The 50,659-nt window shown below is 59.7% G+C and carries 40 protein-coding genes and 3 tRNA genes; 32 read left to right on the top strand and 11 right to left on the bottom strand.

What is annotated here, in order from left to right; genetic code table 11:
• A partial coding sequence (locus tag Q0J60_RS10360) for an SIS domain-containing protein (RefSeq protein ID WP_294441292.1) occupies positions 1–324 on the top strand: 324 nt, incomplete at its 5' end.
• Positions 325–542: 218 nt separating this feature from the next.
• On the opposite strand, the gene Q0J60_RS10355 is transcribed toward Q0J60_RS10360, so the two are convergent.
• Positions 543–2,498 (bottom strand): fructose-1,6-bisphosphatase, encoded by a 1,956-nt coding sequence (locus tag Q0J60_RS10355; RefSeq protein ID WP_294441297.1) that lies wholly within the window; start codon positions 2,496–2,498, stop codon positions 543–545.
• Between the two features lie 377 nt (positions 2,499–2,875).
• On the opposite strand from Q0J60_RS10355, the gene acpS reads away from it, so the two are divergent.
• The 7 genes from acpS (at position 2,876) to Q0J60_RS10320 (ending at position 9,816) form a co-directional block, all read left to right on the top strand.
• Entirely contained in the window at positions 2,876–3,463 is a 588-nt protein-coding gene (gene acpS, locus Q0J60_RS10350) for a holo-ACP synthase (protein ID WP_294441290.1), read from the top strand.
• Positions 3,464–3,535: 72 nt separating this feature from the next.
• The gene (locus tag Q0J60_RS10345; protein ID WP_294441288.1) at positions 3,536–4,426 is read left to right on the top strand and encodes an NAD(P)H-hydrate dehydratase; all 891 of its coding nucleotides are present in this window, start codon (positions 3,536–3,538) and stop codon (positions 4,424–4,426) included.
• 232 nt (positions 4,427–4,658) lie between these two features.
• Positions 4,659–5,267, top strand: coding sequence for an HdeD family acid-resistance protein (locus tag Q0J60_RS10340; protein ID WP_294441285.1), 609 nt, complete (start codon positions 4,659–4,661; stop codon positions 5,265–5,267).
• A gap of 430 nt (positions 5,268–5,697) precedes the next feature.
• Positions 5,698–5,901 (top strand): hypothetical protein, encoded by a 204-nt coding sequence (locus Q0J60_RS10335; RefSeq protein ID WP_294441284.1) that lies wholly within the window; start codon positions 5,698–5,700, stop codon positions 5,899–5,901.
• Complete coding sequence (locus tag Q0J60_RS10330; RefSeq protein ID WP_294441282.1) at positions 5,888–6,538, top strand: hypothetical protein; 651 nt, start codon at positions 5,888–5,890, stop codon at positions 6,536–6,538. The genes Q0J60_RS10335 and Q0J60_RS10330 overlap by 14 nt, the downstream gene beginning before the upstream one ends.
• A 299-nt stretch (positions 6,539–6,837) precedes the next feature.
• On the top strand, positions 6,838–8,943 hold the full coding sequence (gene ligA, locus Q0J60_RS10325) for an NAD-dependent DNA ligase LigA (protein ID WP_294441295.1): 2,106 nt from the start codon (positions 6,838–6,840) through the stop codon (positions 8,941–8,943).
• A 495-nt stretch (positions 8,944–9,438) separates the two neighbouring features.
• Entirely contained in the window at positions 9,439–9,816 is a 378-nt protein-coding gene (locus Q0J60_RS10320; protein ID WP_294441279.1) for a histidine kinase, read from the top strand.
• Positions 9,817–9,974: 158 nt separating this feature from the next.
• Here Q0J60_RS10320 and Q0J60_RS10315 read toward each other — a convergent pair whose 3' ends face one another.
• Positions 9,975–10,832, bottom strand: a complete 858-nt coding sequence (locus Q0J60_RS10315) for a TSUP family transporter (protein ID WP_294441277.1) — start codon at positions 10,830–10,832, stop codon at positions 9,975–9,977.
• 157 nt (positions 10,833–10,989) lie between these two features.
• Between Q0J60_RS10315 and Q0J60_RS10310 the strand changes: the two genes are divergently transcribed.
• Genes Q0J60_RS10310 through Q0J60_RS10300 form a run of 3 tightly spaced genes read left to right on the top strand, consistent with a single transcriptional unit; the run spans position 10,990 to position 13,766 of the window.
• A complete protein-coding gene (locus tag Q0J60_RS10310) occupies positions 10,990–11,742 on the top strand; it encodes an aspartate/glutamate racemase family protein (RefSeq protein WP_294441275.1) in 753 nt (250 codons plus the stop codon).
• An 11-nt stretch (positions 11,743–11,753) separates the two neighbouring features.
• On the top strand, positions 11,754–12,761 hold the full coding sequence (locus Q0J60_RS10305; protein WP_294441273.1) for an aminotransferase class IV: 1,008 nt from the start codon (positions 11,754–11,756) through the stop codon (positions 12,759–12,761).
• Between the two features lie 9 nt (positions 12,762–12,770).
• Complete coding sequence (locus tag Q0J60_RS10300) at positions 12,771–13,766, top strand: dipeptidase (RefSeq protein ID WP_294441269.1); 996 nt, start codon at positions 12,771–12,773, stop codon at positions 13,764–13,766.
• Positions 13,767–13,864: 98 nt separating this feature from the next.
• On the opposite strand, the gene Q0J60_RS10295 is transcribed toward Q0J60_RS10300, so the two are convergent.
• Positions 13,865–15,109 carry a serine hydrolase gene (locus tag Q0J60_RS10295; RefSeq protein ID WP_294441267.1) on the bottom strand — a complete coding sequence of 415 codons (1,245 nt, stop codon included), beginning with the start codon at positions 15,107–15,109 and terminating at the stop codon, positions 13,865–13,867.
• A 278-nt stretch (positions 15,110–15,387) separates the two neighbouring features.
• Here Q0J60_RS10295 and Q0J60_RS10290 point away from each other — a divergent pair, with 278 nt between their 5' ends.
• The 3 genes from Q0J60_RS10290 to argH all read left to right on the top strand — a co-directional run bounded on the left by Q0J60_RS10290 (position 15,388) and on the right by argH (position 19,383).
• Complete coding sequence (locus tag Q0J60_RS10290; protein WP_294441266.1) at positions 15,388–16,089, top strand: flavin reductase; 702 nt, start codon at positions 15,388–15,390, stop codon at positions 16,087–16,089.
• Between the two features lie 519 nt (positions 16,090–16,608).
• On the top strand, positions 16,609–17,850 hold the full coding sequence (locus tag Q0J60_RS10285) for an argininosuccinate synthase (RefSeq protein ID WP_294441262.1): 1,242 nt from the start codon (positions 16,609–16,611) through the stop codon (positions 17,848–17,850).
• A 120-nt stretch (positions 17,851–17,970) separates the two neighbouring features.
• A complete protein-coding gene (argH, locus tag Q0J60_RS10280; RefSeq protein ID WP_294441260.1) occupies positions 17,971–19,383 on the top strand; it encodes an argininosuccinate lyase in 1,413 nt (470 codons plus the stop codon).
• Between the two features lie 878 nt (positions 19,384–20,261).
• Here argH and Q0J60_RS10275 read toward each other — a convergent pair.
• A tRNA-Lys gene (locus Q0J60_RS10275) sits at positions 20,262–20,337 on the bottom strand.
• A 253-nt stretch (positions 20,338–20,590) separates the two neighbouring features.
• Here Q0J60_RS10275 and Q0J60_RS10270 point away from each other — a divergent pair.
• On the top strand, positions 20,591–21,637 hold the full coding sequence (locus tag Q0J60_RS10270; protein WP_294441258.1) for a hypothetical protein: 1,047 nt from the start codon (positions 20,591–20,593) through the stop codon (positions 21,635–21,637).
• A gap of 240 nt (positions 21,638–21,877) precedes the next feature.
• On the opposite strand, the gene Q0J60_RS10265 is transcribed toward Q0J60_RS10270, so the two are convergent.
• On the bottom strand, positions 21,878–22,966 hold the full coding sequence (locus tag Q0J60_RS10265) for a branched-chain amino acid aminotransferase (protein ID WP_294441256.1): 1,089 nt from the start codon (positions 22,964–22,966) through the stop codon (positions 21,878–21,880).
• Between the two features lie 566 nt (positions 22,967–23,532).
• Positions 23,533–23,606 (bottom strand) — tRNA-Gln (locus Q0J60_RS10260).
• 277 nt (positions 23,607–23,883) lie between these two features.
• Between Q0J60_RS10260 and yhbY the strand changes: the two genes are divergently transcribed.
• From yhbY to Q0J60_RS10235, 5 genes are all read left to right on the top strand, one after another.
• Positions 23,884–24,183, top strand: coding sequence for a ribosome assembly RNA-binding protein YhbY (gene yhbY / locus Q0J60_RS10255; RefSeq protein ID WP_294441254.1), 300 nt, complete (start codon positions 23,884–23,886; stop codon positions 24,181–24,183).
• Between the two features lie 522 nt (positions 24,184–24,705).
• Entirely contained in the window at positions 24,706–25,686 is a 981-nt protein-coding gene (locus Q0J60_RS10250) for a helix-turn-helix transcriptional regulator (protein ID WP_294441252.1), read from the top strand.
• Between the two features lie 162 nt (positions 25,687–25,848).
• Positions 25,849–27,987, top strand: a complete 2,139-nt coding sequence (locus Q0J60_RS10245) for a hypothetical protein (RefSeq protein WP_294441249.1) — start codon at positions 25,849–25,851, stop codon at positions 27,985–27,987.
• A 133-nt stretch (positions 27,988–28,120) separates the two neighbouring features.
• On the top strand, positions 28,121–32,611 hold the full coding sequence (locus Q0J60_RS10240; RefSeq protein ID WP_294441247.1) for a hypothetical protein: 4,491 nt from the start codon (positions 28,121–28,123) through the stop codon (positions 32,609–32,611).
• 31 nt (positions 32,612–32,642) lie between these two features.
• Positions 32,643–37,229, top strand: coding sequence for an InlB B-repeat-containing protein (locus tag Q0J60_RS10235; RefSeq protein WP_294441244.1), 4,587 nt, complete (start codon positions 32,643–32,645; stop codon positions 37,227–37,229).
• A 110-nt stretch (positions 37,230–37,339) separates the two neighbouring features.
• On the opposite strand, the gene Q0J60_RS10230 is transcribed toward Q0J60_RS10235, so the two are convergent.
• The gene (locus Q0J60_RS10230) at positions 37,340–38,728 is read right to left on the bottom strand and encodes a sodium:proton antiporter (RefSeq protein ID WP_294441242.1); all 1,389 of its coding nucleotides are present in this window, start codon (positions 38,726–38,728) and stop codon (positions 37,340–37,342) included.
• Positions 38,729–39,411: 683 nt separating this feature from the next.
• Between Q0J60_RS10230 and Q0J60_RS10225 the strand changes: the two genes are divergently transcribed.
• Positions 39,412–39,487: transfer RNA gene (locus Q0J60_RS10225), tRNA-Thr, on the top strand.
• A 100-nt stretch (positions 39,488–39,587) separates the two neighbouring features.
• On the opposite strand, the gene Q0J60_RS10220 is transcribed toward Q0J60_RS10225, so the two are convergent.
• Both Q0J60_RS10220 and Q0J60_RS10215 read right to left on the bottom strand, forming a co-directional pair.
• Positions 39,588–40,817, bottom strand: a complete 1,230-nt coding sequence (locus Q0J60_RS10220) for a site-specific integrase (RefSeq protein ID WP_294441241.1) — start codon at positions 40,815–40,817, stop codon at positions 39,588–39,590.
• Positions 40,818–40,969: 152 nt separating this feature from the next.
• The gene (locus Q0J60_RS10215; RefSeq protein WP_294441237.1) at positions 40,970–41,839 is read right to left on the bottom strand and encodes a hypothetical protein; all 870 of its coding nucleotides are present in this window, start codon (positions 41,837–41,839) and stop codon (positions 40,970–40,972) included.
• Between the two features lie 98 nt (positions 41,840–41,937).
• On the opposite strand from Q0J60_RS10215, the gene Q0J60_RS10210 reads away from it, so the two are divergent.
• From Q0J60_RS10210 to Q0J60_RS10190, 5 genes are all read left to right on the top strand, one after another.
• Positions 41,938–42,153 carry a helix-turn-helix domain-containing protein gene (locus tag Q0J60_RS10210; RefSeq protein ID WP_294441235.1) on the top strand — a complete coding sequence of 72 codons (216 nt, stop codon included), beginning with the start codon at positions 41,938–41,940 and terminating at the stop codon, positions 42,151–42,153.
• Between the two features lie 21 nt (positions 42,154–42,174).
• Entirely contained in the window at positions 42,175–42,486 is a 312-nt protein-coding gene (locus Q0J60_RS10205) for a hypothetical protein (protein WP_294441233.1), read from the top strand.
• Positions 42,487–42,488: 2 nt separating this feature from the next.
• Positions 42,489–43,583, top strand: a complete 1,095-nt coding sequence (locus Q0J60_RS10200; protein ID WP_294441232.1) for a hypothetical protein — start codon at positions 42,489–42,491, stop codon at positions 43,581–43,583.
• Between the two features lie 199 nt (positions 43,584–43,782).
• The gene (locus Q0J60_RS10195; protein ID WP_294441230.1) at positions 43,783–44,403 is read left to right on the top strand and encodes a hypothetical protein; all 621 of its coding nucleotides are present in this window, start codon (positions 43,783–43,785) and stop codon (positions 44,401–44,403) included.
• A gap of 1 nt (position 44,404) precedes the next feature.
• Positions 44,405–44,983 carry a hypothetical protein gene (locus Q0J60_RS10190; RefSeq protein ID WP_294441228.1) on the top strand — a complete coding sequence of 193 codons (579 nt, stop codon included), beginning with the start codon at positions 44,405–44,407 and terminating at the stop codon, positions 44,981–44,983.
• A gap of 94 nt (positions 44,984–45,077) precedes the next feature.
• On the opposite strand, the gene Q0J60_RS10185 is transcribed toward Q0J60_RS10190, so the two are convergent.
• Positions 45,078–45,353 (bottom strand): hypothetical protein, encoded by a 276-nt coding sequence (locus Q0J60_RS10185; RefSeq protein WP_294441226.1) that lies wholly within the window; start codon positions 45,351–45,353, stop codon positions 45,078–45,080.
• A 138-nt stretch (positions 45,354–45,491) separates the two neighbouring features.
• Here Q0J60_RS10185 and Q0J60_RS10180 point away from each other — a divergent pair, with 138 nt between their 5' ends.
• Both Q0J60_RS10180 and Q0J60_RS10175 read left to right on the top strand, forming a co-directional pair.
• Positions 45,492–45,746 carry a hypothetical protein gene (locus Q0J60_RS10180; protein ID WP_294441224.1) on the top strand — a complete coding sequence of 85 codons (255 nt, stop codon included), beginning with the start codon at positions 45,492–45,494 and terminating at the stop codon, positions 45,744–45,746.
• The gene (locus Q0J60_RS10175) at positions 45,743–45,943 is read left to right on the top strand and encodes a hypothetical protein (RefSeq protein WP_294441222.1); all 201 of its coding nucleotides are present in this window, start codon (positions 45,743–45,745) and stop codon (positions 45,941–45,943) included. The genes Q0J60_RS10180 and Q0J60_RS10175 overlap by 4 nt, the downstream gene beginning before the upstream one ends.
• A 372-nt stretch (positions 45,944–46,315) precedes the next feature.
• On the opposite strand, the gene Q0J60_RS10170 is transcribed toward Q0J60_RS10175, so the two are convergent.
• The gene (locus tag Q0J60_RS10170; RefSeq protein WP_294441219.1) at positions 46,316–46,843 is read right to left on the bottom strand and encodes a CarD family transcriptional regulator; all 528 of its coding nucleotides are present in this window, start codon (positions 46,841–46,843) and stop codon (positions 46,316–46,318) included.
• A gap of 536 nt (positions 46,844–47,379) precedes the next feature.
• Between Q0J60_RS10170 and Q0J60_RS10165 the strand changes: the two genes are divergently transcribed.
• The 4 genes from Q0J60_RS10165 to Q0J60_RS10150 all read left to right on the top strand — a co-directional run bounded on the left by Q0J60_RS10165 (position 47,380) and on the right by Q0J60_RS10150 (position 50,536).
• Positions 47,380–47,838: a type II toxin-antitoxin system HicB family antitoxin gene (locus tag Q0J60_RS10165; RefSeq protein WP_294441216.1), complete on the top strand. Its 459-nt coding sequence runs from the start codon at positions 47,380–47,382 to the stop codon at positions 47,836–47,838.
• A 231-nt stretch (positions 47,839–48,069) separates the two neighbouring features.
• Positions 48,070–48,741, top strand: coding sequence for a Crp/Fnr family transcriptional regulator (locus tag Q0J60_RS10160; protein ID WP_294441214.1), 672 nt, complete (start codon positions 48,070–48,072; stop codon positions 48,739–48,741).
• A 263-nt stretch (positions 48,742–49,004) separates the two neighbouring features.
• Positions 49,005–49,643 (top strand): twin-arginine translocation signal domain-containing protein, encoded by a 639-nt coding sequence (locus Q0J60_RS10155; RefSeq protein ID WP_294441212.1) that lies wholly within the window; start codon positions 49,005–49,007, stop codon positions 49,641–49,643.
• Positions 49,644–49,753: 110 nt separating this feature from the next.
• Positions 49,754–50,536: a hypothetical protein gene (locus Q0J60_RS10150; protein WP_294441210.1), complete on the top strand. Its 783-nt coding sequence runs from the start codon at positions 49,754–49,756 to the stop codon at positions 50,534–50,536.
• Positions 50,537–50,659: the final 123 nt, after the last annotated feature.

The following is a 50,659-nucleotide window of genomic DNA, read 5'->3' as shown; positions in this document are numbered from 1 at the left end:
ATGAAGCACGGCCCCATTGCGCTGATTGACCCCGGATTCCCGGTGATCGTGGTGGCCACGAAGAGCCCCACGTATGACAAGGTGATTTCCAACATCCAGGAGTGCAAGGCGCGCGGCGCGCTGGTGGTGGCCATCGCCACCGAAGGCGACGAGGAAATCAAGAAGCACGCCGACTATGTGATCTACATTCCCAAGGTACGCGACTGCTTCAGCGCTATCACGGCAAGCGTGCCGCTGCAGCTGTTCGCGCGTTCCATCGCGCTCGCTCGCGGCTGCGACGTGGATCAGCCGCGCAACCTGGCCAAATCGGTCACGGTCGAATAGAAGGTTCCGCCGGCTTGCCAGCCGGCGGAACGCCTTGACGCTGCGGCTTCCTCTAGCACCCAATCTTGTCGCGATTTCGCGAGCTCACGTAGCAAAGTACGCTATGCTCGCGAAATCCCGCCAATCTCGGGTGCTAGAGGAGCCCTCGCTGACATTTTTTTTGATCTGCGGTTTTAGAAAACGCCCGAGGATTCGTGCCTCGGGCGTTTTGCGTCTCGCTACTTTATGCGTTCGGGTAAAAGTCCTTCGCGGTAGGCGGCGATCAGGCGCTCAAGGTCGTTTACGCGAGCGCGCAGACATATACCCTGGTCGGTGTCGGCAACGAGCGTGCGCCTCTCGACGCGCTCGACCACGCGGCGCGTCGAGTGAATGTCAATCTCGCGCTCCACTGCAGCCGCCGCCGACTCAAGCGGCTCATGCGCCGCGAGTATGAACGCGTGCGAATTCGAGATAAGCGTATAGCCCGCGATGCCCGTGGTGGGCTGGTACGCACGCGAGAACCCGCCGTCGATGGTGAGCACGCGTCCTCCGCATTTCACCGGGTCTTCGCCATCTTTTGCCTTGACGGGCACGTGGCCGCAAATGATGCGCGATGCTGCGGGGTCCATGCCGAAGTCCTCGAAGATGACGGCCATCGCGTCCGGATCGTCGAGGCGTGCATAGAAGGGGTTCTTGACCTCTTTGCGCGCCGCCTTGTCGGTGACGAAGTAAATCTCGAACGTCGCCATCTTGCTCTTTGCGAACAGGGGCGATGCGGGGCTCAGCCACAGCCACCACATGAGGTCGCGCCCGCGTTTGCGCTCGAGCTCATCGGCGCTGTAGAACGCCGCGCGCACGTAGCGCTCCAGCACGTCGTATAGCTCTTTGCCCTTGCATACTTCGCCGAAGATATTCGCCTCTTTAAGCGAACCGTCGTCATTCAGCGGCACGCTTGCGTGGAATAGGAGGCTGCCGTTGGAGATCTTATACAGGCTGCCCACCTTCAAAAACAGGCGCATGTGGCGCTGCAGCTTCTCGCAGCCGATGAAGACCTGCTCAAGGCGCTGCATGACCTCTTCTTCCTCGGGTGTGAGTGCGTAGGGGTCGGCGGGGTCGACGGTGGGGAGCACCTTGTCGGCCAGTTCGTATTCCACGCCATCCACCACGACCGTGCCGCGTTCGTAGTCGATTTTGTCCAGCAGCTTGCGGTCTTCCAGGCCGAACTCGGGATACTCGTCAATGAGCCGGCCTTCCACCTTGAACTGGATAATGGCCATCGCCTTCTGGATTTTGACGTTCATCTGATACGCCTGCTCGTCAAGGTCGGGGTTTCCCTTGAGCCCGAACGCCACGCAGGGGTCGTCGCGGTAGGCGCTCATGGCAAAGGTCGCGAGCGGCAGGATGTTGATGCCGTAGGCGTCTTCAAGAATCGAGAGGTTTCCGTAGCGCGCGCAGTTGCGCACCACATGGGCGATACATCCGCGCTGCCCTAGCGCCGCACCCATCCATACGATGTCGTGATTGCCCCATTGGATGTCCAGGCAGTGGTACTTCGCGAGGGTGTCCATGATGGCGTCGGGCGCGGGGCCGCGGTCGTAGATGTCGCCCAGAATGTGCAGGTGGTCAAGCGAGAACCGTTGAATGAGCAGGCACAATGATTCGATGAACGCCGTGCCGCGGCCGATTCTGATGACGGAATCGATGATGGCACGGCGGTAGTCGTCGCGGTCGACCGCGCAGTTGTCCTCGGTCATGAGCTCGTGAATGGCGTACGCGAACTCTTTGGGATACGCCTTGTGCACCTTGGAGCGCGAGTATTTGCCCGACGCCCGCTTCGCCACGGCGATGAGCCGCTCGACCGTCTGCGCGATCCAGGCGTCCAGATCGGCGAGCGTCGGCATAATAAGGCGCAGCTTTTCATGCGGGTAATAGATGAGGGTGGCCAGCTGGCGCTTTTCCGCCTCGGAAAGCTCGTCGCCAAACGCGTCGTCTATCTTCATGCGAATGGAGCCCGACCCGTTTTTCAGGAGGTGCGCGAACGCCTCGTATTCGCCGTGGATGTCCGATGCGAACAGCTCGGTGCCTTTGGGCAGGTTCAGGATCGCGTTCAGATTGATGGCCTCCGCCGAGGCGTCGGCGATTGTCGGGTACGATTCAGAGAGCAGTTCGAGATAACGCAGGTCTTCGGCGTTCATGCGTGCCTCCTTGGCGTTGGGCGTGGTTGTTTCGCAACTCATGCGTTGTATCTTACTCACATAAAGCGAGCCAGGGCGGACAAAACCTGCGGAAGAGGTTTCTTGTCGGTCGAGGCATGAGTCCCGCAAGTCGGGGCATGTGCGCAAGGGGTGGCCTACGCTTCGGCGTCTCGTGCGTGTCGCTGGGGTAGTCGAGCAATTCGGCGCATTTCCCGTCCCGTGCCCTTTGTGCTCACCTGCCATTTTGTTGAGGGATCGGGCGGGCCTCGCGCTGCGTAAATTGTGGGGTACAATACGCCCTAGTAAAGCGGCTTTACCTTCTTTGGCCGCGGCCCATCGCCATATCCAAGAAAGAAAGGCATCGCATGCCCGTTGGTTTGGGAGTAGATATCGTCGAGATCGAGCGGATGAGGCGCATTCTCGACCGCACGCCTTCGTTCGCGCGCAAGGTGTTCACCCAGGGTGAGCAGGACTATTGCAATACTAAAGCGAATCCTGCCACGCACTATGCCGCCCGTTTTGCCGCCAAAGAGGCGGTGTGCAAGGCGCTGGGCACGGGCATTCTGACGAACGGCATCACTATGCATGACGTAGAGGTGGTGCGTGATTCGCGCGGCAAACCGGCTATTGCTCTTCACGGTGCCGCTGCCCGCGTGGCGGCTGAGCAGGGCGTTATCGACGTCCCCCTTTCGCTTACCTACACTCATAGCGTTGCCGTGGCAAATGCCGTTGCCATCACCAAAGAATCGCAGGCAGAACGCGAGAAGCACCGCGACGTGAAGGCCGAGCTCGCCCAGCAATTCAAGGAGCTCCGCGGCATGCTGGACGACCTGAGCGGCGAAACCGCCAAGGCGGCCCAGGAGGCGCAGGGCGCCAAAGACGACGAGCCTTTGCACTCGGATGGCCCTGCTTTTCCGAACGAAATGACGGCCGATGAGCCTCGGGGGGGGGGCGGCTCCCGGTAACTCCGCCGAATGTTTGACAGCGCATGAAAACACGGTGCATGACGCTTTGGACAAATCGGGGAGGAACTGAGTATGAGCAAACTTACGAAAAAGAGCGTGGCGCGGTTGTTTCCGCAGCTCAGGCAGGATGCCAATAAATATACGCGCGGTACGTGCGAGCTGGTTGTGGGCGATAGGAATTTCCCCGGAGCGGGCGTGCTTGCCACGATGGCGGCTACGCGCATGGGCGCGGGGTATGTGAAAACGTACACGTCGGACAAAACGGCGATTGCGCTGCGCATCGCGTTGCCCTCTGCTGTAGTCGCGCCGTTCAAGCAATACGGCCTTGAGTGTCATGCGCAGGATGCGTCGCACCCCAGCGCCACCGTGGTAGGGTGCGGCCTTGCGGGGACCGAAGGCAATATGACCCTGGTCAGAAGCGTTATTGCCGCGGCGGCCGTGCCGCTGGTGATTGACGGCGGCGGCTTGACCGCCATCGCCACCGAGTCGGGGTTCGCTGCGTTGGCGGAGCATCGCCTGAATGGTTTTCCGGCAATCCTCACGCCGCACGGCGGCGAGGCCGCGCGACTCATAGCGGCGCTTCCGCTCGACTGCGAAGAAGAGGCCGATCCGCGTAACCCCGCCCAGCAGGCGCTGCAAATCGCTCGTGCCTACGATGCGGTGTGCGTGCTCAAGGGGCCGCAGACCTATATCGCTCGTCCGGACGATACGAGCATCAAGAGCGTTGCCGTGTTCGACGGCGGCACGCCCGCCCTTGCCAAGGCGGGAACTGGCGATATCCTGGCCGGATGCATCGGGGCTTTGCTTGCGCAGGGGCTTGAGTCGCATGACGCCGCAGCACTCGGCGTGGTGGTCCACGGAACGGCGGGCGTTCTGGCCGCGAAGAAGATGGGCGCATTCTGCACTACCGCCGAAGACGTGCTGCGATTCCTTCCCAAGGCCGTCATGGAGGTCGCCGAATAGCGTGCCAAGGCAGGATGCACGCTGCAGCGGATGCGGGCTGCGGCGTCGTCTTGTGCGCACGCGGCTGCTGCGGTTGTGTCGCTCAGGTTACGAATGGCGGGTTGTCGCTGTGGTTGCCCGCTCAAACGCGTAATCTAATCTTTGCAGAAAACCGTGCGTTAATGCCGGATTGTGCGTTAATGTCTGAAAGGTATCGCGCTTTCTGCTCGCCAGGCAAGAGAAAGAGGACGCCATGGCTTACGACAACCGTAATGACAACATCCGCGTGAAGGTTCTGGATTCGCGCGACGAATTTCGCCCCGGCCGCAACGGCGGGTCGGTCAATTGGCCCCGCTTTGTTTCGGGTGCTTTGCTGCTTTTATTCGGCCTGATATGCGTGTTTAGCCCGCTGGCGGTGCTTGCCGGGTTCGCCGCTATCGTGGCGTGCGTCATCATAGCGAGCGGCGCGGTGAGCATCGTGTCATATATGCGTTCGCGCAATACGATGTTTGCCCAAAGTGGGTGGAACCTGTTCTGCGCGGTGATGATCGTCGTGTTCGGCGTGGTGCTGCTGGCGTTCCCCATGATCGGCGTCGCGACGGTCGCCTGGATGTTCGGGCTGGGCATCATTGTGTTTGGTGCCGTGCAGATTTTCACCGCGCGCCGCCTGAGCCTGTTCGGCGGCGGTATGTGGGGCATGCTGATGGGCGCTGGCATTCTCGAGGTCATTCTGGGCATCCTGCTGTGCGTCTTCCCCGCGTATTTGGGTGTGTTCATCGGCCTGTTCGCCATCGTGCATGCCATCGACATGATCGTGTTCAGCCTCCCCATCGGCCGCGACCGCAGCAACGGTTTGTGGTAGACGGCTTCACGGTCTTCGCGGGGCTCCGATAAGAAATCGGCAAGATTCTGGCAAGGTTTTAGCGAGAACACGAGGGGTCTCGGCCGAGAATTCAATCGAAAAGCGAGCAGGTTCCTGCAAGATTTTACGAATTCAGTCAGGGTCATTCCGCATAATCCGCACCGTAAAAACCGAAAGTGCGGGAAAGGGTTTGGCAAGGTTTCGAGGCTATGCTTGATTCGTATGAAAAATGAATCGGGCTTTCCTCGCGAGTCCGCTCGCCGCGGCGGCTATTGCGCTCGCTTGTCGCATGCGGGATGTATGAGCGTGTCGCTTTCCGTCATGGGGGCGTCGCTCCCAGCGCGCGGACATCACGCCTATTTTCCGACGCATGCTATACTCGCGCCATTGAAGGTAAGATGGCCCGATTCACGGTAGAGGAGGTGAAACGATGGCAACTGAGTCGTTCTTCAAGACATTCAAACCCACTGAAGAGGGCTGCATCATGATGTTGCGCGATATGATGAGCAACGAGCCTAGCAAAATTCAGCAAGAGATTCTTGCAATGCCCAAGCACGGCGTCATGGTTGGTGAGGATATAACGCTGGAGGAATTCGCGGCCATGAAGGGAAGTGCTCTTCATGGACAACGGTAGCCAGCTAAGCTATACGGTGCTTTCGATTCGAGAGCTCGCGGAATATGTTTCGCATGACGTGTTGACGGAGGCTTTGCGCGCCTTTATGTGCTCGCGTGACCCCTCTATTGAGCGATTCGTCCGCAACGAAGCGATTAAATTCGCCGAAGAACTGTATGGGACCACCTATGTGTTTCTTGATAAAGAATCCTGGCTTCAGGACGAGCTGCGAATCCTGGGCATTTTCACGCTTGCCATTGCAACGGCAGATTTCAGCGGGCTGTCTAAGTCTCAGCATAAGAAGGTATTCGGTCATAAATCCCATGGTAAAACGGGACCTCATCGCGGCGTGTGGCTTCTTGGGCAGTTTGCCCGTGCGGACGGGGTGAATCCCGATACGCTTTCCGGGAAAGAAATGTATTCCTGGGTTCTACAAAAGTTGCGCCGCTTGCGCGAGGGGTCTTCGGGTCGCGCATTGATTTTGGAGTGCGTACCTGATTTGGTGCCGCTTTACGAATCCTACGATTTTAAAGTGCTTCCCGTGGATGATTCCGATAAACGTCTCGTAACTATGTACGCCATTCCTGAGCCCAGCGCTCTCCTTTGTATTCGGCATGTGCGTGAGGCTGGTGTTGCCGCGCGGCGCCTGGAGCCATAGCGTCTATCAAGCAGACATATGCTTGCATTCCGCTCTAATTGCCCCTTAATCACTTGGGGCGTGCTTGTTGACTGCATAGGTTCGGTGTTTGAGGCGCGTTAGTGCTACGCGATTCGCCTATAATTTCAACCGTTTGATATGGAGCGTGCCCTTTGTGCGGGCGTTTATCGCGCGATATAGAAGAGGGAATCATAGTGGCTGAACAGGAACAACAAGTTGAACTAACGCAAAACGATGGCGCAGAGCCTGCGCATGGCGCTTCGACGTACCCCGAGCAGCAAGGCCTGTTCGACGCTGCGATGGCGGCGAGCGTCGTAAGCGAACCCAAGACACGCATTGATGCCTTGCGCAAGGAAATCGAGCATGCGTCGTACTGCTATTACGCGCTTGACGCCCCCGTTCTCTCCGACGCGGCGTTCGACTCGCTCATGCGCGAACTGCGCGAGCTTGAGGCGGCGCACCCCGAGTTCATTGACTCGTCGAGCCCCACGCAACGCGTGGGCGGCTATGTGGGTGAGCAGTTCTCGCCCGTGCGTCACGCCCAGCGGATGTATTCGCTGGACAACGCCATGGACCTGGACGAGCTTGATGCCTGGATGGAGCGCACGCTGGACGCCATCGGCCACGATACGCAATTCGTTTGCGAGCTCAAGATCGACGGCTCGTCCATTTCGCTCACGTATGAATCGGCCGTGCTGGTGCGCGCCGCCACCCGCGGCGACGGCGTGACGGGCGAGGACGTGACCGCCAACATGCGCACGGTGCGCGATGTCCCGCTGCGTCTGCGCGATGCCGGAATCGTCGGCCTGACGGATTCCGACGCCATGGCCGAGGTCCGTGGTGAGGTGTACATGCCCAAGAAGAGCTTCGACGCGCTCAACGCGGCGGCGGAGGCAAACGGCAAGGCCGGCTTCGCCAATCCCCGCAATGCTGCTGCCGGTTCTCTTCGTCAGAAAGATCCCAAGATTACCCAGGGTCGTGACCTGGCCACATTCATCTACGCCATCGCCGATGAGCGCGCCATCGTGGCGCAGAGCCAGTGGGAGCTGTTGGAATGGCTGCGCGATTCCGGCTTCCACGTCAACCCTGACGTGGAGCTGTGTGACACGCCGCAGCAGGTGCGCGCGTTCTGCGAGCGCGTGGCCGAAAAGCGCGGAAACCTGCCATACGACATCGACGGCGTGGTGGTCAAGGTGAATTCCTTTGCCATCCAGCGTGAGCTGGGCTTTACCGCCAAGGCTCCGCGTTGGGCCATCGCCTACAAGTTCCCGCCCGAGGAAAAGACCACGCTTTTGCGCGATATCACCGTGCAGGTAGGTCGCACGGGCGCCATCACGCCGGTGGCCGAACTCGAACCCGTGCATGTGGCGGGTTCCACGGTCGCGCGCGCTACGCTGCATAACCTTGACGAGGTGCATCGCAAGGATGTGCGCGTGGGCGACACCGTCATCGTACGCAAGGCGGGTGACGTGATTCCCGAGGTTTTGGGTCCGGTGCTCGCGCTGCGTCCCGAAGGCGCCCAGCCGTGGCAGATGCCCGATGCGTGCCCCAGCTGCGGAAGCCCCATCGTGCGCGAAGAGGGCGAGGCCGCGTTCCGCTGCATTTCTATCGATTGCCCCGCGCAGTCGCTCGAACGCCTGCTGCACTGGGCCAGCCGCGGCGCCATGGACATCGATGGCATGGGCGAGGAAATCGTGGCGCGTTTGGTGGAATCCGAGCGCGTGCGCGACGTGGCGGACTACTACAACCTCACCGAATACGATCTTGCCACATTGGAAACGGGTCGCACGAACAAAGAGGGCGAGGCAATCCATCTGGGCTCGACCATCGCTGCCAAGCTGGTCGCGGCAATCGAAGCATCCAAGAGCCGTTCGCTCGCGCGCGTGTTGTTTGGCCTGGGCATTCGTCACGTGGGTAAGACCACAGGTGAGCAGCTTGCCGCGGCGTTTCCCAGCATGGAGCGCCTGATGGCGGCTACCGAGGAGGATCTTGCCCAGGTTGACGGCATCGGTGGCATCATCGCGCAGAGTATCGTCGCGTTCTTCGCGAATGAGGACAACCGCGAGGTCATCCATCGCCTTGCGCGCGCAGGCGTGACCATGGAGGATGCGACCACAGGCGACGATGTTCCCCAAACGCTGACGGGTATCACGTTTGTGCTTACGGGGTCGCTCGTGCAAAGCGGCATGACGCGAGACGAGGCCGGGGCGCGTCTGAAGGCGATGGGCGCCAAGGTGTCGGGCAGCGTGTCGAAGAAGACCGGGTACGTGATTGCTGGCGAAGCGGCGGGCAGCAAGTATGACAAGGCAGTCTCGCTGGGCGTCCCCGTGCTTTCCGAGGACGACCTTCTGCGTCTGCTGGATGCAGGGTCGCTCGAGGCCGCGGGCATCGCGCCGCGCGAATAGGCTGATTGTCGGCCGCGCCCTGAAGCAAACGGCGATACGGTGCAGTTTTTGGCGGTCGGGCAAAGTACGCAGTCAAGTCAAAAATGCCCGAACAGGGGAAACGCGCTCGTTGCCGCCGCCTTATGTGTTGCGGCTTAGAAAAACTGCACCGTATCGCCGTTTGTTTCCTTTCGTTTCGGCAAAGTAAGGGCTGTGAATCATTGGAAAATCATTCATGCTGCAGTTTTTATGGCTAGGGCAAAGTAGGCAAAAGATGCGCATACTTGTGACCAGGGGAAATGCCAATCGCATACTGGGCGTACTATGCTGAGCTTCTCAAAACTGCAGCATGAAGGGCACATCCACGCTGCCGTTGCTTGACGAATCATTGCAATAGCCGTTCCGCAGTCGCGAGCGTGCGAAATAGCGGTATACTGGCAGGGCGCTGCGGCATGTGGCGCCCTTTTATTCTCGATTTCTTTCAGAACCCTGTGCACGATAGAGGTGGTCCGAGCCATGCAGGAAAGGTTGAGCGTTTACGACGAGAAAGTGCTGCGTCGCCTGATTCAGCTTGAAACCGCGCGTCGCCAGGAGCGCAAAGAGGGTCCGCTCGCCTATATCAAGCGCGATACCGAGGCGGGCGCCGCGATGCGTCGTTTGGATCAGATGGGCATGATCGGCGCCATGTACAAAGACGGCAACCCCTACGTGGTGGAGGTCCTTGCCAAGGGATATTCGTACATCGGCGTGGTCGATGCCGAGCGTGCCGAAATCATGCGTGTCGAGCGCCATCGCAAGGAAGACCGTCGTCATGACTGGTTGGTGAGCGTGTTCACGGTGGCAGTGGCCATGATCGGCGTTATTGCCGGTTTTCTTATTGGGAAGCTCGTCTAGCGATTGCCCCCTTGCCACATTTTAGGTTTTGAGTAGGAAAAGGCCCGGTCAACCGGGCCTTCTGCTATCGTTGCTGACTGCTGACTGCTGACTGCTGACTGCTGACTGGCGGGCATGCTCATGGTGATGGCATCTGCGGTCGACGTCATTGCTGGTATTTATGCCACCAAGTCCCAAATCACCTTCACGAACAGCATCGCCAGCACCACCACGATGATGGGGCGTACGATTTTGGTGCCGTCCTTCATCACCAATCCGCTGCCAATATAGTTGCCCAGGATGCTGAACGCCGCCGCGGTGAGTCCGAGCCCAATCCACACCACGCCGCTCGACAGGAACGTGACAAGCGCTGCCACATTGGACGCCAGATTGGCGACACGCACCTCTCCCGATGCGTCTTTGACCGGTAGTTTCGCCAGCGCGGTGAACGCTATCAGCATGAACGTGCCCGTGCCCGGGCCGTAAAAGCCATCGTAACCTCCCACCAGCAACGATACCGCCGCCACGATGACAACCTGGCGGCGCGGGGAAATCTCGGCGTCCTCCGGAACGTCCAGCGTGCGTTTGCGCAGTACGAAAAATGCCACGATAGGAAGGGCTACTATCAGCAGGATTTGGAACACGCCGGCGGGCGTGAGCAGCGCCAATCGCGCACCGACCGCCGATCCGACAAGGGCGCCTATGGCCGCGGGAATGGCCAAGCGCATCATAATGTAGCCGCCGCGCGCCATGCGGAAGGTCGCAACCATTGCGCCGATGGCGGACGACAGCTTATTGGTGCCCAGCGCGGCATGCGCCGGCAGCCCCGCGATCATGTAGGCGGGCAGCGAAATCAATCCGCCGCCACCTGCGATGGAATCCACAAGGCCCGCCAGAAACACCAGGGGGCAAACTATGAGCAGCGTAATCGGGTCCATGTATACCTTGTCTTGAATGGCGGGGCAGATGCCGATGGCTAAAACGTGCGGATTATAATACTTGTTTCGAAGCATGCTGGGCGCATTTTGAATCTGCATGTCGTTTTTGCCGGTTGGCGCCCTGAGCGGTGACGGTTGCGGCAAAACATACGATATAGGTGCTGGCGCTCCAAAGGCTATTGCTTCACGATTCGTAATCCGTGGGGTATTTTGCCCTGTTGAATAATGCCGCTTTGCGGCAGGATGGGAGAGCTACATGGGTGAGCAAAACGCCTCTGCGCGTACGACTCTCAAAAAGCTTGGCATTATCGGCGGAGTCGGCCCTGCCGCGACGGCGCGCCTGTTCACGCGCATCGTTGAGCTGACCGATGCCGCCATCGATCAGGACCATATCGATATCACTATTTTCAATCGTCCCCAGATTCCCGATCGCACGGCATACATTCTGGGCAAAAGCGACCAGTCCTATATTCCTGCGGTGCGCGATGCGGCGCTGGAACTTGAGCAACTGGGCTGCGACGTCATCTGCATGCCGTGCGTGACGGGGCATTACCGCTCCGAGGAAACGTTTGGCGCGCTGACCCGCGCCCATGCTGTACACATGCCTATAGAGACCGCGAAATTCCTGGTTGAAATGGGCAAACACACGGTAGGCGTGATGGCTACGGACGGCACAGGCCATGCGGGCGTGCTGCAAGACGCCCTGGAATCGCTGGGGCTTACCGCGGTGCTTCCCGAGCCGGAATTCCAGGCCAAGGTCATGTCCATCATCTATGACAACGTGAAGGCCGGCCGCCCGGCCGACATGCAGGCGTTCTACGACGTGTGCGCGCATCTGCGCTCGCGCGGTTGCGACAGCGTGATTCTGGGCTGCACCGAGCTGTCGGTCATTCCCGCGCCTGCGGTTGCCCACGGCATGCTCGTGGTGGACGCCATGGAGGTGCTTGCCATGCGCGCGGTGGAGGAATGCGGCGCGCATGTGAAGGAAAGCGCCCGCGTGCTGGGCTAGGGGACAAGAAAATGGCCACGGAGGAAACTCAATTCGTCTTGGAAGGCGGGAAGCTCGCGCAGAGCGATGGCGCGCAGGTGCGTGCGCCGCGTCAGCTAGACGGCCTTGCCGTGTTCGAGGACATGCGCTGCTATCGCGACCCCAAAGCGGGGACGCTCTATGTGTTCCGACTCGATGACCACATGAAACGACTCGTGCGTTCGATGAATCTTGCCATGATGGATGCGCCCTGTACGGCAAAAAAGCTTTCGGGTTTGATTCTTAACGCCGTCAAACAGAGCGATTGTGCTGAGTGCTGCGTGCGCGTGACGGCGTATCGCGTGCAGCCTTGCGACGCGCCGGGCGGGGATCCGCTTGCGCAAATTGCGATCGCATGCCGCGGCATTGGAGTCTCTGCTGACGCGGATGCGGGTGCACAGCCCGACTCCGACTCGGCCTTCGGGTCCGTTTCCGATGCGGATAACGATGCGCCCTCCATTTCCCGTTCCAGCATGCAAGGCGAGCATGCCGCCCAAGCGTTCATTTCTTCGTGGCGGACAATTCCGGTCGATTCCCTCCCATCGGCGATGCGCTGTGTTGCTGCATCGTCGGTTTTTGCCCTGGCGCAGCAGGAGGCCGCGGCCTTCGGTGCAAGCGAAGCCGTGCTGCTCAACGCAGAAGGTCTTGTGTGCCAATCAACCTGCGGAAACGTGTTCGTGGTGCGCGATGGCGTGCTGTCGACGCCGCCCGCATCGTCGGGTGCGTACGACGGCGTCATGCGCGATACCGCATTGAACCTCGCCATGGATTTAGATGTGCCTGCCATCGAGGAACAGTTGACGCGCACTGATCTGCGCATCGCCGATGAGGCGTTTCTCGCAGACGACGTGCGCGGGATTGTGCCGCTCATCTGCGTCGACGGGCATCAGGTGGGCAAAGGCAAGCCCGGCCCCATTACCGAGGCCCTCCAAAAGCACCTCGCCAAAGCGACGACGGGAAACCTTGACGGCTATTCGAATTGGCTGACGGAAGTGAAATAGGAGCGCATGATGGCTCGTATCAATATCTTCGACCTGCACTGCGACACCCTTGATCGGTTGGCGTTGCATGAAGCGGCTGCCGACCTGGGCTTTTCTGAGCATGACGCCCATATCCCGGCGGAACGCATGTCATCGCTTTCCAACAACGACGCCCATATCGACCTCGAGCGCATGCTTGGCGCGGGCTACGGCTGGTGCCAGTGCTTCGCTGCGTTTATCCCCGACGGACTTGGCACGCAGCGTTCGTGGAACGTGTTCGAAACGGTGCGTGATTATTTCCGCAGCCAACTCGAGCAGCATGCGGGCCTCATCGAGCAGGTGCATGATGCGCGCGACATCCGCCGCATCATCGGCGAGCGCAAATGTGCAGCCATCTTCACGGTCGAGGGCGGTTCGTTTATCGAGGGCGACGTATCGCGCGTGCACGAGGCGGCCGACGCCGGCGTGAAAATGCTCACGCTCACGTGGAACGGCAAAAACGCTATCGCATCGGGCAATCAGACGACCGATGGGCTTACGCCTTTCGGCCGTCAGGTTATCGCCGCCATGGAGGAGCGAGGCATGGTGGTGGATGTGTCCCATCTCAACGATCGCAGCTTTTGGGATGTCGCGGAGGCAACCACGAAGCCTTTCGCTGCGTCGCACTCCAACGTGCGCAGCGTGTGCGGGCACCCGCGCAACCTGACCGACGAGCAGGTGCGCCTGGTGGTGGAACGCGGCGGCCTTATAGGCCTGAACTTCTGTCGCGACTTCCTGCGCAACGACGGCGCCGATCCCACGCCTGATGACGTGCTGCGCCACGTCGATCATTTTCTCTCGCTGGGGGCGGAGCCCGTCTTGGCGCTCGGCAGCGACTACGACGGATGCGACGTACCCTCGTGGCTTGACCCCGCAGAAAAGGTGGGCGCACTGCATGCGCTCTTCACGCGCGAGTTCGGCGAGGATATTGCCAACGCCATCTGCTTCGAAAACGCCTGCGCCTTCTTCGAACGCAACGAGGCATAGATTTCGTCGTTCGGCAGAGCGGCGGAAAACTTGATGAGACGCTGCGGCATCAAAACGCGTCCTCGCACTGCTGTTTCGTCCTTGCCTCGCAGCGTGCGCTATTCCAGCGCTTCTCGCGCTTCGAACAGGGTGGCGGCGATAATCGCCACGTTTTCCCGTGCCTCTGTGCAATCGGGCTGGCTGGTCATGATGCACATCACGTACGTGCGTCCGCCCGCCCTCACGATGCCGGCGTCGCATACGGCGTTATACGCGGGGTTGGAGTCAGCAATCCATCCTGCCTTATTCAGCACCTCGGCATCACGTCCATCTTCGACGCTCAGGATTCCGTCCCGGATAAACGACGTACGCGTCTGACTCAGCTGCTCTGCGAGCCATGTCGCGCTCGACCCATCGGACTCCAAGTACGTGAGCGCATTCGTCCACAGCTTGGCGGCGCTGCGGGCGCAATACGTGGGGTACCACGTCAGGGGGTCGCGCGGCGCGTCAGCCACACCGAGTTCCGCGATCCAGCTGTCATACCCGTCGCCGTCGTACTGATTGCGCAGCATGCCGTAGGCGTCGTTGTCCGATTCGATGACGGCCGCCGAAATCAGCTCGCCTGTCGGATATGTGCTCGCGCCGCTTGTTGCCCAGCTGCTTGCGGGGTTGATCGCGATGCTCCCGCGGTTGTTCGACACGACTTCGACGGGCGAATTCAGCGTAATTTTGCCTTCATCGATAAGCGCCTGGCACACATACACGGCGTAGGGGCCCTTGAATGAACTCGCCCCGTATACCGCCGTATCGGCGTTGTACGCGATACCGTTACCTGTGCTGGCGTCAAAGAACGCCAGGGCGACATTGCCCAGGCCCTTGGCATCGTCAATGGCGCTCTGGATGGCTTTCAAATCACCTTCGGGAATGCTGGGCGCTTCATCGTCAAGCAACGAGAAAGCCTGCAGGTCTGTCCCGGTGGGAATAACGTCAAGGTCGGTTGGCGATATTGCAGCCAGAGGAACCTCCTCGTTCGCAGCTTCTTCCGCTTTCTGCGCCTTTTTTGTCGCTTCATTGTGCGCGGCGTAGATGTCCATGATGTCCTCCTCCACTGAAGAGAGCATGTTGGGCTGAGCTATGGTGTGAGCGAGGGCGAGTTTGACCGCGTCGGGTGTGGTGGCGACGGATGTTCCCGTGTTGTGCTCTTCTGAAGAGAGCCGCCAAGCGAAGACGGCCGCCGCGATGAACGCAACGGCGATGACCACGGCAGTGATGGTGGTCGCGATGGAGGAGGCGCGGCGCTTGGCGTTGCCCTTCTTCGGGGTTTCCGCCGATGCGTGCTTTCCTTTGCGCGAGTCGTCTGCCATCCGTGGTTCCTTCGCTGATTCTGCAGGTGATTAAGCGTAATAAAGTATATCGCGTATTTCGATGGCATGAGGCGCGGGGGCGCCAGTCTCGCAAAGAGTTCTGCCCATGAGCATCAAGCGGCCGGCCTTTTTCGCGGTCGGTCTTTTACTCGATTCGGCAAAGGATTCTCTCGCTGAGGGTGTTGCAGCGGCCAATCCTATACAATGTCAGAAGCGGCACAGTGCCGCCGATCAGCCAATTGCGCCGGCGCTTTCGCGCGGCAGGATAGGAGGCCACCATGGTGGATACCAAGGCGTTCAGGAGCTTGAGCTACGGGCTCTATATTGTTACGGCAAAGGCGGGCGAGACGCAGGCGGGTTGCGTGGTGAACACGTTCGCGCAGGTCACGTCGCAGCCGCCGCAGGCGAGCATCGCCATCAACAAAGACAACTTCACTACGGGCGTCATTCTGGAGGCGGGCGAGTTCGAGGTGAGCGTGCTTGCGCAGGACGCCCCGATGGAGCTCATCGGACGCTTCGGGTTCCACACCAGCGCCGACACCGACAAGTTCTCCGATACGCAGACCGCGCTCGATGAGGCGGGTATTCCCTATGTGACCGAGCACGTCGTGGCGCATTTCCGCGTGCATGTGAAGCAGACGATGGATCTGGGAACGCATGTCTATATCATGGGCGAAGTCGTGGAATCCTCTGTGCTGTCCAAGGATGAGCCCATGACATACGCGTACTATCACCAGGTGAAAGGCGGAAAGACTCCGCCTAAGGCCTCCAGCTACGAAGGCCCTGCCGATGTCGGCGCGGCCGATGGTACTCCGGCGGCCGGCCCCTCGGACGATTCCGCATCTGCTGATGGATCGCCCAAATTCGCCTGGCGCTGCACCATCTGCGGCCACATCGAGTACGTGGATGAGCTGCCCGATGATTTCACCTGCCCCATCTGCGGCGTGGGCAAGGAGATGTTCGAGCGCATCGAGCTGTAGCGTGTGAATGCGCTGAGCTGTAGTGTGCAAATATGGCGAGACGTAGTCCAAAATGCATATTTTGACTAAAAAATTGAATATAACGAATTTTTTCTTGCATTTGGCGGTGTCGTCGCGTAAGGTAACACCATTCACTCCAGCAGAGTGGAGTTTGACGCGCAAGCGTCGCGCACAGTAAACCGGCATCATGCCATACACGTCAGGAAAGGAGCATGCAGCATGGCCATCCGCAACGCACAGCAGCTTTCTTTCCGACGCCAGGGCCGACGATTCAACCTGCGACGAGCTCGCATGGTGTCTGCGGTCCGCATGGGGTAATTCCTCGATGTGATTTCGTATAGGAACGCATGACAGCATCCGGGCTCGCCCGGGTGCTTCTTTTTTACCCGAAAACCGGTCGGTTGGCGCAGGGGCAAGCCCCGAGCTCCACCAAAGCAACCAAGTGCAACGCACGGCAGGAAACGCCCCGCAAGGGCACAAAGGCAAAAGCCCCGCGGGGCAGGAAAGGCAGGATCAACCATGGCACAGGAAACCGCGCAAAAGGAAAAGGTCGTTCTCGCATACTCCGGCGGCCTGGACACATCGGTATGCCTCAAGTGGCTGCAGGTGGAAAAGAACCTGGACGTCATCGCTCTGTGCGGTAACGTGGGCCAGGACGAGGAAGACCTCGAGTACATCAAGCAGAAGGCGCTGGACATGGGCGCCATCGCTTCCTACGCCATGGACATGCGCGAGGAATACGCCGAGGGCTACCTGACCAAGGCCATTGCTGCCAACGGCCTGTATGAGAACGAGTACCCGCTGCTTTCCGCCCTGTCGCGCCCCCTGCTGTCCAAACATCTCGTGGACCTGGCGCACGAGTACGGCGCCAAGTACGTTGCCCACGGCTGCACCGGCAAGGGCAACGACCAGGTGCGTTTCGAAACCTCCATTAAGGCCCTCGACCCCACGCTGGAGATCCTCGCCCCCGTGCGCGAGTGGGATATGCATGACCGCGACCAGGAGATGGATTGGGCCAAGACCCACGGTGTGCCGGTGCCCACCACCAAATCCTCCCCGTACTCCATCGATGACAACCTGTGGGGTCGCGCCATCGAGTGCGGCGTGCTGGAGAACCCCTGGAACGAACCCCCTGCGGATATCTGGACGCTCACCGTTGACCCCGAAGAGGCTCCTGACAAGCCTGAATACGTCGAGATTGGCTTCAAAGCCGGCGTGCCCTGCTCTCTCAACGGCAAGGAGATGCCCCTGCTCGACATCGTGAAGGAGCTCAACGTCATCGCCGGCGCCAACGGCTTCGGCCGCCTGGACATGGTGGAGAACCGTCTGGTGGGCGTGAAGTCGCGCGAGTGCTACGAGGTGCCCGCCGCCCAGACGCTGATCATGGCGCACAAGGCGCTCGAGGCTCTGACGCTTGACCGCGAGACCCAGCACTACAAGCTGGGCGTCGAGCAGCAGTGGGCCACCTGCGTGTACTACGGCCAGTGGTTCTCGCCGCTCAAGATGGCGCTCGATGCGTTCTGCGCCCAGACCCAGCAGTTCGTCACCGGCGAGGTGAAGGTGAAGTTCTATAAGGGAAATTGCACGGTGATGGGTCGCAAGAGCCCCTATTCGCTGTATGATTTCGGTCTGGCGAGCTACGGTGCCGACGATACCTTCAACCACCAGGCGGCCAAGGGCTTCATTGACCTGTTCAGCCTGCCCATCGTGGTGTGGTCGGCCAGGCAGGGCGAAGGCGCGCAGGGCTCTTCCGCCGAATAGCCCGAAGGCCCGATAATCGATTTTCGCGGCGGCGCGTCTTACAGGGCGCGCCGCTTGGCGTATCGTTTCGGCAGCCGTGGTATTCGCATCGTGATGCGTTAGAGAAGAAAGGTGCCTCAGATGGCGTTGTGGTCCGGCAGGTTCGAGAAGAGCGTGGGTTCGTTCACGCAGGCGTTCGGCGCGTCGCTGCCCGTGGACAAGTCCATGTATTCCCAGGATATCAAGGGCTCCATCGCCCATGCGAAGATGCTTGCCGAGCAGGGCATTATCTCGCGCGCCGACCTTGAGAAGATCGAGGTGGGCCTGCTTGAGATCGAAAACCAGATCGAGCAGGGCAAATTCCGCTTCGACATCAACGACGAAGACATCCACATGGCCATTGAGAAGACGCTGATCGAGGACATCGGCATTTCGGGCGCGCGTCTGCATACCGGCCGCTCGCGCAACGATCAGGTGGCCACCGACACGCGTCTGCATGCGAAGGACCTGCTGCACGAGCTGCTCACGCAGAACTGCGCTCTGCGCGGCGTTATCTACGCCAAGGCGCGCGATAACTTCGACGTGATCATGCCGGGCTATACGCACCTGCAGCATGCGCAGCCGGTGCTGTTCAGCCATCACATGCTCGCGTACTTCTGGATGTTCTCGCGCGACTTCAAGCGCCTGACCTATGCGCTCGAGGCGGCCGATGCCAACCCGTTGGGAAGCGCGGCGCTGGCGGGTACCACGTATCCGCTCGATCGCCAGATGACCACCGAGCTGCTGGATTTCGACCATCCCATCAACAATTCCATGGACGCTGTGTCCGACCGTGACTACCTGCTTGACCTGGAGTATGCCTGCAGCGTGTCCATGATGCATCTGTCGCGCCTGTGCGAAGAAATCATTCTGTGGTCCACCACCGAATTCGGATTCATCACGCTGTCCGACTCGTTCGCCACGGGCTCGTCCATCATGCCGCAGAAGAAGAACCCCGACTTCGCCGAGCTCACGCGCGGCAAGATGGGACGCGTGGTAGGCGACCTGGTGGCGCTGCTGGTCACCATGAAGTCGCTGCCGCTGGCGTACAACAAGGATCTGCAGGAGTGCAAGGAGGGCGCGATGGACGCCGCCAAGACCCTGCACGACTGCATGGTGTGCATGGAGGGCATGATCAAGACCATGGAGCTGCACGTGCCCGAGATGCGCGCCGCTGCCGGCAAGGGCTTCACCGCTGCGACCGACGTGGCCGACTACCTGGCCAAGAAGGGCATGCCGTTCCGCCAGGCGCATGAGGTCGTGGGCAACCTGGTGCTGTACTGCGAGAAGCATCACAAGGGTCTGGAGGATTTGACGCTCGACGAGTTCAAAGAGGCATCGGAGCTGTTCGAGGAGGATATCGTGTCCTCGCTCGACCTGGAAAAGATCGTGCGCGCCCGCAAGACCTATGGCGGAACCGGCCACGATGCTGTGAAGGTGCAGATGGAGGAGGCCAAGCAGGTCCTCAACGCCGACAAAGCCGCCATCGGCTACGTCGCCCAGCCGCTGCTGTAAAGACGGGTTGCCCATTTGTTCGGGCGCCTTGGCGAATGGCTGCTTGGGCATCAGCCGTCCTTGAGATTGAATCCATATATCCAAGCCAAAGGCCGAGGCAATCGCCCCGGCCTTTTTGCTGCGGCACAAAGGTGTCCGTCAAGCTTCCGCGCTCTTACTTGCTTTCAGATATACTCGAAATGCTTGTGCAGCGTGGGTATATTGTCGAAGTTGGTGCGCTTCAGGCGGGTGAGGTCGATTTTATGGCGCGTCGCATGGATGAGCGGTGTATGTCCAGATGAGCGAAACTGTCCTCGACCCCCGCAATGCGCGATGTCGCTGTATCTCTTTGGGAGCGCGATGGAGATGGGCGTTAAACGTACACGGATCGAGCCGGGGTTGCGATGGCTCGATTCGCGCATCTCTTCACCGATTCGTTATTCGTAGAACGGACGAATTGACTTGTTGGTGACGGATGGAGAGCTCTCTTGGTCAAATAACCATTCATCTGGGCGGACTACTCATTCATTTGATGGCGCGTGGTCATTTGTATAGTGGAATGGGCGTTCTTGATGTTGCCAGATGCGGCTTACGAGTTGATTTCCTTCTGTTTCTGCTGTCGCTGCAGTGGTTTTCCCGAAAGTAGTCCCGCAAAGACATCTTTTTCGGCGTTATCGCGTCTAAATGGGAGATTGCGAGCTTCTCATTCGCCCATTCGACGCACTTTTTAACCAGCGGCTTACTATCTAACGCATGAATCGCCCATTCGAATCCAAATTGACCATGGCGGCTTTCTTTTTTAACGTTGCCCTCAGGGCCTCAGGCTATTTCAAAGTCGTTGATGGGGTTATTGCCGGGCAAATGAGAAAGCCAGCCCTTTGGCTGGCTTTTGTGTCCAATGGTGGGCCGTGAGGGGTTCGAACCCGCGGCCTTGGGATTAAAAGTCCCCTGCTCTACCAACTGAGCTAACGGCCCACGCTATGCTTGCGCATCGCGTTATACAAATGCGCAAGCATGCATTTTACCGCCGCGCTCCTATTCGGTCAACTGGACCTCTCGCCGAATGCGGCGGGTGCAGAAGAAGCGCGGACGTGATGATGCTCGGAAGGATGCCGTGTCGTGTCATGGCGGCCATCATGCCAAGCAATCTCCTCGTGCACCCTCTCTCGTGTCGCATCGTAGAGCGCCCTTGCGTGGTAGGATTTACGTGCGATGAAAGGGGCGCATCATGGCAGTGAGCAAGAAAGACCGCTGGCTTGTTATCAGGTATTATCTTGCGGCCGTTCTGGGATTACGCGCGCAGTGGTTGATTCTTTTGCTCAGCGCGGAGTGGCTTTTGCTCTGCATGCTCGACGACATCGTGTTCCACAATCCAAATAGTCCGTACATGATCGGCATGGCCGTTTGGCTTGTCCTCGTCGCAGCACTCACGGCGCTTATTTGCTATGCGATACTCGCCGAGCGAATAGGCCTGGGACGGGCCGCGTGGGCATCGGTCGAGGAAAAAGCGCTACGGTCGCGCAGGGCCGCCCGCGACCGGGGCGACAATTCTCCTATCGCTCATTTTCCCGATGCCAAGCCAGGTCAAAGGGCATCGCTTGCGTACAGCGCCCGTAGAGCGGCAATTCTCCTGGGCATCAAGGTGCCTAAACCGGGGGCATGCGTCCTGGCGATGTTCCTCTCATGCACACTTTTTCTGGCGGCGTTATACGCCGTGCATTTCGCGGATTGCGCCAATCTGACGCGCCAGGAACAGCAGACTGCTGCGCAAACGTTCTACACGATAGAGGATGCGTTCGAGCGCAGTGGGCTGTATGCGCTCGGCTTTGACCCTATGGATACATATAGCGAGCATGGGTATCTCATTACGGGAAAGATTGAGGATCAGTACTCGGACGGCTCTTGCGTTCGTATGACAGTAGGCAACGACGGTGCGGTGCAGGCCGTGATGTACACGCTTGTGACCGACCAGGATAAAAGCATGCGGGAAAACCTCAATCGCGCAGAAAAGTATTTCGAACGGCTGCACAACGTGGTGAAGCGCCTGGATGTCGAATTCGCCGTGCCAGAGCTGGTCTCATTTGATGCACTGCCCGAAGAATTCAAAGAGAAATATCTGGACGGCTCGCCATACGAGCGCATTCATATGACCGTGAGCGACCTCAAGGGCGAAGGCGGTGCCGACATTTCCTGCTCGTACTTTACGTATAGCGAGGAGGAATACGAGAAAAACGACTATTTCGAACCCGAGATTTACATCAGCATAGAGGCGTGAGGGGTGTCGCTTCACGAGTAACGTCTCGGCGTCTTTCCCGACGACTGGCTGTGAGCGTCTGCGCCAAAATGGGACAGCGATGCGATGCGCAAAGCGCGCGCGGACAACGATGGCGAGACGTCTGTGGGCAATGACGCGGGAGGCCCGCACGAACAATGATGCGCAAAAAATGCGCGAACAAAAGAAGGAGCCCCGCAGGACTCCTTCACTATAGTAGGTGGCACATGCGTATTGTATGCGTTAGCAAACCTTGAATATCCAGCCGTGCTTGTCTTCGACCTCGCCGTCCTGGATGCCGGTCAGCGTTTCGCGCAGCTTAGTCATGACCGGGCCCATCTCATCGTGGCCCTCGGGGAAGGTGATGACCTCGTCGCCGTTGTGGATCTCGCCCACAGGGCTGATGACGGCGGCGGTGCCGCACAGGCCGCACTCCACGAAGTCGCCGTTTTGCACCTCGGAGAACTTCACGGGACGCTCGATCACGTTGTAACCCAGGTCTTTCGCCACGACCACGAGCGAACGGCGCGTGATGGAGGGCAGGATGGAATCGGTGTGCGACTGGGGCACCACCAGATTGCCTTCCTTGTCCACGAACAGGATGTTGGCGCCGCCGGTCTCCTCCACGTACTCGCGCGATTGCGAATCCAGGTACATGTTCTCGTCGAAACCGTTGCGGTGTGCTTCCATGGTGGGATGCAGGCTCATAGCGTAGTTCAGGCCGGCCTTGATGTTGCCGGTGCCGTGCGGAGCGGCGCGGTCATATTGCGCCACGCACAGCTTGACGGGTTTGCAGCCACCCTTGAAGTAGGGACCCACGGGCGTCACCAGAATGCGGAACTGGTATTCAGGCGCAGGAGCCACGCCGATGACCTCGCCGGAGCCGATCATAAACGGGCGCACGTACAGCGTGGCGCCGGAGCCGTAAGGCGGCACCCATGCGGCGTTGGCCGCGACAACCTGCTTGACGGCCTCGATGAAGCGGTCTTTGGGGAAAGGCGGCATCTCAAGACGCTCGGCGGAGGTGTACATGCGGTCGGCGTTGAGGTCGGGGCGGAAGCACACGATGTCGCCTTCCTTGGTGGTGTAGGCCTTCAGTCCCTCGAACACTTCCTGGCAATAATGGAAGATGCCGGCGCACTCGGAGAGCGTGATGGTGTGGTCGGGGGTGATTTCGCCCTCGTCCCACTCGCCGTCCTTCCAGTGGGCGACGTAGCTCGCGTCCGTCGGCTGATAGCTGAAGCTCAGGTTGCCCCAGTCCAGATCCTTCTTTTCCATCGTGTGACTTCCTCTCTTGTGCGTCCGTCGATTTGCTTTCGGCCTGACTTTCATTCGGCGTCGTGACGAAGGCTGCCGTACTCTTCAAGCGTGGCCGGCTTCGCTTCCGACGGGGCTCGTGCGAAACGCCCCTCTCGCGCAGCCGTCCGATGCTTTATGTCCGGCAAGGCGCCGTACATTTGGCAACGGCCGGATGCGCTCTTCGTGTGTCGAATAAGTATGCGCCTAAGAGCCGCGCAGGAACGTTAAAAGTGCGAGAACAATTCAGGGACGGCGCTTTAGCACGGTGGAGCGGCGGGACTTTTCCGCTCGACGCCCCTTAAATCTCTCCTAGAGCGACGCTGCGCGACTTCAAAAGATGCGGTTTGATAATAGAGAGATATGAAAGCGTATTGCTGTCGAAAGTCGATTCAATCAGAAAGAATTTGGCTGGGCCACCAGGATTCCCGCGTCCGCTTCGCGAACGCTCTGCCTCTCGGGTTAAAGCCCTCGAGCGAATCGCTAAAAACTGCCCACTGGGCAGTTTTCTTAACGCGATTCCACCTCATCGGTTCGAATCCTTGCACGTGCGGGATATGAAAGCATGGTGCCGTCGAAAGTCGATTCGATCAGAAAGAATTTGGCTGGGCCACCAGGATTCGAACCCGGAATAAGGGCACCAAAAACCCCTGTGTTGCCATTACACCATGGCCCAGCATGCTGGCTTTCGCAGAATGCGTCTGCCGAGTCATTCAGTCTAAAGCAATGGGCCAGCGTGCGCAAGGAGGCGAGGGCGTATTCTTGAATCTTGCTAAATACGTGCGCAAACGCAGTAATGATTTATTTATTGGCACAGGTGCGCTATGCTGGGCGCCCACGAATTATGCGTCCAGGCTTGCCTGGGCTTTTGTCCGATGGTTCTCGCGCTCGTGGTTTGCAGCGCGCCTGAATTTCGGATCATGACTCCGCAATGTTGTATGAAAGGTACTCCTTTGGCTATCACCGGCAAACAGGTTCGTCAGCTTCGCAGTCTGGCGCATCATCTCGACCCCATCGTGTTCATCGGCAAACAGGGCATCACGCCCACCATCGTCTCGCAGACCAATGCGCTGCTTGAAGGCAAAGAGCTCATCAAATGCACCGTTCAAAACACCAGCGATCTTGACACTCAGGAGGCGGCCTTCATGCTGGCCGACGCCACCGAGTCCGAGATGATCCAGGTCATCGGCCACAAGTTCGTGCTATACCGCGAGAGCAAACGCGACGACATCGAGCACATCCAGCTCGTGTAAGGCGCAGCAAGCGAATCAAAGACGTTGCGAGGTGCGGCATCATGCTATGCCCGTTCGCGAAAAGAGCATATAGGTCGGAGTGTTTCCGCTTCGGCCTTTTCTTTTGCTCGGCCCGTCACCTTAATCGTATTTATCGTTATTTCTCGAATGAATGAGCGCAACTGTTCGCCAGAACGAATACAATTCAACTGTTGGTTTATATCGGGAAGGGGCAGCGTGGAGTATAGGGGCGTGCAGGAAACCGCATCTGAATGGGGAGTTTCAACGCGCCTCGTGCAGCGTCTGTGCGCGGAAGGGCGCGTTGATGGCGCGCGAAAGGTCGGCGGTTCGTGGGTTATTCCGCCGAACGCCCAGAAACCGACCAATCTGCGCGCGACAAAAAGTTCGGTCAATGCTGTCCATCTCTCTGAAGACGCGCTTCGGGACGCTCCCCTTGGCAAAGCGGAAGATGCATTTCCCGTGACGCCCAGCGCAGCGGCCTCTCTTCCGTCTCAGCAAGATGCGGGCGCGCTGGCAAGCTTGATGCCGCTTATGAACTCCGCATTCGTGCCGGGCACCTGTCAAGAAACAATCGAGCGCTTCGAAGATCCTGCCACCAGGGAAATCGCTCGCGCTGAATACTGTTACTTCAGCGGCCAGGCGGAAGAGGCGGCTCAGGTGAGCAGCAAGCTCCTTTCACATCCCGACCTTGCGATAAGGCTGTCCGCGTACCTCATCTACACGTATGCCAACCTGCCCCTGGGAAATATCAACGGCGCGCGGTTCGCGCTGACTGAGCTGCGTCTCTCGCTTCATGCCGATGCCTCCTCGTCGACACAAAGCCGCATTGCCGAGGCGTTCGTGGCCTACGCGGCATCGGTGCTACTTCACCTTCCGGAGCCTGACGACATGCCGCCCGCTGAAACGTTTTTTGCCCTGCTGCCTCCGGGACTGCGTGCATTTGCGCTGTACGTGCATGCTCATCAGCTGTATTTGGAAGGCGACTATTCCCGCAGCTTAGGCTTGGTGGAAGCGGCGCTTCTTATGGCGCCGAACGCCTATCCCATACCCGAGATATATCTTCATTTGGTGGCGGTGATGGACTACATGAGCCTCAGGCAGACGGATGCGGCGCGTACGCATCTGCTTGCTGCATGGGCGCTCGCTCGCCCCGATGGCCTGATAGAGGCGTTCGGCGAGCATCACGGGCTTCTAGGCGGCATGCTCGAATCGGTCATCAAGAAGGACTGGCCGGAAGATTTCAAACACATCATCGACATCACATACCGGTTTTCCGCGGGATGGCGGCGCATCCATAATCCCGTTACCGAAGAAACCGTGGCTGACAACCTCACAACCACTGAATTCGCAGTATCAATGCTGGCTGCGCGTGACTGGACGAATCAAGAGATTGGCGCCCACTTGGGCGTTTCCGCCAACACGGTCAAAAGCTGCCTTGCTTCGTCGTTTAGAAAGCTCGGCATCAGTCGCCGACGAGATCTACAGCAATACATGCTGCGATAGCATCACCCGTTTTGCGCCCCTAACGGGTGGAACCACCTTGCGCTTCTTTCCGTACGATGGCATGCGCGGGAAGTGTGCGTCCATGCCCTTTCCGCTGCCTAATCACCCGTCTTTCCGACGGGGCGAGCCTATCGGAAAGAAGAGCTGTTTCGGAGGTGGAGTATGAGCGGTGCGAACGTAGCAAGGGCGCATCACCTATCGCGCGTGGCGTTGCCGTTCGCGGCGATGCTCGCGGGCGTGCTTGCGCTGTGCGGGCTGTCGTGGATGACGCCCTCTGTCGCATATGCGGCAGATCAGGTGAACGAGCCCATCGTCATCGATGAAAGCACGCCTGCTGAGGGCGCGTCGGGCCCTGGCTGGGAATGGGAATGGGCCGGGTCGGCCGGAACGCTGACGCTTAATGGCGTGGACATCTCCATCCCTGACACCTACGCGGGCGAATCGGGTGCCGCTATCGTTGTGCCTGCGGGTTCTACCATTCATCTCATCGGTGAGAACTCTATTGTTATGGCTGCCGGTTCCGCGTCGACTGATGATGCCTATGCGGCGATTGAATGCGATGGTGACTTATTGATCACGGGCGACGTTTCTTCAAGCGCCTCAATTCGAGCGGAGGCAGCGGGCAGCGCCGGCCAGGGCATCTGCGCCATGGGCGATTTGAGCATCGGCGTCGTAGAGCTCAACATTATTGCGGAAACGGCGTCGTCCGACGTATGGGGCTCGACTGGCGTATACGTTGGCGGCAATCTGGTGATCAACAACGCCGCTACCGTCGCCGTGACGGGCAGCGAGTATGGTCTGCATGTTGCGGGTAGCGCCAATATTACCGACGCTCGTCAGGTGAAATTCGGCACCGAGAACGCTTCCGTCGAGGGCAATTCGGCCTTGGTTGAGGGCGAGGCGATGATTTCCGACGTCGAGGACGTTGTCATCACCGGCTCGGCTTTCGAATCGATGGGGCAGATGACCATCGCTGCATCCAACCTGACTGCCCATATCGGCGACTCCGACTGGGCTCTCTACGCGCATCAGGGCATAGAGATTACAGACGGCTCTTTTATTGAGGCGTCAAGTCCTAGTAACGTCATCGAGACTAACGGCCATATGCTTATTCAGGATTCCGACGTTCGCGCCGAAAGCATTGGCGAAGAGAGCACGGCGATATTCGTGTCAGGCGACCTTACTATTGCTGACAGCAACGTGACGGCGCTTGGTGATGAAGCCGCAGCCGATACCCTCGGCATATTCGTCCGTGCCGCGAGTGGCTCCGACTATGCTGGAACGCTTACGCTGGAAGGGGAGCCGTACGTTGTTGCCGAAGGATCCCAAGCGGGCATCCTGTTTGTCTCTTCCGCGGAAGACTGGGATGGCAACCATGTGGCGCTCAGTCCTGCCATCGGCGTCATCGAAGGCGGCATGCTAACGTACGCGGAGCGCAGTTTGCCTAGTCCTAAAGGGAACACCGAAGAATCGAATGATGTGATGTCGCTTTGGACGTATGCGACCGATAAGGTGACCATCGACGATTACTACAGGGTGAATGGCGCATCCCAACGTGTGGTCCTCGGCGCAGAGCACACAGTGCTTTTCGTGACCGATAATGGCAATCCCGCCACGGGCCTCGAGTCCATTAAGGCAATTGCCGCCGACGGTACCGAGTATGCTGCCGAGGAGTGGCTTGATGGTAGCCATGTGGGCTACTATCGATTCCCTCGCGATCTTCCCGTGGGTGCGTATGAACTGGAATTCGACCCCGGTTACGAAACGGCGGACAGCGCCACCATCAGCGTGAGCGAGGCGGGCTCCCAAGTGTTTACGTTTAATTTCTGCACGGTGGAAATGAAGCAGGCGGATAACGTGTGGGCGTGGCTCGTCCAGCCGTCGACCGGAGAGCGCGTGAGCGTGCTTGAACATATGCTTATTGGCGCTGAACTGGAGCTTGGCGCGCAGCCCGACAAGGGGTATGCATTCGTGAAGTACAGTGCAACCGGTACGGCGCCCGCTTGGGAGAATGGCGATTCCAACGTGGCGGATCAGACGGTAGTCGTCAAAGGGGAGACGGTCATCGAGCCCACGGTGAAAGCCGAGGGTGCAGCCCCCGGCGCGGGAGACGAGGGGAAAGACCAGAATCCCGGCACCGATACAACTCCCGATGCACCGTCTTCCGGTGACAAGGTGTCTTCTCTCCCCACCACCGGCGATGCTCTCGGCGGGGTCGTGGTGCCCGTCGCAATCGTCGCCGCACTTGCGATGATCGCTGCTATCGCGGCGGCCTGCAAGCGCATCCGCGGCATGCGTTGATTGCTTTCGTTCGCATAGGCGTACACGTACTGTTCGCTTAATTCTGATTACACCCGTTTCGTGCCCGAAACGGGTGTAATTCGTTTCCGCGCTCATAGATATGATGCTGCTTAAGCTTCGAGAAAGGTGAGCTATGGGCGCGAACGGATTGAACAAGTGGCAGAACGCGAACGAGCGGCCAGAAGGCATCACGCGCCGCACCTTTTTAGCGGGCGGCGGCGCCACGGTGGCATCGATGATGCTTCCTTGTTTAGGCACCTTCGGCGGCAAGGTGGCGTATGCGCAGGAATTCACCGCAGCGGGGGAGGGCGAGAGCGCATCCGAACCCACCACGCAAATCATCGTCCTCTCTTACAACGAGATAGGGCTCTCCGTCTATGACGTCAACGAAGAGGGAGCCACCGCCCCGGTGCCCAACGCTCGAGTTTCCATTTCCGCCACCGTTAAAGACAAAACGCAGACGCTCGAGGCCGTATCCGACGAAAACGGCGCGGTGGTCTTCGACGCATCCAAACTGGGAACCGCTATTGATTTGGGCACCATGGGCAGGTGCTACCGTTTCGAGGGCTCCGTCACCATCACCAAGGAGCATGGCTATCGCAACGTGACCCTCGAAAAGATTCGCGTCGACAGCGGTTCTGCCCTCAAGATTCCTTGCTGCAAGATTCGCGATGCGTCCATCCCGTACTTCGAATCCCTTTCGTTCAATGGATGGGATATGCAGTACGGCGAATGCGAGGTGATTCGCTGCGAAGCGGCTACCGATAAGATCGCGCTTACCGGCACGTTGCGCATGGAGGGCGTGGATTCCGTCGAAGTGTCGCTTTGGACGCGCGATCTCGGGGAAGATGGCAAGCGTGCGAGCAGCCCCCTCTTTACCGCCACGGTATCTATGTATGAAGGCGTTGGTCGCCTGAGCAGAAGCGCGTACTATTTGCGTCTTCTCGCACCCACCAAAGACCTTCTGCCGCTTAAAAAGGCCTTTGAGATCCAGGTGACAGCGGGCGATCTTGCCTACGTATTCCCGGTGAATCTTTCGGTCAAAGAGTCCGACATTCCGCTTTCCACCGGCAACGCCGATATCGTGCCCGGCGTTTCCTATGGTCAAACAGGTTCCGAGCACACCTTGTTCACGCTTCCCGATTCGTTCCCCGCCGTGCTGCGAGGCTCCAGTTTTACTATGTGGGTTCCTACACTTCCCGTCGATTTCTACATTTCGCCGTTCGGCATCATGTTCTTGGGCATTGGCGTCACGGGCGAAAGAAGCGCGAGCAGCATAAACGGTTTTCGTGAGGCGAGCTTTTCCAACGAAACCAATGCTAGCGTGAAGCAGCAATGGAAAGATCTCAATGACCGGTGGAGTAAAAAGATAGACCAGTACAAGGATATGCGGAAGGGAACCGACCCTGGCAGCTCCAAGGCGTTCGGCCATAAGCTCTCGCCGACGTTTGGAATCTCCGGCTCGGTTGAGGCCACGCTGTCCGCGAAATGCAACTGGCTTGAATCGCCTGACGCCATGAAGTTCATGGGCCAGGCGGCTGCCATCTTCGACTTGTATATGTTCGTGTCCCTGATTGAGCAGCTCACTATCGGCCCGGTGCCTGTCTTTATTGGAATCAACGTATCCCTCGATGCTCGGCTTTCGTTCTATGCCACGATCGAGTCTCCCAAGGGCGAGCCGCTCGATATCGACCTCGTTCCTGAGAAAACCGGCATCGCCATTGTCATCAACCTCGAGCTGGCGCTTTCCCTCGGCGTGGGTATCAGCGGCGTACTCAGCGCGTCGCTGCGCGGCGCAGGCAGCCTCTCCATGTATTTTGCCCTGCTTGAAGCTACGGAGGATATCGTGCCTGGCGCTCCTCGCCATGTGGTGATTGGCGCCGGGATCGAGGTGGCCATCGTGCTGCAAGCCCTTGTTTTCAAATGGAGCGGCAAGATTTGGTCTACCGACTGGCCGCGCCTGTATGACAACTGGAAGGCGTCGAGCAACGAGGGCGGGCTTCCTTCCAGCTATCTCTCGAACGACTACGCGCTAGGTGCGGATTCAAACGGTGCCGGCGTGTTCGCAAGCGATGCGCTGGTAGACGAAGGCGGCGCGGTGAAGCTTGAGGAATTCGGCAAGATTGCTACCATCGTCACATCGTCCGAGCTTCTTAAGAGCAGAGAGGCGGCGGCCAAGGCAACAACGCGCGCTCTTGCCGCGCCCGAGGCCACAGAACCGGTCGACTTGGGCAACGGCATGTTCGCCATGCCGTTCAACGTTGCCGTGCCCGATGCCTCCGAGGATGCGCTTTCTGAAGGCGAGGACGGCTACGTGTACGAAGACGTGGGCGAAGACCCCCAAGGGGTGTGCACGGGCTTTGCGGATATCGCAAACATCGCGCCCAGCGGCGGCGTGGTGCCAAGCAAAGACGTGAAGATCATCAGCGCGTCGTTCAGCAATCCGCGTGAGAAGGTTATTACCTACGACGGAATCGTGTACCTGTTCCGCCTGATGAGCGTCGATTATACCGTAGGCGACGCGCATGAGGGCCGCACCCGTCTCTCCGCTCAGATCTACAACGCCGAAACCGGGCGTTGGGGGCGCCCGAAGGTTTTGGATATTCCCGTTTCGGTTGCGGGCATAGATCGCGCCGATATGTTCGACTACGATTTCGATGTGTGCACCCAGACGGAGATGTCGGCCAGCCTGTATCAAGGCATCTACGTAAGCCTGGCAAGCACCGTGCGTAAAAACGGCGATCAGACCACGTTTTTCGATGCGTCTTCCGAATCCATCCTGACGGTTGCCGCCTTCAACCGCGATCTCAAGCGCCTCTGGTCTTCCATGTGGAAGGAAACGCCGGGATCGGCTCCGGCCAATGCCTATGCTGTAACCTGCCCGCGCATCACCACCATCATGAAGAACGGAAAGCCGCTCCTTGTGGCGCTGGGCTATTTACAGCATGCCGCCGATAGCCCCATCGAGCTTTTCGGTGACAACGCCACCACTACGTGCCGCGTGGCCGTTCCTCTTTCGAACAACCTGGTGCATACCGCGGGCGTGCCGGTGGACGCGACGGCCAACAGCCTCGAGGTCTCCAACATCGATGTCGACGACCAGGATGAATCGGTAGGATCGTTCAGCCTGGTTTCCCATTCGCGCAACGGCGTAAGCGTCGCCACGGTGAAGCTGGCAATTGGCAGGGAGCTTCAGGACGCCTCCCCCGAAGAAGAGCTTGATGTCCTGCGCGCTTCCCAGTCCTTTACCTTCTCGGCCGTGCGCAACATCGTCAACGCGGCGGATGTATCCGACATGCGAGCGTGGCCCGGGCACGCGTCGTTCCTCTCGCTGGTGAACGGGGAGCTCTACGAAGCGTCATTCGACCCCAGCGTTGAAAACGGCAGCCTCAGCACGCGGCCCGTGGGCCCTGCATCTGCCAAGATGAGTGCGTTTAAGGTGAGCGACAACGGCAACGTGCTGTTCTTCATGGAAAACAAGGAGGGCAAAAAGGAGCAGTCGTTCGACGAGCACGGCAATCCTATCGATAGCCCCACCGAGAACCGTTATCGCGTTCTTGCGAGCCTATATGTCGACGGGTTGTTCTCCGAGCCGTTCCCGCTGGCGGGCCTCACCCATCCCATCGACAGCATTGTGGGCGTGTCGGGCAGGGATGCGTACACGTTTGTGACGTCTGCCATCACGAGCATGGAAAACAGCACGGCGGATCTGCATTATGTGGAGGTTCCCATCGTGGCCACGGCGTCTATTCTCGGATTTGCCGCCGAGGAGCTGTTCGTGCTGCAGGGAGAGAGCACGACGTTCGACATCGTGCTGCGCAATGACGGCAATGTGATTCTCACGGGCTGCGTCGCCTCGCTTCACGACCAGGAAACGGGCGAGAAGGTGGCCGAATCCACGCTCGCGTTTGCCGCCGAGAACACGTGCGCGTCGGCGTGGAACCCCGAGCTCGCCACCGAGGTAATCGGGGATGAAATTGCGAATGGGCCGGCGTATTCCGACGATGCCGTGGGGTATTCCGGCGTAGAGGGCTTCCATCAGCTGGCCGACCCCGTTTCGGCGGGCGTGCTGCTTCCCGGAAAAACGTCGCAGTACCGCGTGGAATTCGCCATTCCCAGCGATTGGCACGGCACGAAGAGCGTCTACGCGGTTGTGAGCGATTTTAGCTACGAGACGATTGTGTCCATGGCGCCCGACGGCATGGAGGCATCCCCGATTAGCCATGACCCCGATCATGACGAGCTGCCGGGCGTGAGCATCGACGTGATCAAGCAGCAGTCCGATGTTTTCGACCCCGGGCTGAGCGAGCCGGAAGTGCGCGTGGTCAAGGACGGCGTTGACGTTGGACCGGGCGCGTCCGATGGCGGTCAGGATGGTTCCGATGACGGCCAGGGCGGAGGGTCGAGCGGTGCCGGCGGTTCATCAGGCGACAGCCAGCTTGGCAACTTCGCGCAAACCGGCGACGGTGCCGGCGTGCCCTTCGTTGGTGCGCTTGCCGGTGCCGCTGCCGCGGCATTCGCGGTCTACAGCGCCCGCAGGGCGGCACTGGAGCATGGCGAATGGGCCGATTCTCCTGTCGGCCTTGGTCAGGGGGAGTCCTGTGACCGAGACAGGGATCGTTAACGACAAGCGTGTATCGAGATGGGATGATGTCATGAGTGTGCCAACGATTCTCTTCGGCGAGGGCGCCCGCCCCGCTATCGCGCGGTGGGAGCGTCGCATCGCCACCGTGCTGTTCGGGCTAGCCGCCTTGTTTGCGCTTGCCGTTTGTGCGCCTGTCGCGCATGCCGACGATGGGGCGGAGGGCATTGCGGCAGATGGCGCGGCCGTTGTTAATCTCGAGCCCGACGGCTACTACAACGCATCGCTTGCCGCAACCCAGACGATCGTACGCATCAGCGAACCGGGCACCTATGCGATTCTGGGCTCTTCCAGCTTGGTGAGGGTTGTCGTCGCGCCGGATCCGGGTGATGAGATACGGGTGTATCTGGGCAATGGGCTCAACCTTCATCCAAAGTCAAACGCTGCTATCACGGTTGTTTCTGCATACACGAGCACGAGCCAGTCGCACGTGGAGCTCATGCTGCTGCAGGGCGCTAAAGCGTCTCTTTCGAGTGGCGACACGTCTGCCGTCTTGCTGGTGGAGGAGCCCTCGACGGCCACGCCCCCGTCGTCTGAGCCCATGGTTACTATCGGCGCTCAGGACGCGCGGGGCACCCTCACCCTTAAGGCGGGCTCGAAGGCGGGAAGCGCCGGGTCTCCTGCGCTTGCGATCGACGGCGCTGGCGTAGCGGACATCGCGGGAGGCACCGTCACGGCCACGGGCGCCGGAGATGCTCCGGGCATTGGCAGGGTGTACGGCGGCCCCAAGCTTTCGGTCTCCGGCGGCACCGTTACCGCCACAAGCGGCGGCAACGCTCCTGGCATTGGCGTGGTGAGCGGCTCTGCCCAGATTTCTGTCTCTGGGGGAACCGTGCACGCCAAAGGCGGCAAAGGCGCTCCGGGTATTGGCGGCATCGAGGGTTCCGCCAGCGTTTCCGTTACGGGCGGCGCCGTCTACCCCTCGAACGGCTCTATTGATGACGCGCCGCTCATTGGCAGCGTGGAGGGCGATGCCTCCATCTCCATAGCGGGCGGAAAGACCGTTGCGGCCGGAGAGTACGGCCAGCTCGCTCTTGGCAGCAAGGCGGGCAACGCTCAGGTTTCCATTGCGGGAGGAACCGTGGATGTCGGGTTCGCGGCGTGCGGCAGCGGCCCGGATGGCACGGCAAAGACCATGATCTACGGCGGCTCATACACGGGCTTCACAACAGGCACGGGCGCATCGGCCTCTACTGCCATCAACCGCGCGGGCGTGACCACCTATCGCGTGTTCGCCGGGCTTGAAGGGGCGAAGGCCGGGGTCGGCCTGCGGTCGCTGGAGATTCATGGCGTGAATCCCCCGTATGCGTTCAACGATGTCGAGACGTCTCTGATACAGGTGCGTGAAGGCGTGCAAGAAGCCGGCGTCATGCTGTGGTTGCCCGAGGCGGGCGAAGTGGTGGGCGCCGTCGATGGGGAGGGCGTAAGCTACACGGGCGAAATTCATCCGACCAAGCCCTCTTCCGGCCTTGACTACGGCATGCTCGATCAAGAGTGCAACCTTACGCTCGATCCCAATACCGATTACGGGTACGAAGGGGAAGCCAAGGTGCGCCTGGGCTCGCGCGAGGTGATCGTGGAGGAAGAGGTGGAGCCTAACGAAGACGGCCTCACGCTGCTCGGCTTCTTCGACGCACCCGAGGGTGGAACCATGGTCATGGATGCCCAATACCAGCTCGTGCCCGGCGTTGCGGGCTGGACAGATGTTGTGGGTCTCTGGGATCGCGCCGATGCCCCCTACACCCTCTACGCGCAGTGGCATCGCGACCCTTATATCGTGGCCTATGATGCGAATGTTCCCGCTACTGCCAGCACTAGGGTTTCGGGTTCTATGGATGCGAGCCACATGGAATACGGCAGGGAGATTTCGCTCGATCCCGTGAGCTATCTGCTGCATGGCTACGAGTTTGCGGGCTGGAACACTCAGCCGGACGGCACGGGAGATGCCTACGACGATGGCGAGGCGGTTTTCAATCTGGCGGAGCCGGGAGAGCGCATTACCCTGTACGCTCAATGGAAACCCTGCCCGTATGAGATTACGTTCGTGCCGGGCGAGGGGACTGGCGAAAGCTATGTCCAGTCGTGCGTTTTCGATGAGGCGTCGGCGCTTGATGCCCTGAAGTTCCAGCCCCCAACGGGCGCGGCGTTTATCGGGTGGCGCGACGAAGACACGGGAGCGCTCTATGCCGATAGGGCATGGGCGAGCAACCTCTGTTCTGTAGACGGCGGCGGCGTTGTGGAAGGCGCTACACTTGTGGCGCAATGGGCGCACAACGATGTCACCTTGACCCTCACTCACGATAATCGACCCGTGCAGCTGGGCAATTCCCAAGAAGAGATCGCCCTGATTCCCAAAGATGGCAGCGAGCCCGTTGCGGGGTTTGTCCAAGATGCGGCATCGGGCGCCTACGTGCTCGCCGATGTTGCTCCCGGAAACTACGGCATCGATATCAATGCCGTCGACGACAGCGGCGCTGCGCTGTATCCCACCGGTGCGCTCAGTCTGACGGTGGAGGCAGGCAAGCCGGCGGTTTTGTCCATCGAGTATTTCACGGCCGCCGTTGAGGCGGGCGACCCGGGTGTCGGGGTGTGGATGGGCTCGGCGGGCGTGGAAAGCCGCGTGGTGCTCAAAGGGACCGAGGTAACGCTTGGTGCCGCAGCCGACGAGGATAACTTCTATACGTTTGACGGCTGGAGCTGCCGAGGCGTCGAGCCTGCGCAGTGGAGCCCCGACCAAGAGACTCAAACGGTCACCGTTGAAGGCCCGTTCGTGGCCGCTGCCCATGCTCGCTCCACCGTCTACATGGTGAACTTCGACGCCAATGGCGGCGAGGGCGCGATGGCGCCCCAGCGCATCGCCTGCGGTGATCCAACGGCGCTCAGTTCCAACGCGTTCTCACGCGAGGGCTATGAGTTCACGGGCTGGAACACCCTGCAAGACGGCACGGGCGTGTCGTTTGATGAGGGGCAGGAAGTTGCCGACATCGCAGCGCCGGGAGGAGAGGCTACGCTCTACGCCCAATGGGCTCCGGTGCGCTACGCGGTCGGCTTCGAGGCCAACGCCCCCGCTTCTGCAAGTACGGCGATTTCGGGCGAGATGGACACGCAGCTGTTCGTCTACGATGCCCCTGCCGCCTTGCCCTCGTGCGCCTATGAGCTTCCGGGCTATTCTTTCGCCGGCTGGAACACCCAGCCCGACGGCAGCGGCGCGGCCTACGCCGATGGCCAAGAGGTGCAAAACCTGGCTTCCGACCCCTCGAGCGCTATCACGCTCTATGCCCAGTGGGAGCCGGTTCGCTACACCGTTTCTCTGGACGTAGGGGGCGCCTTGACGGAGCTTGAGGCGGTGTTCGATACCCCGTTCGAGCTGCCGACGTCTGTCGGCGCGCCGGATGGCAAGACGCTCGTGGGCTGGGAGGGGCTTTCGTTCGGTTCGTTCTATGCGAGCGGGGCCACGGTGGTGAACCTCTGCACGGTGCACGGGGATGGCTCCGTTTCGGGCGACACGCTTAGCGCTGTCCTCGTGGAAGAAGGGGCATTCAGTCTTGTCGTCACCAACAACGGCGCGGGCGTCTCGCTTCCCGATGAGCGCGATATCGTGCTGGTGGATGCTGCGGGAACGCAGTATGCGCCGTTTAAGGCCGCCGGATCCGGCGTGTATGTGGCGCAGGGCGTGCAGCCGGGCGAGTATTCCGTGATGATGGAGGGCTGGAACACCGAAGGCGTGACAGCCCAGGTGGCGGCCGATGGAAGCGGTTTCCTGGCTCTGGAATACTTCTCCGTTGACATAGCCGCCGAGCCCCATGCCGCTGCATGGGCGGAAGGTCCCGCAACGGGAGAGCGCAGTCAGTTTGTGGAGCGGCTCCGGGTGGGAGACGCGTTGTGCATCGGGGCTTCGGTCGACGAGGGGTATTCCTTCGAAAGTTGGACGGCCGTAGGCGCTGAGCCCGAGTGGGAAAACGGCGATTCGTCTGCGGCGGAGCAGACCGTGATTGTAAGCGGGCGATCGCTGCTCGAAGCGCATCCCGTTGCCAACAGGTACAAGGTGCTGTTCGACGCCAACGGGGGCGAGGGCTCCATGGAGCCTCAGGATATGGTCTTCGATGAGCCCCAGGCGCTTTTTGCTAATGCCTTCGAGCGCGAGGGCTATGAATTTGTCGGCTGGAGCACCGATTCCGAAGGCGGCGATGCGGTCTATTCCGATGGGGAGCGGGTGTCCAATTTGACGGCCGAGCCTAACGGCGAGGTGACGCTGTATGCCCAATGGGATGACACATCTGAACCGGAGCCCGGAACTGATCCCAATCCCGGTACCGATCCCGACGATTCCGACGAACCGGGAACTGGCCCCGATGGCTCCGTGAACCCGAATGACCCCGACGCCGGCCCCGATGCGGCAGATGACCCGAATGCCCCAGGCGGTTCGGGCGGAAACACCCACTCGGACGAACGTCCCGGCGCAAGCGAATCGGACGATGATTCCGCGAAGCTCGCCGCCACAAGCGACGGTTCGCTGCGCGTGGTCGTGCCGCTTGCGGTTGTTGCCGCAATGGCGGCTGCCGTGATGGTGTGCGCCGGGCGTGTGCATTTTCGTCGCTGAACGGCAAAAGGACCCTGCGCAAAAAGCCCGCTCCGAATGGGGCGGGCAAAGGCGAGAGGCGCGATATGTGCGTCGGTACGAGGCTTGCGCGCCGTCGACGCCGCTTTTGCTTACAGGATGAAGAACACCACCGTATCCACGATGAACAGCGGAATCAGGATGGCGCACGACCAGCCCATGTATCCGAAGAACGTGGGCATCTTCACTTTCGCGCGCTCGGCGATGGATTTCACCATGAAGTTGGGGGCGTTGCCGATGTAGGTGTTCGCGCCCATGAATACGGCGCCGGCCGAAACCGCAATGAGCGACTCGATGGCAATCGTGCCCACCGAAGTCTGGATAGCTGCCATGCCGGCTTCCGCTCCAATTGAGCCCGCCGTGGTCATAAACACCAGGTAAGTGGGCGAGTTGTCCAAGAAGCTGGAAAGCGCGCCGGTGGCCCAGAAGAACTCCCACGGCTGATCGATGCCCAGGGCGGCACCGTTGGCGCGCAGCAGGGCCAGAGCGGGGATCATCGTTATGAAGATGCCTATGAACAGGCGCGCCACTTCGGCGATTGCGCCCCACTCGAAGTTGTTGGACTCGCGATACGGCTTAGGCGTGATTTTCATAGAGATGGCGGCGGCAACCAGAATCAAGCCCACCTGCACGATGTACTCCAGGCCAATGTGGATGTCGCCGAACACATAGAAACCGTAGGTGAGGCCCGTGGAGGCGTCGGTGAACAGGCCGGATTGCGGGATGGCGCCGTTGAGGATGACGGCCACGATGATCAACGCGATGCAAGCAATGTTGCGCTTGCCCTCGATGCGGATGGGCGTGCGCTCGTCGGCGGCGTCCATGAGGCGCAGGGCCTCAGCGCCCTCCTTGCCTTCTTTCTTGATGTAATGGCGGTCGATCAATGCGAACACGATGAGCAGCACCACGGCATTGAACAGCCACAGCGGCCACAGGTGCTCAGCGGGCCAGAAGAACGGCACGCCGCGCAAATAGCCCAAGAACAGCGGCGGATCCCCCAGCGGGGTCAGGCAGCCGCCGATATTGGCCACCATGAAGATGAAGAACACCACGATGTGCGCTTTGTGTTTGCGCCAGGCGTTGGCGCGCAGCACCGGGCGAATCAGCGTCATGGCCGCGCCCGTGGTGCCGATGAAGCTTGCAAGAACCATGCCGATGCCCAGCATGACCATGTTGTTGCGCGTGGTGCCTGCAATGCTGCCCGCGATATGGATGCCGCCTGCGGCCACGTACAGGCCAAACAACAGCACTACAAAGGGGATGTAGTCCACAATCACCACTTCGGCGAGCTCATAGGTCGCTTCGCCCACGCCGTAAGCAATGGCGAAGGGCACCAAAAACAGCAGCGACCAGAACGCGGCCACGTGCAGCTGGTGTGACTCCCACCATTCGCCTTTGACGATGGGAAAGATTGCGATGGATAGCAGCATGCCCACGAAGGGGATGATGCTCCAAATGGGAAGAGTGGTTCCGATTTCCATAATGCATTCGTTTCAACTCGAGGGCGGCCGTACTGTGCGCGATGCGGTTTCGCGCAATAACGTGCGTATATGCAATAGCGTGCGTATATGACACCGAATTTACAAAGTATAGTACGTCGGTGTGCTAGAGCGAGCGCATTTCCGCGAACGAATGTTACAACCTTGTTTCGAGCTGGGAAAACGTCTGCCTATATATGGCGTTTCGTCAAAGTGGGGTATTGGCCTTGCGGGCTCCTGCTTGCTGCAGCTTGGAAGTTTTCCGGCTTTTTGCTAAGTGGTAGGTCAGTAGTCTCATCCTCAGAGAAGCTAGCGGTTTGCCTTGGCATAATTCGACTGCCGTACTTTTGGGAAGCTAAACGACTCCGTCTTTGGGAAAGCCGATGGCCTTCTCGGAATGCTCTATTCCTCGATTTTCTGGCATGTGGTGCCCAGGAAATGAAGAATAGAGCTTTATTCGGCTCGTTTGCAGCGGTGGTGGACTGGGCCATGCAGAGAAATCCCAGCTCGCGCATCGCTGCTTTTGCGCATGCCCCTCCTTGGTGCGCGAACAATGCTCTATCCCCGTCGTTTCGGGCAGCACTTGCCGGAGATTGTAGAAATAGAGCATCCTACAAGCTAACTGGGCTTGCGCAAAGTTTGATTCTCGTTTATAGTATGTCCTCGCGTTTTTATGAACGCAGTGCGCCGACGTGGCTCAGTTGGTAGAGCAACGCACTCGTAATGCGTAGGTCACCGGTTCGAGTCCGGTCGTCGGCTCCACGAAAGCACCAGGCCATCGGGCGTTTTTCGTTCGGTGGCCTCTTCTTTTCTCAACGTTCGAATGCTTCTTTGGTCAACTCTGGGTCAACTTCGCGCGTAATCAGGCCGTTTTCACGAGCCTGAAGCCGCTGTTTTCGGGTGCCTCCGGCTTCTTCGCGGCGAAAAGCTCGCCTATCAGGTCCGCCGCCGCTCGGTCGTTCTCCGGCACCGCATGGGCGTAGAGGTCGAGCGTGAGCGATGCGCTGGAATGCCCCAGCCTGGTTTGCACCGTCTTGACGTCCACCCCGGCGGCGAGAAGCTGCGTCGCCTGCGTGTGCCTAAGCTCATGGAACTTCAGGGTCGGGAACCCGTTTTCTAAGCGCCATGCGCGCCACCACCTTTCGAAGTTCGCGAGGCTCAAGTACCCTCCGACCTCCGAACAGCATACGGGCGTATCGTCTCCGGCTGAAACGCCCATGCGCCCCAGCTTTTCGGCCTGGACGCGTCGCCAGGCGTGCAGCTTGCGAGCGGTCTCGCCGTCAATGGAGACGCTGCGAACGCCCGCGCGGCTCTTCGGCTCCTTGATCGTGCCGCATGTGGTTATGCTGCGCCCGACATGCACGAGGCATGCGGCCAAATCTACGTCACCCCACGTGAGGGCGCACGCCTCGCCGAGCCTAAGCCCCGTTGCGAGGCCGATTCTGACCGCCTGGAGCCTGCCGAGCGTTCCCAGGCCAGCGACCCGGGAGACGCCGCAGCGCCCCGCCTCTTCGGCGCGTGCCTCCACGGCTCCCATTTTCGCAAGCTCTTTGCGCTCCGATTCGTCAACGGCGCGGATGAGCGCAGCGGCTTCATCGTGCGATAGCGAACGGCGCTCTACAGGGTCGAGCCGCGGCGGCTTCACCCTCGCGCAGGGGTTGCGCATCACCAAGTCGCAGTCAACGGCCCTCTGCATCACTTGCTTGAGGATTACATAGTACCTGCGAACGGCGGTGTTCCCAATGGCGCGCCCGCCTCTGTCTTCGCCGTTCCTAATGATGTCGAGAACCCTTTCGACCGTCTGCACGTCAACGTCGCGAAGCCTCATATTCCCCATGAGGGAAACGAGCCGCTTCACCGCATAAACCGTATCAAGGGCGTTCCGCTCGCCAATCTCGCCGGACGTAACGCGCCGTTCGTGCCACTCTCGGGCGAACTCGCCGAACGTGACGTTTCTCGCGTCCACCTTGAGGCCGCTCTCAAGCTCGCGCTTGAGTTCGTCGCGCGCCTTGCGGGCGTCCGCCTTCGTGCCGCGAACGGTCTTCGAGGCCCATCGCTTCTTGCCTGTGGCCGGGTCTTCGCCCGCGTACACGCGAACGCGCCATTTCTTCGGGGAAAAGCTCGCGCCGTACTTCTTCAGCTCGGTTATGCTGCCGTCTCCGTATGACATTCTCTTTCACCTCCTAAGACTTGCTCGCAGATTTGCCGCGTTATATCCCAAACGCCCAGATGGGGCGGATTTGGCTAGTGCTTTATACGGTTCCTCGCCGCCGCGCGCTGGTTGCGCTTCGTCTGCCTGTCCTTGCAGACGGTGCAGCAATATTTCGAATCGCCATGCGGACGCGTCGCCCCATCGTCAGGGCGCTTGCGCTTGAACACCCGCCCGCACCCCTCGCAGGCGCATATCCTCCATTCCGCATCGTCCGCGAACGACTCGATCAACTGCGAACAGATGGCGGCAGTCAGCAGCCCGCAGCTTGCAAGGCCAGTCCCGCAGGCGTCCACAAGGAGGGAATCGGAGTATCGCCCAATCCGAAGCACCCGGCTGGGGCAGGCTGCGCGGCTTATAATTTCCGCCGCCTTATGATCGGGCGCCCCATTCGCGCCATAAACGAGGTTCAGAACGGCCAGCTTTAGCCATAGAACGGACTGTTCCGCTTCGTCAGCGGACACATAGAAGATTGTGCCGCTCGTTCCGCTTTCGATATGGATGCCGTCGCCGTTCGTTTTCCCACGCTTTGGAGCCGGGGTAAACGAAAGACGGTGTTTTTCGGTCTTCGCTACCGCCTCTTTCTGGCGATCGGATGCAAACATCATGCATTCCCTTACAGGCAGGTACGGAACGCCCCAGTTCCTCATGAACGCGATCAGCGACGATGCGTCTTTTTCGTCCGTCTCTAATAGCTCATGGTTCCAGAACTCGACGGGGAGGCTTGCGCGGGCTTCGCGCGGGCGCAGCAGGAAGCCACCGTCGAATTCCTCGACGGGGCCGACCGCCCACGACGGCGATACTGCCGCAACAGATGCCACGCCGCATCCCGGCCGCGGCTCTGGCAAATTGCCCGCGAAGTTCGTCCCGGAATCCCGCAAAGCCTTCTTCACCGTCTCGTTCAATCTCATATGTCCCCCTAAAAATTTTCTTTTCTGATGACGTAACGTTAAGCATAATAGTTCGCAGATAACCGCAAGTCAATATAGAAGGAGGTAAGCAAATGCCAGTTATCGCATTGGGCCAGCATCCAAAACGAGATTCGGATGCCAGGGAATACGGCGACCTGCTCACCGTTGCCGACGTGTGCACGCTGACGGGCCTCTCTGCCCAGACCGTGCGCCGTTGCCTGGAGCGCGGCGAGCTGCCGGGCTTCAAGATCGGGCGGCGCTGGTTCGTGCCCAAGTCGCGCCTGCTCGACATGGGCGGGCGCCGATAGAAGGAAGAGGAAAGCGAGACGATGAAGAACGAAAAAGACCGCGCGCCCGAACTGCTCATGGCCCAGGCCGAGGAATGGACGCGCGAAAACAGCGACGCCTGGGCGTACATGGTGCGCCTCGCCGAGCGCGAGGCGGCGGCCGAACGAAAGTTCTCGATGCAATGGCTCATCGAACAGATGCGCAAGGTCGATTTCGTGGACGCACACGGCGCGAAGTCCGGCGTGAACCACAACATAGCGGCGGCTCTCGCCCGCATCCTGGAGCGCGAACGCCCGTGCGTGAAGAAGTGGCTCACGCGCCGCCGCGCCTCGGTCGATTCGCTGGGGCGCTGATCATGGCCGAGAGCGAAGGAAAGAGGCCCCAGGGAGACACTCCAGCGCCTTACTGCAAGCTGTCACGCGCCGAGGCCGCCAGGCTGGCCGAGCTGGGTCTGTCAGGCATGCAATGCGCCCTGTATCTGATCTACGCCAGCGAGCGCCGCCAGGTCAAAGGGAGACCGGGCTTGTACTGCACCATATGCGGAGACGAGCGCGCCGCCGAATTCCTGGCAACCGGGCGCGTTCGCGCACTGCGCCTGAGAAAGTCCCTCATCGCGAAAGGGGCCATAGCGTGCGCCACCAAACGCGACGGCAGGACGCCGAGCCGCATCTTCTTCCCCGTACAGAACGACGCAATGGCGGCGTACCTCGAGGAAGAGGGCGGAGAGATCCCGGATGATTACGTATGGCTGGACAATCATCTCGAAGACCTGGAATCCGACGGGCACGAGGTTTCCGCTAACTACGTCGGCGAGTTTGCGGGACGTGTAAATTTTGGCACGTCAGACGTGCATAAAAATACACGTGCCAAGGCTGGCACCCCACCCGTGCAGGAATCGGCACCCGAGACGTGCGAAGGCGGACACGCCAGACGTGCAACGGACTGTAACGCCAGACGTGCAGGAATCGGCACGCCAGATGTTCAAGGGCATTCGGAAGCCTGTACAGGTATACGAAGTGATGCACAATTCGGCCCTACGAATGACGAATTGTGCATTCACGAAGAAGGGAAGGGGGGTGCCGCGCCCCCTGCTGGCGCGGGCGCGCACCCCCTCCCCTCCGAGACGAAGCCCGAACCCCAGCCGCCGAAACCGAACGCCGAAGTTCTGGCAGAGCTGGGATTGAAAAACGCCGACGCCAACAACGACGTGGCGCGTATCGGGAGAGCGTATTACCTATGCCCCAGGTGCGGCCATCCCGTCGTAAGGCGGTCCAATACGGGCGTGGTTCGCTGGTACGACTGCGCCGGGTGCGGCTTGGATTTCCTGGTGCGAAGGGGCGAATCGGGCGGCTTCGACGTGAGGAACGCAACCCCGCGTCTTGTCGAGAGTACCGACATAAAGAGGACAATCGAGGCGTTTAGAGGGGCGGACGATGGCCATAAGGCTTAGCAGGGAGCTGGAGCGGCTGGGCATGACGTGGGACGATCTAGCCCGAGAGATAGGCGCCAGCCGCGATGCGACGATACGGATGAAGAGCGGCGAGAGGCCGTACAGGCTAAGGGCAATACGGGTGGCACGCGCCGTAGGATGGCGGGGCGACCCGATGGAGCTTTTCAGGAAAGAAGGCAAGGCGAAAGGAGCCGACGGAATGGACAACGAAAACATGACGCTGGAGGATATCCACGAGAAGCACCGCAAGGCGGTGAACGAGGGCATAGCACGCGCGTTCATGCCGCTGGTCGAGGACATGGGGCTCGACCCCGAGGAAATTCTCGGAGAGGCCGCCCCGGCGAAGGAGCCGGGCGAGAACCGCAAGCGCGCCGACGCCGAGCTTGCGCGCCTCCAGGCCGCCCGCGATGAGGCCATGCGCGATTACGAAACGTTTGATTTCAGCTCCGTGGCGCTCGACGCCCAGGAGCGCGAGGCAATCCGGCGCGACGCGCTGGAAGAGCTGGGGAGGCCGAGGAACGCGGCGGAGCAGAGGAAGCTCGACATGCGCATCAAGGCCACGGTCAACGATGCCGTCAGGGCGAAGCGCGAGGCGAAGCGCCAGGAGCTGAGGGCGGCGGCGGTGGAGGCGTCGCGCGCCGTCTTGCTTGCAGAGGAAGCTATGGGGTCCATCGAGCACGAAGAGGCCGTGAGGGCGGCAGCGGCGGCCATGGAGCGCAAGGATCGCGAGGACGCAGTGAAAAGGCGCATCGTCGGAACGAAGGACCCGGCGGAGCGCCGCCGCCTCATCGCCGAGAACATGGATCTCTTCGAGGCGTAGCATGGCGCAGGCGAGAAACCCCCGCCCGTTTTCGTACGATGATCTGGCCGAGGTACTGGAATGGGCCGGGCTGCGCTCGGTTGACTCCATAGCCGAGCGGATAGGGCGCAGCGCGGAAGACGTGGACACCGCCGCCTTCCTGCTGGGACTCGACACCGGGCTTGCATGCCCTGACCTGGTGTGGTGTGACGAATGCATGGAATGGCGCACGTCGGTGAACCGCGACGGGCGTTGCCCCGTGTGCCAGAAGCGCGAGAACATCCGCAGGGAGCGCGAACGGTGCTCGGAGGCGCTGGCGGCCATGACGCCCGAGCAGCGGGCGGGATACGAGCGCAGAGAGGCCGCTAGGCACGTCCCCATGGCCAAGTCGCGCCCTTATCCCGCCTTGACGATGCCGGAAGCCGCCACGCGGCGCGAGAGGGCCGCATTGGCGGCTTTCCAGGCCGTTGCCGTCGAGGCGTGGGAGATCGAGGCGTTGAAGCGCGAATACGACGCCGAGAAACAGCGCCTCAAGCGCATGCGCCAGACATTGGGCACCAATCCCAGATCGGGGAAGCGCGAAGGAACCGCGAGCGCGTGAGACGGCGAGGGCCGGGGATTCCCCGGCCCTATTTCCGTCGTTATTCGGTTGGTACTTTCCAGAAGCCTCGCGCAGGGTTGCCGCCCCGGCGCCATTACATCATGCTTGCTGCGACGTTGAGATCGTCCCAGCACCTGCCGAGCAGCATCGCCGACGCGTCAGCAACCTGATCTAAATAGTTAAGTTTCTTTGCGTCGTTAAATATGGATTCGTACGCGAGCGAGAGCACCAGGCACACCCCGGCCACCTGCGACGCCACAAGCTGCGCTCTCTCTATCGCCGCTTTGCTTCCCTCCTCCAAGTTCTCGAAATCCGCCGCGCCATACATTCGTCTGCCAGGATACGCAGACCCCTTCAAGTTCTCCTCCATGTTCAAACCTCCGTTTGCTGGTTTTTCTCCCGGACTCCCCGGCTCACCTGTATAGTACGCCCAATAATTAATGTGCACAATAGTTAATGGGCAAATTTCCGCTTATGGTGTAAAATTCGCGGGAAGAAAGGGGCGACGATGAAGGCACAGGACGCCATACGCAAGGCGCTTGAGAATGCGGGCGAGAGCCAGGCGAGCGCGAGCGGCAAGCTCGGGAAATCAAGGAACTACGTCAATTCCCTGCTCGCGCAGGCGGACGCGACGGGCGGAACGATAGGATGCGACACCGCCGCCGCCATGCTGGGCGTATGCGGATACTCCCTGGCGGCGATGCCCAATGGCACAGAGCCTGACGGCGCGCTGGTGATAGATCCGCCAGGAGAGCAACTATGATGATCGCGTACGAGGACATCGGAACCGCCAGCGGCGAGGCGATGCGCAGGCTGTCGTACTCAACGACGTACCCCTTCGCCTACGTTGCCGAGCTGGGCGACTGCCCCGGCGACGTGAGGGAAGAGCTCAAAGAGATAGACAGGAGCATGGCGCTCGACGACGGAGGCCATGCGATAGAGAACTGGCGAGAGCTGTAGCCAGCGCGCATGCAGACAATCACATATCGACGAACCTAAGCCCCGCCTAGCGCGGGGCTTGTCATGTCGGGAGGCCGCCGGACGCGTCAACTCTGGGTCAACTTCTAGAGCGATGCATATATATAAGTACGATGATTAACGCGGCAGCTGTGAGCGTAAATCACTCTAGAAATATGCTGTCTGACCTGGGCTTTTATGGCTCGTAATGCGTAGGTCACCGGTTCGAGTCCGGTCGTCGGCTCCACGAAATAGCAGGCCAGAAGCCCTCAAGCTTCTGGCCTTTTTCTTTCATGTTCTAAGAACGGTGTTCGCAGATTAATAAAGGCATCCGTCATTTTCGCTTTCGCGATACGGGCGAACGTCGTTTATGCCCTACGCTGTTCGCTCAGCAATAAACTCGTCCAAGTTCTCTTCCTGGATGTCCAATGCGGCGGAAAGCTCGCTTCTCACCTGGTGTTCAGCCTGCTCAAGCAGACGCGTATACATGCTCGAGGGCGTGTGGCGCTTCTCTCGCTGCTCCTCGATGCGGGCGCGCATGGTTTTCACCACCTGAGCCGCCGCAGCGCAATCGTTCGTGCGCAGGATCTGGCGGAAGTGATCCTCCACGGCACGCGAGTTGTTGTCTTTGTAATCGTCGATCGCCATAGACGCGAGCGAGCTTATCAGGCTCAATGCCTCGGCGCGGCTCATGACGGGGCGCATCAGCTCCTCGTGGTCGGTGGGCACATACACGGTGCCGCCGCGTTTACGCGTAGGCGTGAGCACGTAGTACGAGCGCTCCACGCCGCCGAACGTCATCGGCGCGTCCACCTGCGACACGATGCACACGCCGTAGTTTGCGTACACCACTTTCTCATCAAGCTGATACATGCCAAACCCCAATCTCTTACGCTGCTGCAAAACGGTCGTGCTTCTGGTTGCTGCTCGCATTTTGCCTGTTCCCGCTGACGTTTGCCGGGTCGATGTCGCGCCGGAATCGACCACGTGCCGAACGATCGAGGTTCCGCGCAACCGCGGGCCAAGCCGATATCCCGGAGGCCAATGCCTGCTGGCGATCCTCATCCCCCGTGACCGGCAAACGTTGTGCATAGAGCCTGTGCATTTCTAGGCGCTCCGAGCACATCGTTCGTTGCGGCTTCCCTCCGGGTTCGATCGTACGTCGGAAAGGGCGGCAAGGCCGCTTTGCCTGATTGGTTCGTGGGTGTCGCGGGCAAAATGTGAGTGTTGCGATGCGGCGGCCTGTCGTTCCGGGCGGCCGGCCGAATCGCGGTTCGTGCTGAAAACTGACATCAGCATACCACGCGTTTTGCCTATATTTGACGAAATCCCCATTTTATTCGTAATCACCTGGGAAAACGGTTCAGATGGAGGCTAAAAGTTTATAAATATCAATATTTGATATTTATAATAATGAAAAGACATTAGGAAAGGAAGATATGGCGAAATTTATATTCGAGGCAATATTGACCCCTGAGGAGGAAGGCGGCTATAGCGCTACCGTCCCGGCATTGCCGGGTTGCTTCTCGGATGGCGAAACGTATCGCGAGACGATATTCATGATTGCGGACGCTATGAAAACTTGGATTGCATCCGCCCTGCATCACGGAGAAGTAATCTCCCCCTATCGGAGAGAAAAGGTGCCGGAGGGCTGCGAGCGTGCTGTCATTTTTGTCGAAACCGATGAAACATACGTCGTGGAAGGTCCCTTCATGTCAGCCGCTGCTGCCGCACGTGAATTGGGCGTATCCGCAGGTCGTATAACTCGCATGTTGGACTCGGGCATCCTTGACGGCTATCGAAGCGGCAGACGCACTTTCATCACCCAAGAAAGCGTGAGCAGACGCAAGCAGCAGCCGCATCGTCCCGGCCGACCTCGCAAAGCGCTGGAGGCTTAGGTACGAGCGCCTCGCTTGACCGGTTCATATGCGAATGTTACCCTAAATTAACATCATGTGACCATGACAACATCGCCCGACGGCGCGGTGTGATACAAAGGCCATAGCGCACTTGTCGCAGCGTCTGCGTATGCCCGTTGGCCGTAAACCGCGCGATTGCACAACTTACGGGCAATTCCGCTGTAACAAGGAGCACAACCGTCGTGCTATTAACGGGAAAGCAGGGAGCACATGCAGCAATGGGAGAGCGTTCTCGCGTCATGCATACTGTTCAAGGACATAAACAATGCCGATTACGCGCAGATTCTTGAACGTACCAATGCGCGCATCGTGTCGTACGAGCCAAACGACTTGCTCATCCGCCTTGGCGAAACAACAACATTCGCGGGCATCGTGCTTGATGGCACCGTAGAAATCGGATTTTATGACGAAGCCGGGTCGCCCGTGAATGTGAATCACCTACAGGCGCCCGAGCCCTTCGCCGACGCCATTGCCTGCTCGCGCATGCCAAGCGTCATCCAGGCACGGGCGGTTAACGCATGCACGGTGCTGTGGATGGACACCGCTGCGCTCATGGCGAGCACGGCATCGGGTACGTGCCCTTCGGCGGCGCGGTTGATGGAGAATATGGTGCGCATGCTTTCGCGCAAGAACATCTTTCTCAATAGAAAGATGCAGATTCTGGCTCAGAAACGCACGCGCGATCGGATAAAAATGTATCTGCGCAATCGCTGCCTGCCCGACTCCGACACCCAGGTATCTTTTTCGCGCAATGATCTGGCCCACTATCTCAACGTCGATCGCAGCGCGCTTTCGCGCGAGTTGGGTCGTATGCGCGACGAGGGCATCATAGAGGTTAAAGGCAATGCCATCGTGGTCATCGACCCGTCGTTTTTGGGCTGAGAGGAAACGAAAAGACGGCATCTTCTTGTAGCTGCTTGACAAAAAGTCAGTTTTCTCAAAAAAGTAAGCCTAATTTAACAAGATGTTGCTATGGCAACATCATATAAAAGTTAGACATGGTAAATAAGTGCCAGGTCCCATCTTGAGGACAGCCGTGTTCGGGCGGCTGTCCTCTGCATGCAGCCGCTCCCTGCCCTTGGGTGCGCTCGCAGTCAAGATGGACAATGGTAATAATGGCTTCGTTCCTGATAGGAGGGAACACCATGGAAAATATCCGACTGGAAAACTCCCTGAGCCGTCGTAACTTTCTCAAGGGAGTTACCGCTGGCGTCGCTGCGTTAGGCATTGCCGCTGCAGCGCCAAGCATCGCTCCTCTGCAAAAAGCATTTGCCGATCAGAGCGCAACCGCTGGTGAGTTGGCTGATGGGACGTATGCGCTGACAGCAAAGGTGTATGTTCCTTACGAAGTGCACGGTCAAGTATTGGCGGGCGACGATGCACATCTAACTGATCCGTCTGATCCGAATAAGCTCCAGGGCTTTCCGACCAATCCTCCTTCGATGAATGCAACTATGGTTATTTCTGGTGGCACATATTCGGTTACCGTTCCCATCTTGAACCCTGCTTTCGAATGGACGACATACGTCAATCTCATTGGCGCCAATGGTATGGATTACACCGATTGCGTTACTCATGAGATGGTTGAGGCGGACTATCATGAAACGTTTGGCAGCGAGCCAGAGGAACGAATTGGCTCTATTACTGTCACTCTAGACAGCACCGATGTCGCTGATTTCACCTTTACTGGGTGCAGGGAATACGCTTCGGTGTTCGTTATCAAGGACTGGAAAGAGTGGGATATCTCTCTTAGCATCGACTTCTCAAGCGCGGTTGCTCAATAGGTCTGAAACACCGGTGTGTTTCCCGGGCGAAAATACCGTGATAAATGATTCGAGTCGAGCGGGCGATCATGTCCGCTCGCCTTCTTTGTATTTTGAAAGGAAGGTGTGTTATGCAATCGAAATTGCATCCGAGAAGCGGCTTAAGCCGGAAGTTTCTCGCACTTTTCATGGCTTTTACTCTGGTGCTTTCTCAGATGCAATTTGGTTTTGCATATGCATCTGAAAACGTTGAGAATCAGGGTGCAGATGCTGAGGCATTGCTTGAGAGTCCTGCGGAAGAGTCTTCCAGCCTTTCTGAAGAATCTGATGAGGCTGAGCCAACTGGGCCTTCTGATCCTGGTGAAGAATCTGATGAGGCTGAGCCAACTGAGCCTTCTGATTCTGGTGAAGAATTTCAAGCTATTGCCGATACGGAGTTAGAGGAAGTCGAGAAAGCTGATGAAACTGCCTTTGATTCAAAGGATGCTTCATCAGCTGCTCAAGACTTGCAAAATGGCACCGTTCAACTAAAGGATGAAGGCTCAGCAACGGCAAATGACGATAACGACGCCGAGCCCGCTGCCCCCGACTACAGCCACGAGTTCGCCGACGAGGCGACGGGCGCCACGCTGCGCCTCGACGCCGTCGACCCGGCCGCCACCATGATAAAGATGTACGAGCCCATGCTCTCCCTGACGGCCGCGGCCGAGTCCGAGGGGGCCAGGGCCGACCAGGCGCTCGAGGCGGTCGCGGCCGCGGGCGAGGAGGGCGTCCGCGTCGACGCCGCCTACGCGCTCGGCTGGGGCGCGACGAACGGCGTGCCGTTCGAGTTCCAGAAGGGGCAGGCCGCGTTCACGGCGGGGCTGCCCGCGGAGGACGGGTCTCGCGTCTACCTGCTGCGCGGCACCGTGTGAATCGACCCCGTTTCCGTTGACACATGGACTTCCGTTTGGGCATGATGTCGCAAACGGGGAAACGGAGGCAGAGAATGGGACATCCGTCGCCTAAGTACACGCCCGAGTTCAAGCAGATGGCGG

Source organism: uncultured Slackia sp., from assembly GCF_944321625.1.
Taxonomy (GTDB): Bacteria; Actinomycetota; Coriobacteriia; order Coriobacteriales; family Eggerthellaceae; genus Slackia.
This window is presented reverse-complemented; position numbering and strand designations above follow the sequence as displayed.

Excerpts from the sequence above, each read along its gene's own strand:
- Q0J60_RS10265 (WP_294441256.1), bottom strand. The coding sequence starts at position 22,966 with ATGAAAGTCAGGCCGAAAGCAAATCGACGGACGCACAAGAGAGGAAGT.
- Q0J60_RS10335 (WP_294441284.1), top strand. The coding sequence starts at position 5,698 with ATGGCAACTGAGTCGTTCTTCAAGACATTCAAACCCACTGAAGAGGGC.
- Q0J60_RS10160 (WP_294441214.1), top strand. The coding sequence starts at position 48,070 with ATGCAGCAATGGGAGAGCGTTCTCGCGTCATGCATACTGTTCAAGGAC.
- Q0J60_RS10230 (WP_294441242.1), bottom strand. The coding sequence starts at position 38,728 with ATGGAAATCGGAACCACTCTTCCCATTTGGAGCATCATCCCCTTCGTG.
- Q0J60_RS10305 (WP_294441273.1), top strand. The coding sequence starts at position 11,754 with ATGGCCACGGAGGAAACTCAATTCGTCTTGGAAGGCGGGAAGCTCGCG.
- Q0J60_RS10210 (WP_294441235.1), top strand. The coding sequence starts at position 41,938 with ATGCCAGTTATCGCATTGGGCCAGCATCCAAAACGAGATTCGGATGCC.
- Q0J60_RS10200 (WP_294441232.1), top strand. The coding sequence starts at position 42,489 with ATGGCCGAGAGCGAAGGAAAGAGGCCCCAGGGAGACACTCCAGCGCCT.
- Q0J60_RS10285 (WP_294441262.1), top strand. The coding sequence starts at position 16,609 with ATGGCACAGGAAACCGCGCAAAAGGAAAAGGTCGTTCTCGCATACTCC.
- Q0J60_RS10190 (WP_294441228.1), top strand. The coding sequence starts at position 44,405 with ATGGCGCAGGCGAGAAACCCCCGCCCGTTTTCGTACGATGATCTGGCC.
- Q0J60_RS10155 (WP_294441212.1), top strand. The coding sequence starts at position 49,005 with ATGGAAAATATCCGACTGGAAAACTCCCTGAGCCGTCGTAACTTTCTC.
- Q0J60_RS10270 (WP_294441258.1), top strand. The coding sequence starts at position 20,591 with ATGGCAGTGAGCAAGAAAGACCGCTGGCTTGTTATCAGGTATTATCTT.
- Q0J60_RS10175 (WP_294441222.1), top strand. The coding sequence starts at position 45,743 with ATGATGATCGCGTACGAGGACATCGGAACCGCCAGCGGCGAGGCGATG.
- Q0J60_RS10195 (WP_294441230.1), top strand. The coding sequence starts at position 43,783 with ATGGACAACGAAAACATGACGCTGGAGGATATCCACGAGAAGCACCGC.
- ligA (WP_294441295.1), top strand. The coding sequence starts at position 6,838 with ATGGCGGCGAGCGTCGTAAGCGAACCCAAGACACGCATTGATGCCTTG.
- Q0J60_RS10205 (WP_294441233.1), top strand. The coding sequence starts at position 42,175 with ATGAAGAACGAAAAAGACCGCGCGCCCGAACTGCTCATGGCCCAGGCC.
- Q0J60_RS10240 (WP_294441247.1), top strand. The coding sequence starts at position 28,121 with ATGGGCGCGAACGGATTGAACAAGTGGCAGAACGCGAACGAGCGGCCA.
- Q0J60_RS10150 (WP_294441210.1), top strand. The coding sequence starts at position 49,754 with ATGCAATCGAAATTGCATCCGAGAAGCGGCTTAAGCCGGAAGTTTCTC.
- Q0J60_RS10340 (WP_294441285.1), top strand. The coding sequence starts at position 4,659 with ATGGCTTACGACAACCGTAATGACAACATCCGCGTGAAGGTTCTGGAT.
- Q0J60_RS10315 (WP_294441277.1), bottom strand. The coding sequence starts at position 10,832 with ATGCAGATTCAAAATGCGCCCAGCATGCTTCGAAACAAGTATTATAAT.
- Q0J60_RS10300 (WP_294441269.1), top strand. The coding sequence starts at position 12,771 with ATGGCTCGTATCAATATCTTCGACCTGCACTGCGACACCCTTGATCGG.
- argH (WP_294441260.1), top strand. The coding sequence starts at position 17,971 with ATGGCGTTGTGGTCCGGCAGGTTCGAGAAGAGCGTGGGTTCGTTCACG.
- Q0J60_RS10290 (WP_294441266.1), top strand. The coding sequence starts at position 15,388 with ATGGTGGATACCAAGGCGTTCAGGAGCTTGAGCTACGGGCTCTATATT.
- Q0J60_RS10250 (WP_294441252.1), top strand. The coding sequence starts at position 24,706 with ATGCCGCTTATGAACTCCGCATTCGTGCCGGGCACCTGTCAAGAAACA.
- Q0J60_RS10345 (WP_294441288.1), top strand. The coding sequence starts at position 3,536 with ATGAGCAAACTTACGAAAAAGAGCGTGGCGCGGTTGTTTCCGCAGCTC.
- Q0J60_RS10235 (WP_294441244.1), top strand. The coding sequence starts at position 32,643 with ATGAGTGTGCCAACGATTCTCTTCGGCGAGGGCGCCCGCCCCGCTATC.
- Q0J60_RS10165 (WP_294441216.1), top strand. The coding sequence starts at position 47,380 with ATGGCGAAATTTATATTCGAGGCAATATTGACCCCTGAGGAGGAAGGC.
- Q0J60_RS10295 (WP_294441267.1), bottom strand. The coding sequence starts at position 15,109 with ATGGCAGACGACTCGCGCAAAGGAAAGCACGCATCGGCGGAAACCCCG.
- Q0J60_RS10185 (WP_294441226.1), bottom strand. The coding sequence starts at position 45,353 with ATGGAGGAGAACTTGAAGGGGTCTGCGTATCCTGGCAGACGAATGTAT.
- Q0J60_RS10310 (WP_294441275.1), top strand. The coding sequence starts at position 10,990 with ATGGGTGAGCAAAACGCCTCTGCGCGTACGACTCTCAAAAAGCTTGGC.
- Q0J60_RS10180 (WP_294441224.1), top strand. The coding sequence starts at position 45,492 with ATGAAGGCACAGGACGCCATACGCAAGGCGCTTGAGAATGCGGGCGAG.
- Q0J60_RS10355 (WP_294441297.1), bottom strand. The coding sequence starts at position 2,498 with ATGAACGCCGAAGACCTGCGTTATCTCGAACTGCTCTCTGAATCGTAC.
- Q0J60_RS10330 (WP_294441282.1), top strand. The coding sequence starts at position 5,888 with ATGGACAACGGTAGCCAGCTAAGCTATACGGTGCTTTCGATTCGAGAG.
- Q0J60_RS10245 (WP_294441249.1), top strand. The coding sequence starts at position 25,849 with ATGAGCGGTGCGAACGTAGCAAGGGCGCATCACCTATCGCGCGTGGCG.
- Q0J60_RS10320 (WP_294441279.1), top strand. The coding sequence starts at position 9,439 with ATGCAGGAAAGGTTGAGCGTTTACGACGAGAAAGTGCTGCGTCGCCTG.